Genomic DNA, 56812 nt, shown 5'->3' with positions numbered 1-56812 from the left:
CATTTCCTATCGAAAAGATGGATGGCTGGTGCATTTTTCGTAAAAATGGAGACAGAGAGGAGGAAGAGCATGAGACAGCGTTTGATTGTGATTGGAACCGGGATGAGCAGCCTGCGTTTGATGGAGACCGTGGTATCCGAGGCGCCGGGTGCGTTTGAGATTCACGCGTTCGGAGAGGAGCCGTTTCTGCCGTACAATCGGATCAAGCTGTCAAGCTACCTCCAGCAGGAGCACGAAGAGACGGCGCTGTACCCTTATACACGCACGTGGTACGACGAAAACGGGATCACCCTTCACACCGGAGCGCCCGTCACGCGTATTGATCCGCAGCAGAAGCTTATTTTTACCGAAAACGGAGATTCCTGCCGTTATGATAAAGCAGTGCTTGCCACCGGAGCGTGCCCGGTTCGTTTGAACATTCCAGGGGATGAAAAGGAAAACGTGCATACGTTCCGGACGCTTGCGGATGCGCGGCGGCTGAAAACGACCGCCTCCCGCGGCGGACGGACGGTGGTTGTCGGGGGCGGTTTTCTCGGATTGGAAGCGGCGTACGGCATGGCAAAGGCGGGTACGGCGGTCGACGTCGTGCAGCGCGGTGCCACCTTGTTGAACCCGCAGCTCGACGAGACCGCTTCTTTGTATCTCCAGCGCGAACTGGAGACACACGACATCCGGTTTCATTTCAACACCTCGGTACAGGAAGTGACTGGAGACAGCGCCACGGATGGCGTCATTCTGGAAAACGGCGGGACTTTGGCTGCGGATGATGTGTTGTTTGCGGCGGGAATCCGGCCGAACACAGGGTTGGCGGAAGAAAGCGGCATCCACGCCGGCCGTGGGATTACAGTCGATGATGTGATGCAGACGAGTGCACCGGATGTGTACGCGGTCGGTGAATGCGCGGAGCACCGGGGCAAAACGTACGGACTCGTGCCGCCGGTGTATGATCAGGCGCACACCGCCGCCCTCCACCTGGCCGGAAAGTCCCCCTCCCCCTACCGCGGGTCGACGTCGTACAGCCATCTGAAAATCGCCGGCATCGATCTGTTTACCGCCGGTTCGATGGAAGAACCCGAGGGCAGTCACGTCCTCGTACAGGCGGATAGCACCAGACCGCTGTATCAAAAAGTCGTCATGACGCGCGATATGGTGCAGGGAGCAGTCCTTTTCGGTGACACCGCGGTTTCCGACGATATCGCGGCGCGGCTCCGGAACCAGAAGCCGCTCTCCGCCTCAGAGAAGAAACAGCTTTTTTCCGGCGAAGGCAAACAGGAGACACTCATCCAGTGCGCGCCGGAGACGACGATTTGCAAGTGCAACCAGGTGAACAAACAGACGATCCTGCGTCATATCGCAGCAACAGAGGAAGCCGATACCGCCACCATCCAGAAAGAAACCCGGGCCTCCACGTCCTGCGGCGGATGCGCCAAAGACGTGAAAGGACTTCTGCAGGTGTTCGAACGCTGCCGGGACCAGGCGGCGCCGGCTGTGTTTTGTTCTTGTACAGACCTTGAGGAAGAAGAAGTCCAGCACCGTATTTTCACCGGAACGTGGCAGCGATTGGACGACGTGTTTGCCTCCCAGGACTGGCGTGGAAACGGCTGCGATGCGTGCCGGCCCGCGCTTCGGTATTATTTTGCCGTAACCGGCCGGGTGGAGCTTGTGCAGGCGCCGTGGATGACACGCGGGAGCGGCGGGTCGTATGCCGTCACTTCCCTGCCGCTCCGGGGACCGGATAACGCGGAGGGGATGCAGGTGTGGCTCGAACTTAAGCACACCCTCCCCGGCGCTGAACTGACCTTCGAACCAGGGTCCCGGCTGCGCCTTTCCGGTGTACCGGATGAAGAGGTGGACGCCGTCTGCCGCCGCACCGGCACGCCGCGCTTCGTGCAGCCGTCCGCGAATCTGTATCCGTTCCAGCTGGAAACGATGCAGCAGCAGGAGATTTTCATGACGCTTGAAAGACATCTGTTTCCGCTGTCGCTGCCGGCTCCGTTTATGATCCGCAGTGCGGAAGCTTTTCCAGCGGAGCTTTCCCGGCAGGAACTGGCTGTCGTCTGGAATGATGGGCTGTGGGAAATGCACGCAGAAAGCGCCGGCGGACGAATGATTATTTTTGCAGCCGATATGAAGGAACTGGAAGATATGATAAAAGGAATCGTGCAGTATTACCGGGAGACGGCTTTTTTCAACGAAACGTTTGCCGACTGGGTCGTCCGACTGTCTCCGGCGTCCATCCGGGAAACACTGCTCGACGTGGACATGACGGTTCTTGCCGACATGCTGGACGCCCATATCAACGCCGCCGCGGCGGAAGAAACCGCGCTGCAGCCGTAATTCGCCGGAAGGAGGAAAAATAATGAGTGATCAGATGCTCGCAACGTTCCGCTCGCGCCAGCAGAGTGCGGGAACGGAAAAGGTGTATCACACGCAGTGCCCGTTTTGCAGCATGCAGTGCAAAAAGAAAGTGCTGGAGGAAAAGCAGGGCGGCCGCCTGCGTTACCGGACGATCGGGGTGGACAATCCAACGACGAAAGGACGGCTCTGCGTCAAAGGCAAAAACGCCTACCAGCATGCGGTGCACCCCGAACGTATCACCACTCCGCTGATCAAAGTGGACGGAGAATTTCAGAAAGCCGGCTGGGACGAAGCGCTTGATCTTATCGCGAAAAACTTCCGCGCGCTCCAAGAAGCTCACGGCAAGGACGCCGTGTCGCTGTACGGCGGCGGCTCACTTACGAATGAAGAAGCGTACCTGCTCGGCAAACTCGCCCGCGTTGGATTCGGGACGAAATACGTCGACTACAACGGTCGTTTCTGTATGTCATCAGCCGCATCCGCCGGCACGAAAACATTCGGTCTCGACCGCGGTTTCACGAACCATATCGATCAAATACCCGACGCCAAATGCATCATTCTCGCGGGCACGAATGTCGCCGAATGTCAGCCGACGTTTGTCCCGTATCTTGAGGAAGCGCGCCAGAACGGCTCCTTTCTGATTGTCATCGATCCGCGGGACACGGACACCGCCGCCATGGCCGATCTTCATCTGAAAGTAAAGCCTGGTCAGGACAAACAGCTTGCGCTTTTGATGGAGCACTATATGGTGCAGCACGGCCTGCAGGACGACGCGTTCTGCCGGGAGCAGACGGCCGGTTATGATGATCTTCTGGCACGTCTTGCGGATGTGAATCCAAAAAAGGATGCAGCGGAAACAGGGCTCAGGCTCGAGGATATCGAAGAAGCAGCCTACCGTTTCGCCTCCGCCCCTACCGGCATGATCCTGACCGCACGCGGCATCGAGCAGCAGGTCGACGGCCACGACACCGTGCGGCACTTTCTGCATCTGCTTTTACTGACCGGCAAGATTGGAAAATACGCGTGCGGTTACGGAGCGGTGACCGGTCAGGCGAATGGTCAGGGCGGCCGCGAACACGGCCAGAAAGCCGACCAGCTTCCCGGCTACCGCTCCATCGAAAATCCCGAGCACCGCCGCTGGATTGCAGATGTGTGGGGGATTCAGGAATCGGACCTGCCGGGAAAAGGAGTATCCGCCTACGAAATGATGGAGCGGATGGATGAAGGAGAGATTCAGGCACTGCTGTTGATCGGCTCCAATCCGGTCGTCTCCAACCCGAATGCCAACCTTGTGCACCGCGCCTTTTCGTCGGTGTCGTTCATGGTGGCAGCGGAGATGTTTATGACCGAATCGGCAGCGTACGCGGATGTGATTCTTCCCACGAGCTCCTATCTGGAGGATGAAGGAACACTGACGAATGTGGAAGGCCGCGTTACCCTGCGTGAAGCATCCAGGGAGCTGCCGGGAGAGTCCCGCCACGACTGGCAGATCATGATGGCTGTGGCAGAGGTGATGGGAAAAGGTGAGTTTTTTTCCTACAGCACTGCCGAGGATATTTTCAACGAACTCCGGCTCGCGTCCCGCGGCGGCAAAGCCGATTATTACGGCATCACGTATGACCGGATCCGGCGGCAGTCCGGTGTGTTCTGGCCCTGTCCGTCCGAAGACGCGGATGAATCGGAAACGCTGTTCACCGACTCCTTCGCGACGGAAGACGGACGCGCCCACTTTCTCACGGAACCGACGGCGGAGGAAGGAGCGAAAGAAACCGTCGACGCGGCGTATCCGCTCTATCTCACGACCGGGCGCACGATGAGCCACTATTTAACCGGCGAACAGACACGCCGGAGCTTCCGGCTCGCCGCGCGCGAATTCGAATCATACGTCACGGTCCATCCTGACACTGCCCGCGACTACGGCGTGCGTTCCGGCGAACTCGTCACGCTCACCTCCCGACGCGGCACCGCCGTCCTGCGCTGCGTCGTATCCGGTGATGTGCGGCGCGACACACTGTTTGCCCCGATGCACTGGGGCGGGCGGCAGAACATCAACCGCCTCATTGACAGCACCCTCGACCCGGCCTGCCGCATGCCCGGCTTCAAACGCGCCGCCGTCTTTCTGAAAACAGCGCGGCCGGAAGCATAACGAAAAAGAACGCCCGGCGGGAGAAGCCATCTCCGGGGACGTTCTGAGCGGGCTGTGTGTTCCAAATCGCGGAAGGGGCACCTTTTATGTTTCATCGGTTTCGATCGTTTTCATTATTTTCGCCGGAACGCCGCCTGCGGTCACGTTGGCCGGCACATCTTTGGTCACGACGGATCCGGCGGCAATGATCGAACCGTCTCCAATCGTCACCCCGGGCAGTACAGTCACATTCGCGCCGAGCCAGACGTTCTCTCCGATGCGGATCGGAGCAGGGTGCATCGTTCCACGGTTATTGGGGTTTTCATCATGATTCAGCGTCGCCAGCACGGTGTTGTGCCCGATCAGCGCTCCATCCCCGATCGTGATACCGCCCTGATCCTGGAAACGGCATCCGGAATTAATAAAGACATTCTTCCCTATCTCCATGTTTTTCCCGCAGTCGGTGTAAAACGGCGGAAACATCGCAAAGCTGCTGTCAACCGGATTTCCGGTCAATTGGGACATAAGCTCCCGCACCTGCTCCGGAGGCTGATATTTTGTGTTGAGCTCCGTCGTCACCTGCAAGGCCTCCTGGGACAGCTGGTGCATCAACTGATGAACCTCGGAGCCCCCTTCCACCGTCCCGCCCCGGTTCAAATGCGCCAAAAACTCTTCCATCTCCATGAATGATTCTCCTCCTTCACCAAAGATAACCTGTTTAATCCCCATTATACCCCTTTCCGTTCACTGGAACGCAACAAATGTGTTTCTTTTGCTGTGCAGGGCTTGTGCGGGGCACTCTACGCGGATGGGACGGTGGATATCAACTGATGTCTAAGAGGCACAACTTGGTTTCGGGATGGTAAATGTGTCGGTTAGAGATACTTAATCCGTTTTATATTGAAAAACCATGGACAAATAACCGATAACAGAAGCCGCAAGAAAGAGAATTTGGTAGCCGAACAGATCAGCGGTCATTCCAGCTAAAATGGATCCCGCCGCCTGCCCAAAGGCAAGGACTAAGAACGGCACCCCTAATCCAAGAGAAGGGTTAGTCCGAAACACCGATACTCCCCACACGATTAACACTCCGGTCATGAAAACATACGAGCTTCCAAAAAGAAACGGGGACAAAAATCCAATGACAGCATTGCCGGGATAAATCCCTAATAAAAAGGATGACGTGGAAATCGCTGCTGCCGAAATCCTGAATGCATGTCGAATGCCGAACCTATTAATAAAAACACCAGCAGTTCCTCCCAATAAACCAGCCAGACCAATAATGATCCACAGCCAATCCCCCAAATAAGCAGGTACATTCTCCAGGGACAAGATGAAGTCTCTTGAAAATGTCCAATAGGCAGCACATGACAGTCCCAGCAGTAAGGATGCCGAAATCAGCTGCAGGGACTGCTTTCCTGCATTCCCGATAGTATCTTGAGGAAGTTTCTTTTCGACTGTTTGATGACGGGGAAGCACATTGTAATTAATGACCAGCACTACCACAGCAATAGCCATAAAAATGACGTACGTTATCCGCCAGCTGTCGACCATCATCATCGCAACAGCTCCGGTAAATGCCGTACCTATGCTTGTACCTGAATTGATCCAGGAATTCGTCTGGTTTTGTACTTTTGATGTCACATTTTTACTTACAATATCGGCATACGGCGGAGAAGACAACCCCGTACTCATTCCCGCTAAGAATATACCCAATCCGAGCACGACAGGGTTCATCGAAATGGAGATAGCGCCTAGTCCTATAATAGATAATAAGCCTGCAGCGATAAGAATAACCCTGGAAGTCACTTTATGAGAAAATACCATGGCTGCTGCTATGGCAATACAATAGGCAACATAGGATAAAGAGGAAATCACGCCGCTCGTGGTTTGATTCATATTGATCGTTTCATTAATATATGGAAGCATCAGTCCGTAACTAAACCGGGATAAACCATATGTTACAGCAATCATAGGCAGACCCGCGAATATTAGTTTGTTAGCATTCATTTTACTCATCTCCTTTTTATTGAACGTTCAATCAATATATAGGCAAAAAATAAGAGCCATCAACATATATTATTACTGATGCTCTTTTTACTCATTCTAATATCACATATCAGTATACAGGTTTTTCGCTAAAATACCGGCGGTTTCTTCTACTTCTTCCAGACTGGATATTTGGGCTGCGGATGTTATTCCTTCCAGTATCATGAAGAGCTGTTTTCCCACTGTGCTGGAAGCACCAAACAGCTGTACATCCTTTTCCATAGTATTTAACATTCTTTGTTTATGTCCTTTACTTATCGCCGCAATCTCTTCGTTGATTCCTTCATATTCCTGTTTTGCCCTCAAAAATAAACATCCATTGAAACCATCATTTTTTAACCAATCCATGTGCGCTTTAATAAGGGAGTCCACATATGTGGTAAGACTATTTTCTCTATTTATTTTCTCATCTAAAAACTGAATATACCGCTCCCCTCTTCGCTTTAATATTTCCTGCGTCAAAATTTCCTTTGATTGGAAATGGTAATACATTGTCATAGGCGCCACGCCTACTTGATCTAAAATGCTTTTCACTCCAACAGCATGAAACCCGTGCTGATAAAATAAGCTTTCAGCGGTATCCATAATTATTTCTTTTTTTGATGCACTCTTCATAGAGGCCTCCCCGTTTATTTATTGAACGTTCATTATAAATAACCTTAACACGTTTCCATCCATATTACAATATAATCAGAAATCTTTATGCATGTATATCTTAAGATTAAACCAACCCGTTTTACATCAAGTATGAAAAAATAACACATATTGTTTTTTTCGGAAGATGAGTGGGCGTAGTCTACGATACATAATGACAGCCGGGCGCTAAAGATCACATTCCAGTTCTGACGTGCCTGAAGTGCATTTTAAAATGGAGCTGGAGGGCACATATTGCCGGCCGGGCTGGAAGTGTGTCGGTTAGAGACATTTCGCGCGGTGGAATGTCTCTAAAATGGAGGTTGCGGACACTTTCATCGGTTTTTCCATAGTGTAAGGTCTGTCTCTCCCCATTTTCTATGTATTCTTATTTGCCGGCGTGTGGTATTTTTCTACTTCTTTATTCATTTTATCCTTCGTTTTCACCACGTACGTTCCGGCGATAAAGTCATGAATCGCTTTGCGGTCTTCGCGGAGCCCGACCATAAACGCGCTCACGATGAGCCCGATGCCGATTGTAAATACGTAGATTAACCATGCCACGATTTCACGCATCACCATCGTGATAAGTGTCACATCCTCACCAGAATCTTTTACAATGCGGATCCCAACAAGCCGCTTGCCGATCACGTAGCCGTGCCAGAACACCGGCACCAGAACAAGATATAACAGGCTGAACAAATCGGTGATATTCCATGCTTCCCGGTAAAACTCCCCGTATATCAGCCATGTCATCATACTGAAAACAGCCCCTATAATTAAGGAATCAAGAATAGATGCACCCAATCTGAGTCCGAATCCTGCCCGTTCTTCCATCACGGTATCCTCCTTCCATCATCTTGTTATTTTCTTACTGCCATCCCCGCTATGATAACAAAGGAAAGCAGAACCACCCCAACGCCGAGAAGCAGTGAAATCATACTCAGCCCCCTCCCTTCTCCTTTTCATTACGAAGCAACTCTTCTCATTGTTTCAATATTCTGGTTTTCCTGCAATGATTTTAACTAAAATCGAAACCATCCCTGCTTTCTATCGTAGAATAAGGTAGAACAGTACGTGAAAGGAGTCGGGACGATGGTTTCGTCGAAAATCGAGCAGTACGTGGATGATTATGAAACGTTGAAAAAAGCGCTTCGCTGGAAAGTGTTTGATGACCTGGTGATCATGAATACGGCGTCGATCTATGTGATGAACGGGCGTACGCTTGATACGGCGCGGTTTCTGGAGCTTGCGGAGCAGCTCAAAAAGCGGTCGGGGATGTTTTCGTCGATGAATTCCCCTCCGCGGTTCACGATGGCGGGGATGCTGGATGCGTCGATGGAGGATGCGGAGGCGTCGGTGCCGGAGCTTTTCCGCGTGTATCAGATTCTAAAGGATCATCATTTCCGCAGCGGCGCTTCGACGTACATGGCAGCGTTTACGGTGATGAAAAACAGCGCGCCTTCGGAGGAGACCGCGCGGCGGACGATGGATCTTTTTCAGAAAATGAAAAAAGAGCATCCGATGCTGACCGATGCCAACGATTATCCGCTGGCGGTGCTTTTGGCGATGGAAAAAGAAAACGACATGGTGGAGAAAATCGAAACATGTTATGACGCGTTGAAACGGGAGGGGCTGACGTCCGGGAACCACCTGCAGTTTCTCAGCCACATTCTGACGCTTGGCAGCGAAGGGCAGCCGCAGCAGGCCGCGGGCCGGTCGGCGGAGATGATGGAGACGTGGAAACAGTCCGGCTGGAAAGCGAAAACGATGTACTATCCGGTGATCGGTGTATTGTCGCTGCTGCCGGATGAGCTTATCGATATGGAAGCAATTCATGAAATGGCCGGGCAGCTGAATGAGACGAAGGCATTGAAGCGGAGCAAAGATATGAACATACTGGTCGCCGCTACTTTCTTTATCAGCGACCATATTGAAGAGGCCGGCCTCGCGGAAGCGGGTCTGCACACCTCGGTGGAAGCGATCATCCAGGCCCAGCAGACCGCGATGATTGCCGCGGTATCAGCCGCGGCCGCCTCATCCTCCGCTGCCACTTCTTCGAATTAATTTCCCGGCGGGGCAGGCTGCCGGTTGCGTACACTTTGAATTTCGAAATGGCTCTAACCGCGGGGTTATTGATATAATGATGGCTGACATGTCCGGTAAAAATTTTTACCGGACATTTTCAACGGAAAAACCCGTGAAAGTGTCCGTAAACCACACTTTAGAGACATGTTGCCGCATCAAATGTTTTTAACCGGCACACTTAACGTCCGAACGGCAGCGTGTGCCCTCCAGTTCCACTCTAAAGTGCACTTCAGGCATTCCGGAACTGGATGGTGTCCTTTTAGATTCCAGCTGCCGGTAAGCATGATGACCCGCAGCCCGCTGTCTTCATTGTTTCCTGGAAAAATACAGACTGCCGTCCTGCTCGACCTCCGCGTAAAACACATCGGACACCTGCTGCAGCCCGGCGTTCTTCATGTCACGAAGCACCTCTTCGCGGGAAAGGTCGAGTTTGTCCATATTAGCCGCATTCCATCGTCCGTCGGAAATGATTTCGGTCGGAAGGATGGGGAATTTGGTGGGACCGGCGGCGCGCTCCGCGTCTTTTTTCTTCATCACGGACAGGCTGCCGTCGGTCTCGAGGACGGCAAAGGCCACCTCCGATACGGCAAACGCGTTTTTCTGCCGGAGCATGCCTTTCAGCGCCTCCACGTCGAGACGCACGCGGCGCAGCCCATCCTCCATGATTTCTCCCTGGTGAATGAGAAGAATGGGATTCCCTTCCATTAGATGACGGGCTTTACGGGAATGCAGATCAACCAGTCCGAACAGAATGGTCAGGGCGGACCACACAACGAGTGCTGTCATCCCGTTAAGAAGGCTGAATGTGTCACTGGCGATGAGATTGGCGGCAATCGAACCGATGGCAATGCCGGAGATAAAATTGAAAAACGTGAGCTGCCGCATCTCCTTGCGCCCCATGATCCGCGTGAGAATAAGCAGCGCAAAAAACGCACACACCAGCCGCAGCAGAAGTTCTGTTATAGACAACACGACCACTCCTTTTTTACTTAGTATGGCTGGAAGACCGGGAAACCATACAACCGAACCTTTTGGCAGACACTTCGGAAGCCAAAATGGCTCTAACCCGGGTTTTACAGACACTTTAATGGCTGATATGTCCAGTAAACATTTTTACTGGACATATTTTATAGAAAAACCAAGGAAAGTGTCTGTAAGCCCCCTTTTAGAGACATTCCGCCGCGTCAAATGCCTCTAACCGACACAATTCCCACCCGGACGGAAGCGTGTGTCTTCCAGGTCCACTCTAAGGTGCCCTTCAAGCATTCCGGAACTGGATGGCTAACCTCCACAATCCCAGGCGCCGGGAGAGATTATGGGGCCGAGCGGGCATCCCCAAAACATCATAAAAAGACTGCTCCGCCCGGCGGAACAGCCTTTTTGGTGCGCCTGATAGCCAACCCTGTGATGTCCATTATCAAATCGTCCATTCATCATTCACGAGAGCCACCACTTTCCATGCGCCGCTCTCGTCCTGTTTCATCACCACATTCAAAGCGGACCAGTTCATCTGCGCGCTCTCCCCGGACCCTTCGACGTAGAATTCAACAACTGTCGCATCGGGGAACACGTCCTGAATATTATTCTGCATGCTGCCGCGCTGCGCGATTTCTCCGACGTTCATTTCATCCGGATCACTCAACCCGGGATCATAGATATACTCTTCATAATACGCGCTCGGCGTCATCTCGATCGGACGGCCGCTTCCGTCCTGTGTGCCCCACACGTGCTGCTGTTCATTCTGGAAAAACGATTCGATCTCCTCCGCCTGAAACACCTGGGCTTCGTCTTCCCTCACATACACATACGGAGAAAAGAGCACCCCTTCCTGCGGATGAACAAGCTCGGAAAGACGCGTCCAATCCTGACTGATCAAATAATCCACTACCGACTGCGCGGCAGACGCCGCAGCCTCTTCGCCGCTGCCGGCATTTTCCCCGGCGGTATTGCCCTCATCAAGCTGTGTCGAAACGATATCATCAAGAATCCAGCGGTCTCCGTTATACACCGCATGATACACCATCTCTACATGACCGAGCATCTCATTGCTGCGCTCCTGCACGATGCGTACGTGGTCCTCGGCTTCCTGCTCCAGCGTAAACGATTGATCCTCCTGCAGCCACGTCGGCGCATCCATCGCCACAACATACACCGACCCATTCTGCATTCTGAAATAAGAATCCGTCATCGACTGAGCCAGCTCCTCCGACATCACCTTCTCAAAATGCTGCCGGACACCGTCAAGCGACTCATACGATGCCACGCGCTGACTATCCGTATCATTCACGAGCGTCTCAAACGACTCACGGTAGGACGTCATCACCTCCACCGCGCGCTCCTCCGTCAACGCAGGCGGCGTCTCATCTTCCGGTTCCGCGGGTGCCTCCTGCATGCCGGCATCCGGGGACTCCTGCTCCTCATCCCCCGGTGCCGTCCCCGTATGACCGGGCCCCGGCGCCGTACCCTGCTGGCTCATCACAAGCATAGCCGCGATGCCCGCCGCCGCAAGCGTGCCGCCAAACGTATACATCCGCCGCCGGGACGTCCGTTTTTTCGACCTTTTCTCCACGCCCTGAATAATCTCATCAGGACCCTTCGAATCCGGCATATTCCGGTAACCATCCTCAAGTTCCTTCATGCGCTCCTCAAACGACTTACTCATCACGTTCCCCCTCCTTTTCCATCGCGGCTTTCAATTTCTTTCTCGCCCGCATCACCTGCGACTTCACACCAGACTCCGACGTCCCCGTCACCCGGCTGATCTCCGCAAACGTCTGATGGTGAAAATAATGGAGCACCAGCGGCACCCTGTACCTCTCATCCAGCCCCTGAATCAAATCATGAAGCTCCATCGCCTCCTCACTCACCTTTAGCACCTCATACGCATGATCCGGCGTCGTCTCCTTCACTCTCTCTATCTTGCGGCGCTGCCGTTTCTGCTTACGCATCATGTCCCTTGCGGTGTTCAACGTAATCGAATACAACCACGTCGTAAACGTCCCACCCGAAAAACTCCCAAGCGACCGATACACCTTCAAAAACACTTCCTGCGTCACATCATCTATCTCATCCGGCTTCACCCCGATCTGATACGCAAACCGCTGCACCGTCTGATAATACCTATGCACCACATCATGAAACGCTTCCTTATTTCCGCTGCGGGCAAGCTCCACCGACTCCTCACCGGTCATGACTCTCCCCCCTTTGTTAGTCCTTCTACCTATGTAACGACACCAACCCGGAAGCAGTCCCAAATCCTTGAGAAAAAAATCTAACGAAGAAAGCGCTCCTGGCATGGATACCTGCTCCACCCAAAAACCATAATACCGCAAAGCGCAGCCCCCTGCAAAAAAAGAGGCCCCGATTCGTCCCGGGACCTCTGGCTGCACAATATAACGTCCATGTTAAGGTGTTTTGGTGAAAAAAGGAAGGTCTTCCACCCCGGCGGTGCGGGCGTAAGTGTAGAGCTGTCCTTTGTGATGGATTTCGTGATCGATGGCGTTCGTCAAAAAGAAATGGCCGGGTTCGTTCATGCCCATCATATCAAAGGTCTGCTCCAGATCGTCGTCGGAAAGCATCTGGAGTTTTTCATCGGTTTTGGCCGTAAAATCTTTCACGTGCGCGAGCACATCACTCATCGTCGAAAAAGACGGGGTGTCTGCCATGCCCGGCGAACCACCGCTGACCACCTCGGCAAACATGTGGGTGGAAGCGGCCGTGTGCGCGGCAAGCTTTCCAAACGGCATCGCGCCCTCCCAAGGCGCAAAATCGACGTTCACATCCGCCGATGCTTCGATAAGGTCCTCCAATACCCCGCGGTGACGCATCCATCGTGCTCTGATTGCTTCTGCCTGACTCATCGGTAATCCTCTCCTTTATTTCTGCGCGGTATGATGTTCGTTTCTTTCTTTATGTTCCACTTTCTTTCAGCAGAAAAACGTCCTGTTTCCATTTTTTATTACAGCTTTTCCTTCTCGTCTGGATCACTTTCTGTTTAAAGGCCGCTGAAGTGAAGGATGTATCCGCCAGCGACGCCTAGAATCACGATCATCCAGGCCGGTACTTTCCAGACGTTCAAGAGCGCAAACAAGACGAGGCCGAGCGCGAAGTCGCCGGTGTCAAAGATGGAACTCTGCACGACCGGGTCGTAAAACGCAGCGAGCAGGATGCCGACCACGGCGGCATTGACGCCCATGAGAACAGCCTGAAATGATACGCGCCGGCGCAGTTCATTTAAAAACGGCAGCGCGGCCGTAATAAGCAGAAACGACGGCAGAAAAATCGCGATTGTGGCGGTGACGGCGCCGCCAATGCCCTGCATCATCGTGCCGAGGTAACTTGAAAAGGTGAACAGCGGACCCGGCACCGCCTGCGCCATCCCGTAGCCGGCGAGAAACTGGTCCGCTGACAGCAGGCCCAGCGGCACGAGTTCGCGTTCGATCATCGGCAGGACGACGTGGCCGCCGCCGAACACGAGCGCCCCGACGCGGAAGAAGATGTCAAAGATCCGCACGAGCGGGTTTTCCATCGCGCCCGAGAGAACCGGCAGCAGCACGAGAAGAAGCAGCAGTATACTAAGCGAGATCAGGCCGGCTTTTTTGGAAAGACCAGTGTCAAAGGATTCGAGCGTGGATTCGGCTTTGTTTTGAAACAACGTCCAGCCCGCGATCCCGGCTGCGGCGATGACGAGCAACTGGACCCAGGCGGATGGAAAGAGCAGCATTACGACCGCGGCCGCCACCGCCATCCCTTTCCGCATGCCGTCCGGAGCAAGTTTGCCTCCCATGCCGAGGAGTGCATGCAGAACGACAGCTGCTGCCACGACTTTCAGGCTCTGAATAAAAACCGCGTCTTCAAGCGAAAACGTCTGGTACAAGAGCGCAAACACGATCAGCACAATCACCGACGGCAGCGTAAAGCCGAACCACGAGACGAGCCCTCCCACGAAGCCGCCCCGCAGCATCCCGATCGACATTCCGACCTGGCTGCTCGCCGGGCCGGGTAGAAATTGACAGACTGCGATCAAATCGGCGTACGTTCTGTCATTCAGCCATTTTTTGCGGTCGATGTATTCCTCCTTGAAATAAGCCAGATGCGCAACCGGCCCGCCAAACGATGTCAGGCCCAGTTTCAGGGACGTCCATAAAATCTCCAGCAGCGTCATGATACGATGTTTTTCCGTCACGGTTTCCTTCCCCCATCACTTGATTTCTTTGAATAACTCATAAGCTTTCACGCGTGCTTCCTTCATCACCTCCACCCCCTGGCCGGTTGCACCGTAATACTTTCGGATATGGCCTTCCACCTTGATTTCTTTTTTGTAAAGCAGGCCGTCCTTCTCCATCTGGTGCAGAATCGGGTACAGCGTGCCCGCGCTGATGTCATAGCCGTGTCCCTTTAGTTCCTCGAGCATCCACGACCCATAAATCCCTTCTTTATCCGCATGATAAAGAATATGGATGTGAATAAAACCGAGAAACAGTTTCCGTAAGATTTTATTTTCCAACCTGTCATCCCCTTTGATATCGAAATCCGATATCGCATTTCGATATTAGTGTATATCTTTCCTTTTTAAATGTAAAGATGTTATAATACTTTCATTTATGTAGGAAGTAAGGGACAGCGCTGAACAGCAGCAAACTAAAAAGTTTTTTGATAAAAATCACGGTTCTTCTCATCCTGGCGGCGTTTCTTGTCGTGATGAACCACTTTGTTTTCCAAATCAAACCGGAGGACATTAAAGCAGCGGTTGAAGAACTGGACGGAGCCGCTCCGTTTATCTTTCTCGGAGCGTTTCTCCTCCGCCCTCCGCCCTTCACCCTGCTGCCGCTCTCCATCATCGCCGTGTCGTGCAGCCTCGTCTTTGGTCCGGTGCTCGGTTTCGTCTACATCGTGACCGGTACCGTGCTCGGCGCGGCGGCTTCGTTTTACGCGCTCCGGACGTTTGCAGGCGGCGGGAGCCTGGAGGATAACGGCAGGGAAAACCTGCTCGCTGTGAAAGAAAAGATGGAGGAGAATGGATTCGAAGCCATTTTGATGCTGCGGCTGCTGCCGGTGCTGAATTTCGATCTCCTGACCTACATCTCTGCCAAAACAGAGGTAGGATTCTGGAAATTTCTTTTTGCCACCGCGATTGGAACCATCCCGGGATCTCTTATGTTTGGCGTCTTTGGGTCGAGTCTGTTATCGTTAAAACCGGTAAATCTGCTTTTTCTCGGAACACTGGCTGTCATCCTTTCGATGCTTGGCTGGATCATGAAGAAAAACATCGAGCAGCAGATCGACACCGAGACGCTGAAGGAAGAAGTTCAGGCGATTCGGCGGGAAGCCCGTGCTTAAAAACAGAAAAAACAGGGAAACTTTGTGGAAGGGGTGAGACACATGGCAGATGAACAGCAAAATGAAAATCAGGAATTCGATAAGCTCGACGACGAAGAAGAGCAAAATGAACGGCGGGACGAAGAGGAAGAAAACGAGGAACTGGACGAAGAGTCAGAGGAATCCGAAGAAGATGAGGACGATGAGGAAGAAGAAAAAAAATCGTCCGAACCAGATGTCGGCAAATCTCTGTTCACCATCGGACAGCAGGTATCCTATAAAAACAAGGCGTGCACCGTCATCAATGAGTACGAGCGCAGCCTTTGTATCGAATACAATCACTTCCCTTTTTTGGAAGAAAATGAAGAAGACTTCCCGTACCGCCGGGAAATCATACGTAAAGGCGAAGCTGAAGCCCCTGTGGAATAACTCTTTCGGGGTAAAAACGCAACAGGCCGGACGATTGATGAAAATCGCCCGGCCTGTTTTCTTTGTTATGCAGGGAAAAACGCCGCGTGCAGCGGTTCATGATGACGTTTGGCATGCCTGCGGACGGCTTAAACGTAACCATGACGTCTCCATGGTTGCGTTTGCCGCTGTTTTTTCTCCCCTAAACGTCACTCGGACGAGCGCCCAACGACGTTGGCACGAAAAATCGGTGTCTAAACGTCGTTATAATCCTCTACGCTCTCCGTTTTTTTCTCCACAAGGAGAATTCCAGTACGAGCAGGCAGACGGTGAGCCAGCAGAGACCGAGGGAGAAGCCGCCGATCACGTCGGTGATATAGTGCACGTTCAGATACACCCGGCTGAATCCGATCAGCAGGGTGAGAATCACAAGGGCGCTGTTCACCAGCCATTTCGCTGTGCGCGGCATCGAGCTTCGAAGCACGAGATAGACGATAAACCCGTAGAACACGATCGGGCCGGTGGAATGGCCGCTTGGAAAACTGAAGCCTGTCCCGTCGTGCTGCTGCAGCACATCGGGGCGCTGCCGTTCAAGGATGAGCTTCAGGGATTTCGTCAGTATGCTGATGCCGATCATCGCCACGGCAAAGTAAAGAAGGCGCCACCACTTCCTGCGGTAGGCAAAAAACATGAATGCCGCCAGCAGGATCGACCCTGTCGTGAGCCAGGCTACCGATCCAATTTCGGTGATGACAGCCATCGCCGTGTCGAGCCAGCCGGTCCGAATCGATGCCACGGCATCGGCCGTCATGCGGTCGAGCGCGAATTTCTCCTGCTCGGCCACCTCATCGGCCAGTTCGACAAAGATATAAAACGAGCCGCCGATGGCAATCAGTGCTGCCATAATAGCAAGAAAAGCCTGGACGACCGGCCTCGAAAGTTGTTGGGACGTAAAGGACAGCATCATTATGTTCCTTTCTCCGGTTGATAAATCATTTAGTATATAGAACTTTATCCGCTTCCAGCCGGTGTTAAACGAAAAAAATGATGCCCGCACCGGTTACTTCCCGCTGAAATTCCCTTTCCCGGGTTTTATGTCATCCACCGGAAGCAGGTCGAAAATCTCGCCGGACTCCATCGCGCCGACCAGCTTCTGCAGCCAGTAACAGTATTTCTCGTACTCCTGCAGCTGCTCGAGATCCTTTTGTGCTCTCTCCAGCAGATACGCATCCGTCTCCTCATCTTCGAGCACCTCCAGCAGCTCCTCCTGTGCCTCATGGATCGCATAAAGGTTCAGCTCGGCTTCTCTTTTCCATTTATTCCCGAAAAAACGGGTGAAATAATTGAAGAAATCTTTCTCTGCTGTGAAATGGTCTTTGCGCGACCCTTTCTGCCAGGTCTTGCGTACAATCTGGATATCCTGCAGATTGCGCACCGCGGTACTCATGCTCGGTTTTGTCATCCCGAGTTCGTCTTTCATTTCATCCAGCGTCATCGAATCGTGTTTAAAGTACATCGTCGCATAAAGACGGCCGATGGACGGGGTGATGCCATACAGATCCATCGTTTCGGCGATGGCGCTGATCACTTCATTTTCGGCGTCTTGTACTTTTGATTCCGCGGATTGTTGTCTCACTAGAATCCCTCCACCCTGTATTGTATCATCACGATTGTTTGAGCGCTCTTCTCCGCTGGGTTTCTGCGTCCCATTCTTCATCCGTCGGCGGCGATGTCCGCTGGAGCTTGAGCGACAGCAGCAAGGCTCCCGCTGTCAAAACAAAAAGGACACCAAATGCCACTTTCGCACCGAAAATATCAGCATGTTCCACCGCCGGCCAGCTTCCCGCCGACTGCTGCGCGGTTGTCATCGTCGTGACAAGAAGCGCCGTTCCGATGGAAGCCGCCAGCTGGCGGGTAGTGTTTGTCACCGCGGCACCGTGCGGGATCAATTTGGACGGGATTTCATTTAAACCTTCCGTGTTGACCGGCATCATGACCATTGAAAATCCGAACATCCGCACCGCGTACAATACGGCGAGGATAACCATCGGTGTCGCGGTCCCGATAAACATGAAACCAAGTGTCGACACCGACATCAGAATAAAACCTGGAATGGCAAGCGCCTTCGCTCCGACTTTGTCAAAAATACGGCCGGTCACCGGCGACATGAGTCCTGCGATCAACGCCCCGGGCAGCAGCACAAGCCCCGATTCCACAGCTGTAAAATCACGCATGTTCTGCATGTACAGCGGAATCAATGTCTCCAGACCGATCAACCCGACAAAGCCGACCATACAGATGATGGTTGAATACGTGAAAATGCGCTGGCGGAACACCCGGAACTCCAGCATCGGATTCGGCACGTGGAGCTGCCGCCGGATGAAAAAGAACACAAGCAGCATGCCGCCAAACAGGGTGATCAGTGTGAGTGGATTGCCCCAGCCGTTGTTTCCGGCGCTCGTGAAACCGTACAGCATACCGCCGAAACCGAGTGTGGAAAGGGTAATCGACACCGGATCGACTTTCGGGTTTTTCAGTTCCGTCACATTGCGCATCACAAAATAAGCAACGACAATCATGATCAGCGCAAGCGGCACAATGCCCCAGAACAACAGGCGCCAGTCATAGTTCGTCGTGACCCAGCCGGAAACCGTCGGACCAATCGCCGGCGCAAACGAAATGACAAGACCGATGTAACCCATCGCGGCCCCGCGTTTTTCCACCGGGAAAATAAGTAGAAAAATTGTCTGCATGAGCGGCAGCATGACGCCCGCTCCGGCCGACTGGATGACCCGGCCCGTAATCAGAAACGGAAAATTGGTAGCCAGGCCGCCAACAAAAGTCCCCACCGCAAACACGCTCATCGCCGTCAGAAACAGCTGCCGGGTCGTAAATTTTTCCATCAAAAAAGCTGAAACCGGTATCATAATCCCATTAATCAACATGAACACCGTCGTCAGCCACTGGGCGGTGTTTTCACTGATATTCATTTCCTGCATAATCGGCGGGATGGCCGTTATCATTAATGTCTGGTTCAAGATTGCCACAAACGACCCTGCGATTAACAGCGCAGCAATCACCACGCGGTTGTAGCTCACTTCTTCACTCATTTTTACCCGTATCTCCTCTTATTCGTTCTTTCTACGTGAATATTTCATTATACGCTTGTTACGAAAGAGTATCAAACCAGGATACTCCTTTTTCTATCATTCTATGTAACAGCTCCCCCCCCCTTTTCCCTATTTTTCCTTATATATAACGTGAAAGGAGGTGAAAGCCTATGGCTGAAATGATCAACTCTCGTCTCACCCTTGAATTCAACGCCGGTATGGACGAAACCGGGGAGACTGTATTCAAGCAGAAGAATTTCAACAACGTCAAACCGGAAGCGGCGGATCCTTCGCTGTTGACCGTCGCCACAGCCCTCGGGCAGCTTCAGGAGCTGCCTGTCACCGCGGTCACCCGCACAAACGAGTACGACATTACCGAATAAAGGCATGTGTGAAAAAAATAAGAAAAGGAGGCTGCGCGCATGAGTAAGCGAATCGAACTGCGTTTTTCCAATGAAGAAGGCCGGAATGTCACGGTTTCTGTGGATGCTCCGGTGGACCCGGCAGATCCGCAGGCGGTGGAAGCGGCGATGGATGCGGTGCTGAACGAAGACGTGTTTTTCTCGACAGGCGGAAGCATCACCGCCAAACGGGACGCCCGTATTGTGGAACGTACCGTCGACACGGTGTTTGAATTATAAACCAGAGAAGACCGGCTGATGGGGCCGGTCTTTCTTTTTGGAAAGGAGGTGGCGGTATGGATGTGTGGCTCAATGCCGTAGGGGAATACGGCATCAGCACGGTGATCGCGTTTTACCTCCTGCACCGGATGGAGAAAAAACTCGACACCCTGATCTATGTCGTCCAGGCCCGGGAGCAGGCAGAGACAGCAGCCGTCCGCCCTGTTACTCTTGAGTCCCATGAAAAAACAACGCCGCTTCAGTAACAAGCACTCCCGGCCGGGTTGGCCGGGAGTACTTTGTTTTATTCTACGGATCACAATGGTCCGGGCTGTTGCACATTGTGACGCCTGGACCGGCGCAAACACCCACAATCATGAGCTTGGATCAAAAAAGTGACGCTTAGATGCCGTCTAAGCGTTACAATACCAAAATATTTTTTCCAAAGTGCACTTTAGAAGAAATTCTTTTACGGATACGTTCCGCCGCAAAATGTCCGTTATCTTTGGTTACTGGACAATCTGCCTGGGAAAATGTCCGTTATTTTTACATTACAGACATTTTCCCGCCCGAATCCCGTAAAAATGTCTCTAATCCTGATTTTACGGACATATCACATGTCAAATTGTCCATTATTGTGACATAGCGTGCGCTCCACTCCAGCTTTCAAAGGACATAACTCCCGGACGATTAAAAGCTGAGCTGGATGGGAAAGCTTTTCAGGCCGTTATGAATGAAATGATACCCAATATAGTGAAAAGAATATAGATGCCTGCAATAATGGCAAGCGCGATGAGAATTTTTCTAACCATTCAATTATCATCTCCATTCATCTATTTTAGAACCACTTCCGTAACGTTGATCCATCGCCCCTTAATTCATCCGTCCGAATACTCTGATACTATTTTCCATGCCTGCTTTATTCTGTGGTTGTGACCTGCTGTACGAATCCTTCGCCCTGCACGTCCAGCTCTTGGGGTACTTTCAGCAGCAGAGCACTGTAGCCGAGGTTCAGGTCCCCGTGCCCCAATCCATCGGACTCATCGAACGGCACCATAGGAAACGCTTTTTTAAAACCAGCGTAGGTTCGTTCATTATCTTCTCCTGAATTCGTACGAACAGATAGAATGTCTTTCTGCTGTTCGAGGACCGGCGCGTATCCGGTCTTCGCCTGCTCGCCGTTTACCGTAGACGGTGACTGGTAATAAGCGGCTGTCGGATGATCGTAGGCTCCTTTTACATAATAAATAGGCAGATCGCTTATTGCCGCATTTACAATCAGTTCCTCCTCGACCGATTCCATCTCCCACTCTCTCTGCAGGTAATCGTCATCGATGGCGTCCAGATTGCCGGTCTTGAACTGGTTCCGCAATGTCTCTGCCTCACTCTGCACATAGGAGGGGGTCAGGGTTTCTTTGGGCGACGCCGCCCCGGTTAAAAAGATACTGTAATGCATGGCGCTGACAAGAAGAACGAGCACGTAAGCTCCAAACACCCAGAATATTTTGCGGCCTGTCACCCATTTTTCCGACAGAATCCGCCTGCCCGTGAAAAAGGTCATCAGGATAAATATCAACAAAACGATGATTGCCAGTGTCATTGTCTCACCTCCAGACGTTTCGCAAACAGAAGACCGGCGCCGAAGACGAGTACCAGCATGCCTAATACTTTTACCGCAAACATCGGAAAGAATGACTCAAGGTAGAAAAAGGATCTGAATTGTTCTGCAATGTCTGCCCCCCGAAGGGACATTAAGCCGATCACAACAGCTGGAATCAGGAGCTTAAACGCACGGTGCCACTGGATGATGATACCGGCCAGATATCCTGCTGCAGTGGACAAAAGAACGTAACCTGCCGCGGCAGCCGCCCCCATAAGAAAAAGCCCCGGGCCGAACGCCGTGCTCAGAATCACGTTGTCATGAATGTAATAAGCAAGCACGCGGATAAGAAATCCGGATAAAGCCGCCGTGACACCGCCTGCTGCACTGACCGCACATAAAAACAGAATAGTCGCTACGTGGCTCGTAAACCGGTTCGTCACAAACAGAAAATCGTCTTCCCGGTACGCTTTCGTTGTAATATTAAGCGAACACAAAAATCCCCACAGCATCGTAAATACAATCACGAAATCCGACGAATACGTGTCCATCGTGACATCAAATCCCTCTTGAAACGTAGACGTTGTCACCGTACTGAAAATGGTGGACGACAGCAGTACAGCAAACAGCTGCAGCAGAAGCAGCGCACTCAGGATTTCCGTGAAAGCACGGCATTTGAATGTAAAAAGACGGCCGATCGCCGTCGTCCTGTTAACGGCGTTCGAGGACATCATCAATGCTCCTTTCTCCTTTGGATGTCAGATAAACGGCGGCCTGCACGGGAGGCACGGTAGAGAGCGTGATACCGTTTTGACTCATCTGCCGGCGTTCTGCCTCAGAAAAGTCATTTTCCACGACCACGTATTCCTCTACGGCTCCGGCCGATGCTGAATGCAGCACCTGATGCCGCTTCGTCCATTCCGTCAAAAGAGTCCGTTCCCCTGTCAGCCCGATCAGTTTCTCCCGCAGGTCATCCATCGAAACGTGCAGCTGGATGCGTCCCTCATCGATCAGGAGGACATCCTCCAGCAGTTCTTCCACTTCCTCCACATGGTGACTCGAAAGAATTATCGTGCGCGGATGAGCGATATATTCTTTCAGCAGTACCCGGTACATATCCGAACGCACCGCCGCGTCCATCCCTGTCATCGGTTCATCGAGCAGCGTGACCGGACAGCGCGCCGCCAGCCCGAAGATCATGTTGAACGTGCTTTTCTTTCCTTTTGACAGTTTTTTATGTATGTCTTTTTTATGCAGCCCAAAGTAATCAAACAGCGTTTCCGGAAGCGTCTCATCCCAGTTTTCATAAAACCGTTTCCCTTCCTGCAGCAGTTCGCCGAGCGACAGCGCCGCCGGCCAGTTCATCGACTCCTCTATGAAAATACTGTTCGCCGACACCTGCAGGTTATCAAACGATGGCTCTCCATCAACGTAGAGGCTTCCCGCACTCGGACGGATAAATCCGGCTGCCGTTTTCAGAAGCGTCGTTTTGCCTGCACCGTTGCGGCCGATTAACCCGGTGATCGTGTTTTCCAGCATCGAAAACGACACGTCATCGAGCGCTGTTTTTCTGCGGTAGGTTTTGGTCAGCTGCTCTGCCTGGATGACACTCATTGTTTCTTCCTCTCCTCTCTCACCATCTGCATCAGTTCCTCCTCCGGCACATCCAGCCGGTCCGCTTCCTGCACGAGATCCGAAATCATCTTTTTCAGCGTATGCGACCGGCGCTTCTCGATGACTTTCTCACGCGCCTCTTCGGCGACAAATTTGCCCATGCCGCGCCTATCGTACAGAATGCCTTCCTCCGCCAGCTTCGTCAGCCCCTTCGCCGCCGTCGCCGGATTGATTGTGAAGCGTTCCGCCAGTTTGTACTGCGAATACACGTGATCATGCGGCCGCAGCTGTTCTTTCAAAATCTCCGCTTCAATCCACTCGGCAATCTGTAAATAAATCGGTCTCGAATCGTCCGATGAAAAAATCACAGCCTCCCCTACTTTCTAAGTCAGTGCATTAGTCATGTAATGTAGTATATAATAAATGGAAAGAAACGTCAATCCTGTGTCTCTAACGGAAAAGATGAGGAACATTTTCGCAAAAAATAACACTTAATCTGCTTCTAACCCCCTCAATTCGGGCATTTGAACAAAAAAGTGACGCATAGAAATAATCTATACGTCACAATGCCATAATGTTTTGTCCAAAGTGCACTTTAGACAAAAAAAGAACCTTTTTACGGACATTTCCGCCGCAAAGTGTCTACTAATTTAATTTACCGGACAGCCTCCCCGGAAAAATGTCCGGTATTTTTACGTTACAGACATATTGATGCCCAGATTCCATGAAAATGTCTCTAATCCACATTTACCGGACATTTCACAAGTCAAAGTGTCCATAATTTCTGCCGGACCGTCAGCAACTCCTAATAGAAAAATATGTAATCCTGTGTTACCATGCGAATATCGATACTGTTTGCATTTTTCAAACAAATGAGGAGAAGGGTGTTATCATGTATCTCTGGCTGGAACTTATTCTGCTGCTGGGAGGATTTACTGCCCTGTTCGCTGTCGCTCCCCCTCTTGTCCGCTGGTGGATGAAAGCGGATAAACAGAAAAGGTTTTCTGATAACCATATTAACGAATTTCATAAGACAAGAGATTGGGCGCTTCGCATCACGGCGCTTGCTGCAGGGTTCATTCTTTTCCCGCTCCATTCCCTGGTGCTCGGGGTTATCATAGCCGTTTACACTATACTTAGTACCGGACTGCAGGCTTACGTGGAATGGAAATACACCGGGAATCCTTCCAACTACAAAGCCAGCCTCCTGCAGCTTATATGTTTTACCGCCGCCTTCGTTTTCGTCTTTGGCTGGATCAGCATGTCGCCGACGTTCGCTTAAGAAAGTCCCGCCGGTCATCCCCTTTTTGCCAGCATAGACCGGGTAAGATACCGGAACATCAGAACCCCGCCGGTAAACACACACGCGGTGACAGCAACCGTGAGATCACGGCCGAATGGCGCAAACCAGGAGGCGTCTTCTGCTATTTGAACATTACTCAGCAGCAGGGAGAGCCCCATGCTGACCATCAGACCGGAGATAAGCCAGCGTAGATCGACATACGACACGGCGGCTCCGGTAACAAGCAGGTAAATAAAAGCGCCCGGCATCAAAAACGCGGCCTCCTCCCCGGCGAGGTGCTGCGTGTATTCGTAAAAATGAAACAAAAACGCGCCAGGCACGCACATCAGCACAAACCCGGCTGCTGTAATAAACGTTTTCATGATGTATTATTCTCTCCTCTCTATAGCAGCAAAACCACCCACGGACTGAGAAGAAGAGCCAGACTGGCAATCCCCAGTTTCCAACTGAGCAGCGCCACAGCTGCAATCATGGAAAATACGCCGGTGATCAGCGTCAGTGTGATGGTTACGGCAAACCCGTAATCCTGAGGCCAGAACCACCATGATACCAGGCCGACCGCGAAAATCGTCCAGTAAACAGCATACGGAAACCACCGCATTTTTCTCCCTCCTCCTCGCCGCTCTTTTTCATCCATTTTAACATAATGGTCTTATTATTTATTTACAGTATGATGAACGATTGGCAGGATGTTGATAAAAGGTGGAAAAAGAGATTGAGATGAAAAAAATTATACGTTTCGTTATTGCGCTTAGTTTTATATTTTACTTATGTGTCATCCTCTTATGTAAGATGGTAACGTTATCATTCTATCAAAAGTTTACATTACAATTAAAGGAAAGGACAAGGCATCAACCCTGTCCACCTGCATCAATAATATAAGAGGGTGAAGCCTATATATTGTCCACCCTCTTCCGGATTCTAAGGCTTCATTGACCGATAACTCTGGTACTTGTGGATGGCCTGCCCCCCGTATCCAGGGTGGTCTGCATAGGCTGCATCTACGATTTCCAGGTTGTCGTTCATATAAGCTTCTCCTTCTTCAAAATAGGAAACCTTTTCATAATAAGGTTCCACGATGCCTTCTAAATTTTGTGTTTCGACTGCAATAACAGCAGTTTTTCCGTTTTCGTCTGCGTACTCCAGTTCATGTTCCGAATGATACATCTTGGAATCCTTTCCCTCCGCTGTATCGCGGTAGGCCATAATCGCAACCGTGTCTACGATGTCCATCGTATGATCCGATAATGGTTTGGTTACATTATTGTAATCGCTTACATATTCGTCCCCATCAAACCAAAATGGCATCGCGATCATAAAATCCATATGGTGATCTGCTGCAATTTTATCCAATTTATTCAGTCCATTTAAATAATCCTGGATGAGCTGGCTGCGCTCTTCTGTTTCCCATTCGTCCAGTAAATAAGGTTCAATGTCCAGTTGTATTCCGTCAAACTGCTCCTCTTCTTTTGAAAATTTATTATACTTGGCCACCTGAACTATACGTTTAATGGGCGTTTTATGGTTTTGCTTCTTGGCCCATTCGGATGCCCCATCCAATGCAATAACTTCGATATCATTTTCGTGAGCCAGTTTAATAAACTTTTGATATTGTTCTGGATGCAATTGCAGATAAGGGGTGCCTTCCTGGTTTCCAACACCAAATTTGGGATGCATATGGCGGTAAGGAAACGGTGGGACCTGTGGGACACCCTCCCGTACTCCAATATTGAGATAAATTACATTAATGCCTTTTTCCTTTGAAAATTCAACCAGGTCCTGACGCGCTTTTTCCGTGTTGATATCCTCATTCGGAAACCATGCCCACATCCCCTTGTCTTTGCCGGATGTCGTTTCCGCCAAACCCGGTGCCGGAACACTGCCAACCATCAGCGTTACAATCAACAGCCACGTGATCCATACCTTCCTTCTGCATTTCTCCATACTTTCCCCCTCTTTCTTTTTAGAATAAATACTTAAAATTAAGAAAATTTAAATATTTAATGTAACACCCCCTTTCAGAGCAGCGAATAATTAAAATACATTCGGGGTGACAATCTGCTTATATATGTTATTTCTAACATATCCGCTTTGCTTCCCGGAGGAATGCGGCAGCCGCGAGACTTCCAGTTCTTCCAGAGATGCCTCGTTTCCATTCAAGTATTCGGCCAATCTACGCTGCGTCGTATCAATTCTCGCCATTAAGCCGCCATATCGAATATCAAGCACTTCCCATCCAAATGGTTTATGGATTTTCATCCATTGTTCATAGTGCCGCTTTCTCAACGTTTCGATGCGTTGTTTCAATTCCGGCAGGATATCCTGTTCCATTTTTCGTAATTGGTCTTTCTCGTTTTTTTCATAATCATGCTTTATCTTTACACCAAGTTCAGCTTTCAAGCTGAGAACCGAACAGATCCGGGAGGGCACATCAAATAGAAAAGCCCATGGCCCTGCCTTTTTTTTCATATTTTCCAAGTCGGCTTCGAGATCCTCGTAAAAACGCGGAAGCCCCCTTTCCTCCACCTCTTTATCAAATAATCCCATCAAGGGGTCCTGCCACAACAGAAACTTCGAAGGATTATCCGGTTCGAGCTGTATTTCTTTCGCCGTTCCAGGAGGTTGATCCAATTCTCCTAACGTCATAAATGCCTCCATGTCAGCTCCTGTGCAGAAACGAAACCGGTCTTGCACCTTCTTTTGTTCCAATTCCCTGACGTACCCGTGTTCTGCCAGCAACTGTATTCCTGCGAGACTCGTAAATGGCTCGGTTTCCTGACCGTCATCCCCCCAGAGCGTGGCGAATACTTCGGCCACCCCTTCCTTCTTGCAGGCTGCCATTGCAGCATCCGTTGTTTGAAATGCTTTTTTATAATTTACAGCTATTCCATTCCACGTCCACAATCCTCCTGCAAACAGCGGCGGCCGTCCAAAGGCTTTATGCTTTTGCAGAAAGCTTCTATACACCTCTTCCGTTTCGTGATAGTAGTCCCAATATACAAATTGGACATCCTTTGGCATATTCTCTATAACGTCCTGTGGAACGCTTACATTTTCATCATAATAATGGCCTTTAACGGATGCCATTCTGAAATACATGTCGCTCCAGATCATCGGCTGCAGCCCTTTTTCCCTCGTTATCTTCAATACTTCATGCAAATGCTCATTCATGATTTGAAAGCTTGGTCTGGGTCCGTTCCTCTTATAATAGTTCCCCCGCCCCAAAAAATGGGCCTCATCCATGCCAAGATGAATACGGGATGTGCGGAATGCGGAGCTGACAGACTCTATCAGCTGTTCGATAAACGTATACGTTTCGCCGGAGCCGGCCAGCAGAATATCTTGGGTATCCCTCAAATTTGCCGCAGCATCCCAGCGCAGGAACGTCGCTAAGTGGGCCAGGGTCTGTATCGCCGGGACCACTTCCACCCCGAACCGGCAGGCATATTCATCCAGCTGCTTCAACTCTTCACGGCTGTATCTCCCGCGCATATAACCAAAATACGGCCGGTCTTTTACTTCATACGTATCTTCCATGTAAAGCATCAGCCTATTCAGGCCCATTATGGACATTAGACGGATCAGTTTTCTGACTTGCTCCGGTTTCATCACCGCATTCCGGGAACAGTCGAGCATGATGCCATTCGATTCAAACTGAGGATGTTCTTCTATCTGAAACGTGCTGCGCCTCTCAGCATGTTCTAAAAACAGGCCCAGTGCCCGGAAAAAGTGAATGTTCCGGCTGTAACGAATTTCGCCTTCTCCTTCTTTCAAAGACACGTGCAGACTACTTGTATCTTCTTGTTTCACCGTGACAGGAATGCCTTCCTTTGAGAGGGAAAAGTCAAACGTTTTCTCCCATTCTTCTATTCCTGATTGAAGACCTTGAATATCTCCTTTAATCCAACACTTCACGGCTGATCCTCTCTCCTTTCCGGCGGTAAGGAAACCATTTCCCCCTGCTCGTGGGATTTGTATCCCGCCTCCAGAACCTCGATAATCGATTTAGCATGCGGCCCGGACTTTTTTACCGTCCCCTCTCCTTTCACAGCTCGAACGAAATCCGTTAACTGCCTGACAAAGGGCGAAATTTCCTTGGTAGATGCAACCTTTTCATACACTCCGCTTTTGCTCACCCAAACGCCTTTTCCGATTTCGACTTTCATCATTCCATTTGTAAAAATCAGCTCTGTCACCTGTTTTGGGACGACCTCATATCCAGACAAAGAAATGGAAGCTGGAATCCCTTTTTCCGTGTGAATGAATAAAAGTCCGCTTCCCTCCACATCCACTGCCACTCCTGGCTCTTCCCCTTTATAAGTCATTGCTGCCATCACCCGGGACACTTTGGTATCAAGCAGCCACTGGATTTTATCAATACAATGAGCCCCCAGATTCATCACAATGCCTCCGCCAGCTTTGGACCATTCGAAAAACCAGCGCGGGCGCTCCCTGGTGAAATAAGGTAAATGCCGTGTTTCATTGATCATCACCAGCGAACCAAGCTCTCCTTGTTCCACGATTTGTTTTGCCGTTCTATTTTCCTGAAAATATTGCTGAATATGACCCACCATCAATTGAACGCGATTTTCCCTGACGGATTGTATAATTTCCCCACATTCCGCCGTGTTCAAAGCCATTGGTTTCTCCAGTAAAATGTGACACCCCTGCTCTGCTGAAAAAACAGCCGCTTCTTTGTGCAAATAATGAGGCAGGGTGATAATCACCATATCAGGCGTTTCCGTTTTAATCATGTCCCGATAATCGGTATAGCTCTTCGTGTTATACCTTTCCGCAAGTTTTTCCGCTTTTTGTTCATCGATATCAGCTGCTGCCAAAGCATGCAGTCCCTCCACCGCTTCGACGGCCTGTAAATGTTCTTCTGCAATGATTCCTGCTCCAATAACGCCGACAGTAACATCCATGTGTATCATCCCCTCCCCGCTTTCAGCCCTTCATGCATAATGATGAAGTAAAAAAGCAAGATCCTCGAGCGCATGTTGATACAGTTTCTCCGGGGTTTCCTCCACCGATGCGGTTCCTTCTGTGAATTCCAGCGATAAGGTTCCCTCAAAGCCTTCCTCTTTCATGATGCGGATTCGTTCTTTTACAAAGTCCGGCCGCTTTTTCAGCTGAAAGAACGTACCGCCGTCGAACAAACTGATATGAGCATGGGTCACGGCTGAACCCAGATGCTGCAGCCATAATCCGGGATCTGTATCTACGTGAAAAGGATGAATAATGGCTCCCAGTTGTTCCAATGCCAGCTCTCTGAAAACTTTTTCCGCCTCTGCCGGATCCTCCAGTATTGTACCAGGATGGCACTCACACAACAGTTCACAGTCCTGCGGCAACAAGCTTTTAAAGTGTAATACGTTTCGAATATACTCTTCTTTCCGAGCAACGGACGTGCCGAAATTGAATTTCACTCTTTTTACACGGAGTCTATTGATCATCGCCGCAGCAGCTTCCCACTCTTTCTCATGTCCATCTTCCAGACTAATATAGGAATTATAGATCTCAATCGGCAGAGGGGATTCGATCACCTGCCGGACTTGTGTTTCCGGTGCCTGCAGGGCATGGTTTTCCCATAATTCCACCCCATGAAAGCCATCTCTCTTAAAATCCCCGAGCCATTCACTCACAAGAATGGAAGAAGGCCTGCCGGGCGTCCAGCGGTTTTTCTCCAGCAAGACCGTATTTAAGAAAATTCCTGCCATCTGTTCTCCCTCCTTCTCCTATTATTTCAATCCAGAAGAACTTGCCCCTTTGATGAAGAATTTTTCGGTTAATAAAAAGACGATTAAAACAGGGATGAGCGACATTATTGCTGCGGCTACAAGGTATTGTTCTTTTCCAAACCATGCTCCTGACATCTGCAATACCCCAATAGGAAGCGTGTATTTTTCAGAGGAAGACAAATAAATAACCGGAGCCATAATTTCATTCCATTTTGTCATGAAAGTGAAAATAGTGAGAGTGGCTAATTGCGGCTTACACATAGGGAGAAAAACTCTCCAGTATGTTTGAAATGGAGTGCACCCATCCAACGTGGCTGCTTCCTCATACGCCTTCGGTATTCCCAAAAACGCCTGCCGCATGAGAAAAACGCCAAAAGGCTGGGCCAGCCATTCCAATATCCATAAGGGCACCAGTGTATCCAGAAATCCGAGATAGCGAAAGATAATAAACTGCGGAATAATCATGACAACCGGAGGAATCATTAATGTTCCAAGTACCATGAAAAATAACATATTCTTAAAAGGGAACTCCAGACGCGCAAAAGCGTAGGCCACCATGGAACAGGACAGGATCGCTCCCAGCACGGACATCACGGTGACAATCAGGCTGTTCCATCCGTACAGGGCAAAATCCGTCATCTGCCAGACGTCCGCATAGTTTTCCCAGCGGAACGGATCAGGGATCCATTCCACCGGCACAGCAGTGTACTGGGCGTATGTCTTTAACGAATTCAACGTTGCTGTAATGAAAGGGGTAAACATAATCAGGGAACTTAGAATAATGATGATATAGCCGATCTTTTTTTTGTTTTTATGAAAATTCTTCTTCATGAAAAGCACCCCCTGTGTAACATAGCCACCTATTTTTCATAATGCACCCATTTCTTCTGCAGTTTGACCTGAATCATCGTGATGACAAATAAGATGAGAAACAAGACCCAGGCAATCGCGGAAGCATATCCCATTTTCAAGAATGAAAACCCCTGCTGAAATAAATACAGCATTAAGACCATACTTGCATTGTCCGGTCCTCCCGCACTTGCAATATCGCCGCCGTTTCCTGTCATTACATAAACTTGTTCAAACGCCTGAAAGGTTGTAATGGTACTGAGGACGAGTACAAGAAATGTTGTTCCTGAAATCAAGGGAATGGTGACATGCCTGAATTTCTTCAACACCCCGGCTCCTTCAATTTCAGCGGATTCATAAAGGTCTTCAGGTACATTCTGCAACCCTGCCAAATAAATGACCATCATGTAGCCGACGCCTTTCCATACCGCAACGGCAACCAAAACCGGAATAACCTGCTGCTCATCATTTAACCACTGCTGCGGCTGCAGGCCTATCTTTACCAATAGATCGTTTGCCAGGCCGAAACGCGGGTTGAAAATAGCATCCGCAACATACAACACCACGGTCCAGGAAGAAATAACGGGAATAAAGTGCGCAATTCGGAATAACTTCAATCCCTTTAAACTTTGATTTAAGGCCACCGCCAAAATTAACGCCAATATCGTCTGAGTCGGGACGAATAAAACGGTAAAATAGATGGTATTTTTTAAAGACTGCCAAAAAACAGGGTCCTGAATCAATTTGTTGTAGTTTTCCAGTCCTACCCATTCTGGAGGATTTAACATGTCATAACTTGAAAAACTAAAATACAAAGAGGCAAGCAGCGTGAATAAAATAAAAATGATAAAATGAAGAAGGTAAGGGGTAACCATCAGGAGACCCCATTTCCCTTCATGACTTAATGCGGGCCCTTTCTTCTTCGTTTTTCTCCTGGTTTTTATCGTTTCTGTATTCACAAGCATCACACTTTCTATCTTGATCTTATGAATCTAGGATCAATCTTCATAAAAATCGTCCAGGACCTGCTGCACATCTTTATCCGCACTCTCTAATGCTTCCTTTTCCTCCACTTCGCCAAGAAACGTTTTATTCAGATTATCCGTCATTTCATTCACCCATTCCGACCAGACAGCGTTTACATCCAATGTATCGGCAAATTCGAAACTGTCCAGAAAGGCCTGCTTGTTCTCCGGCTTATCCCCGGAGTTTAAAAACATATCTGAGTTTGCTACCGACTTTTTGACCGGCACTGCCTCCCCTAATTCCGCCCACTGTCTTTGTACATCATCTTCGGACACCCAGTATTCAATCCATTCCCAGGCGGCCTCTGCTTTTGCATCGGACGTGTCCTCGTTAATGATCCAAGAGTTGGCAATAACCGGAGAGAACCGCTCTCCATCCGGCCCTTTTGGCAGAACCGTTACGTCATAATTAACTCCCGTTTCATTCGCAGCAAGCGTTCTCGCGTAAATTCCGATCCGCATGGCGGCCGTCTCACTTGGAAACGGTGACATCGGACTTTGAAAAGCCTGTAAATCGGATGGATCGGTAAAGATGCCGCGTTCCATGCCGTCCGTGATATATTCAAGCGCTTTCAGATTTTCCGGCGTATCAATATCAGCAGTCTGCAGATCTTCATCAAGCACCCCGCCGCCGTAAGACTTCAACACCGGCATCCAGCCTTCTGTAATGTTGAAAAACGTCAGCCCGTATTGATTGATGTTATCGGCACTAAACTCTGCGTTTTCCGCTGTATTTCCATTCATATCTATCGTCAGCTGCTCCCCGGCTTCTTTCAGATCCTCCCAGGTCCAGCTGTCATCCGGATATTCTACCCCTGCTTTGTCAAACATATCTTTGTTATAAAAGAGTGCTCCAATTTGAATACCTTGCGGAACGGCCCAATACTTTCCTTCCGGGCCCTGATTAAATTCCAGCCCGTAATATTGGTCTGTCTGCAAATCGTTTTGGACCCACTCTGTTAAATCTTTAGCTGCGCCCCGCTCGGCGTACTTTTGTACAAACACACCGTCCGACAGCCAGATATCCGGCGCGTTGCCTCCCGCGATCTGGGTATCCAGCTTCTGAAAAAACTGTTGATAGGGTGAATTTTGTGTTTCAATGGTGATGTCAGGATGCTCTTCTTCGAATTGGGAAATAATATCTTTCATTTTTTCATCGGCACTGCCTGAAGAATAATACCCTAGTGTAATTGTTTCTGTATCCCCTTCAGATCCGGAGTCCGAACCCGCTTCTTCCTGATTTTCAGATGTACCGGAACATCCTGCTAATACAAGGACAATCATTCCAGTCATCAGTATGAACAACCTGGAAACATGTTTCATCGTCAATCATTTCTCCCCCTTTTTGTAATTCTATATCTTTTATCTTAAAGCCAAGTGTGGAAAGAAAAAATGAATATTTATTTGAAAATTTGTGTTTTTTTAAATAGACTGAAATTAATTGTTTGCATTTTATGGAAGGGGGGCGTCCCAATGTCTTTCAGCATAGGATCCATTAACTTTAAACTGATTTTTGTCATCCTTGTTTTTGTTTGTATTCCGCTCTTGATATTTGGACAGATCTGGTATGACAAAACGACAGCCTCCATCGAAAACAACGCGGTCCGGTACAGCCAGGATCTTTTAAAACAAACCAATGAATACCTGGACTTTTATATGAACGATTTGGAACAGGCAAGTGTCCCCCTTCTTTCCAAACCTCAGGTACAAAAGTATCTGGATCTGAAGGAGGAAAAGTCCAGCCGGTATGAACGTTTCATCATCTCCAAGCGGATCCAGGAAGACGCATTCGCAGGGATTCTCGATGGACGTTCTGAAATCTTCGGCATCTCCATGATTAATAAGCAGGGCATGCAGGTTCATAATTACATTAAAGCAGACGGGTATCTCAATATGGGGCAGATCAGGGATAGAAACAGGAAACTCTGGAGTGAGGTAAATACACTCGAAGCTTATCAAGTGCTGGATGTCACTGTCATTCAGGAAACCCCGGTGCTTACCATCGTACGGAAAGTATTTAATGAAAACACGTATGACACCTCAGGGTTGTTGATCATCAACCTCCGTCTCGATAAAATTGCGGATATTGTTAACGAAGTGACGTCCAGCCATTTCAACGATGTGTGGATTGTGAATGATCAGGATAAAACCATTTATCACCCCAACGAGAAGGAGTTGGGAAAGACATTCTCCTATGCACATAAATCTGCTTATCACGAGAGCAACTTTTTCATTAATCGCAATGAAAGCCTGAACACTCTGCGGGTCTACGACCATTCGACCCAGACGAATTGGACGATGGTCGCAAGCGTCCCTTTAGGAAGCATTATAGATTCCCTGATTACCCTGCGGAGTTCTACGATGTGGATCGGCTTATTATTAATCGGGGCAGCCCTGTTGTTTGTCGGAGGTTTTTCCTTTTTTCTAACGCATTCATTGACCAATCTCCAAAAGCTGATGAAAAAAGTGGAGTCAGGCAACTTTGCGATTGAAAGGAGAAAACCCCTGCCGTTTTACCGGGATGACGAAGTTTCCGACCTTTACGACAGTTTTTATCAAATGACAGAGAAACTAAGACACCTCATTCAGGAAGTGAAGCATTCCAAAGTCGTAGAAAAAGAGCTGGAGCTTAAAAACAGAGAATCGGAGTTTCAGGCAATGCAGTCGCAGATCAACCCGCATTTTCTTTACAACACCCTCGAAATCATCAACTCCCACGCCATCATAGAAAACCAGCCCATGATCAGCAAAATGACGACATCGCTGGCGGATATGTTCCGGTACAACGTGAGTAATTCAAAGAAAATCGTGACCTTATCCGAAGAACTGCGGCAGATTCAATCGTACCTGGAGATACAGGAAGAAAGATTTGATGATCTGGCCGTGAGCATCCAATGCGAGGAAGAAACCGCCGGACGCGTTCTAATGCCGAGGCTCACCTTACAGCCGGTTATTGAAAATTCCTTTGTCCATGGGTATGAAGAACATGAGTTAAATCCTGAATTTATTGGTATCTACGGAGAACATGAATCTCATTTTTATAAGCTTTCGATTGTCGACCGGGGGAAGGGGATGCCTTCAGAAACAAAGAATGAATTAAATGATGCATTTTATTATAACCACGACCTGTCCGATGGAAATAAAACGACAAAACGAATCGGACTGATCAACGTCCACAAACGTTTACATGGCAATTTCGGTCCTCCGTACCGTTTAACGGTCACGCAGTCGGATGAAAAGGGAACCACTGTGGAAATCATTTTACCCTATGCCGGTCATGTCCAAAGTGAAAAGGAGGAATAATATGTTTACAGCCATAACGGTAGATGATGAAAAGATGATAAAAACCAGTATTTCCGTTCTCCTGCATTCAAATGAAACTGGGTTTAAGATCGTCGGAGAAGCAAAAGACGGCCTCGAAGCCCTGCAGTTAAATGAACAGCTTACCCCGGACCTTATTATTACAGATATCCGCATGCCCAAATTAAACGGGTTAAAGTTTATCGAAAAAGTAAAAGAAACCAATGCCTGTTCTAAATTTTTAATCATTTCCGGATATGACGAATTTGAATACGCCCAGACCGCTATCCGCTACGGCGTTGTCGATTTTCTATTGAAACCGCTGAAGCCCGATCAATTTCTTTCCTCCCTGGCAAAAGTCCACCAACAGCTCGAAGCCGATCAGTCCGCTTCGAAAGAACGATTCGAATGGCTGCCGCTGCTCCGTTCCTCTGCCGAAGACCTGGTACAGAACCTATGGCTGCTCGAAGAAGAACAGGTGTTCCAACTGGTGCATGACCTGCACAGCCAATTAACAGAAAAACAGGGCGATCCGAGCGTACTCCAAAACATGTATTTGGATCTTATCGTTTACATGAAAGGGGAGCTGGAAAGAAAGAAAAGGGAACTGGCAGAAATCGAGGCGTTCGATGGCGGGATTCCGGATGACACGAAAAAAATGAAAGAAACGTTAGACGGCATCTGCAGGGCGGTGATGGCCCATATCAAAAACACGAGAAATATCGGCCGCCGTCCCAAAATTTTATCCGCCTTGGAATATATCGAAACCAATTATTCCGAAGAAACCCTATCGCTTCAGGAAGCAGCGGAAACCGTTGATATGTCCGCCGCCTATTTCAGCATAGAATTTAAAGCGGAAATGGGAATCAGCTTTATCCAGTACCTTACAAAACGGAGGATCGAACAGGCGAAAAAACTGCTGCAGGACCCTTCCTGCAAAACGTATGAAATCGCCCACTCGATCGGCTACAAGGACTATCCCCATTTCACCAAGACGTTCAAAAAACATGTCGGCCTCACCCCCTCTGAGTACCGCAAACGCGTCGGATCGTAGCAGGCAGAGCTGCCGGGAACAGTATCTGTCAGAAGAAAGCCCAGGCGGATATTTATTTCTTTATCTAAGAGTATGGGTCTTGATTTCATATTGAAATCAAGACCCATTCCCTAGACTTTCACGACCCACGTCTGTTCCTGATCCCCTTGTCTTTTCAGGAGCAGCACGTCTCCTGTCATCTGCGAACCGGAACATTGAAAGCTGAACGGTCCCTGGTGAGAAAACACAATAACTTCTGCTTCATCTCCGCCTCTTGTCACTTCTATCGCTGTAGCTTCGTTTTCAGACTGCTTTCGATTCCGGGAGTCGAACGTTTCGATTGTGTTAATAGAAAAGTCAGGGGATTCGTTTTGTTTATAAGGCACCAAAGCCGTTACAAATTTGGTAAACCCTTTTCCTTTTTGCTTCATAGTGAGTTTTCTCGAAGGTGCCTTTTGATTATAATGTTTTGAAATCCAGCATGCCTGCTCTTCCACTGTGACGGCCTCTTCCAATGGAATGATATTTAAAGCCGCCTCTTTGTCGGCCCGTGCATTTACGGCTGAAGATGCTGCTTCCAATGCGATGTGTTCGTCAAAATGAAAATGTTGTTGGAATTCATGCTCCGCCTGGGAGTAAAAGGTATCGACGATAATCCAGTAGTGAGGTTTTACGAATAAAATCTGCCGGAGTACATCCACAGGATCTTCCAACCGCCGGTAGCCATTGTGCCCGGCCTGCACATAATCAAACGCCTGGCTGGTGTTCCAATACACGTTCGTTGGCTGTGCTGCATCTCCCCAGCTCCAGGAATTTTCATAGACCGATATACTAAAGTCATCCACACTGGTCGTGTTATGCTGAAATGATTCTTTGAAATACCGTCTCTCCGGCGTTTCCATATACGTGTACCGGCCCGTATCTATCAGAAAATCCGTGCCAAATACCGTCAAATCGAAATGAAGAAAATCATCATGACCGTGGGCACGGATAATATCCATGTGCCCCCCGTCAAACAGCAGATAATGAGCATCATCAGACCAGTCCGTTCTCATCACGGAATAGCCGGACTGACTCAGATGAGTGGAACAAAAAGCTGGTTCCATGTTTGTCAGTTCTTGATAGTTTCTCATGCCGTCTTCTCCGAAATACCAAATCCCTTCATAATCAAGCACGGAATAGCCACGGCTCTTCAAATCGCCTCTTTGGTACAGAACAGCTCCTTGCGTCAAGACATCCCGTATGTCTGTATGATCACTGTCGCTGATCATCGGCTGGCGGCCGTCCGGCTTCACCCAGGACAAGGATGCCGTAAACATAGTATTCAACGTATCCCTCACTTTTTTGGGAAGGGGATGTTGATGAATGTCAGCCAGCAGTACCGGTTCAAACAGGCAATGAAGTACTTCATGATGGTACATGGGACTTTGTTCATTATGCATGCCATCCTCAAACACCTGCAGTTCACACATGGTCTCGAGCCGCTCTTCAGCCAATCGCAGCCACTGGGGAGCTCCCTCTATTTCAGGAAACAGCAAAGCGATTTGAAATAAGCCATTGGTTTCGAGAAACCCCCAGTTACTCTGCCTGTCATGGGGCGTATAAGCAATGCTCAAATAAAGGCCGTGAAGCTCCAGGGCACGGACGAACGCCTCCTGTTCCGCCTCCCCCCACTGTTTTGATTCCTGAATACAAAAGAAGCCTTTTATCCAATTCGTGATACGGATGCCGCTGTCGAGCTTTCTCCACGTGTCTTTCACATTATATTGTCTTGATCTGCTTTGATGGATTTCTTCTTCCGTAACCGGATTTTGCCGGATCCAATCGTTCATGAGCCGGATGAAAGAAGCCGCAAACCGTTCCTCTCCGGTCAGCCAGTAAGCCTGCCCCAGTTCCGCCATAAACCTGGCACGATTCAGGTTCACCGTCCACTCAAAGTCCCCGTGGAAACGAAACGTCCAATCGATACCATTTTTAAACGTATACGGCTCTTCGCATCGTTCCATATCCCAGCGGTGCGTGAATACAAAGGTATTTTCACAGGCAAGGGCTGCTCGTTCTATTACTTCTTCCACTTCGTGCGGCCAGTATCGTGTACAGTTTTCCCGAATGAAATCCCTATCGCCTGGGGAATAGAAAAATCGCACTTTTTCCCTGTTTTTCATAAGCTGCCCCCTTCTTTTCAAATTCTTATCATTTCCCGTGTTCCTGCATTCCGTTTTTTCTGACTGTGTCCACCACCACCGCTGGTGATTACCGGTTCCGCTTTGTTAAGTGCGCAATACAATAGGAGCATCGTTACCCCAGCCATTTGGCCAGGTTTTCCTGGACAAAATCATCATCATGCAGGTGGGGGTAATCATGATAGATGCGGTCGATTTCTTCGCTTTGTCCGGGAGACAGAGTATTTTCCGGATTCAGGCACCAGGTTCCTTCCAGAAGTCCCTGCCTTCGCAAGATCTCGTGAATTCCTGGAATGCACCCCTTGAACTGGTTGGCCGCATCAAAAAATGCAGCATTGGCTTCTGTCACTTCGATATTCCGCTGGATTAACCCGGCTGGGATGACCTCTTCCTCTTCTTTTACCGCTCTCTTTATTTCATGAAAATAGTCCACCGCTTTTTTTGTCCAGCAGGACCAGTGTCCAAGAAGCCCGCCTGCCATCCGTTTCGTCACGAGTTCACCATCCACTTGAAACTGCCACGTTGTAAATAAATCGGCAACGATATTATCGTCATTCCCGGTATACAAAGCGATATCGTCCCGCCGGGGAGAATGACAGACAGCTCTAACGACATCGATCGTTTTATACCGATTAAACGGAGCAATTTTGATAGCGATGACATTAGGAATTCGGGCAAATTTTTCCCAAAAAGAATAGCTGAAGTACCGCCCTCCTGCAGCCGGCTGCAAATAAAACCCAAACACCGGCATGATAGCAGCCACCTGTTCTGTCCGCTTTAACAGATCCGTTTCGGAATAATCCACTAAGCCTCCCATGCTTAATAATCCAATATCATAGCCTAACTCAACGGCCAAGCGGGCTTCCTGCTCTGCCTGCTCCGTGGGACCGCATATGCCGGCCACTTTTATTATGGGAGAAGATACTTCGGCTCTATCCACTTCTTCCGCCGCCATTCGGAGCACTGGTTCAAAGAGGTTGATACCGGAATCCCTGATTTCAAATTGGGTAGAATGGACACCGACCGCAACGCCTCCCGCTCCTGCTGCTATATAATATCTGGTTAAGGCACGCTGCCTTGCTTCATTCAGCTGATACGAGGCATTCAGCGCCAGCGGATGAGCGGGGATGACGATCCCTTCATGCAAAGCCTTCTTTTTTTCTTGTCCTAATTCCTGTGCAGTCACTTAAAACGCCCCATTTCTTACTTGAAAGTGGGTCGGCTGGTCCCATGTTTCGGCGTCGGCGTCAAGCCATTCCGCCGTCCAGTCAATCATATCCCGCAGCGTGACGCTTGGATAGCCGAATAATTGATGCATTTTCGACGCATTTCGGATAAAGGAACTGTCCTGTTCCTCCCCTTCAAAAATAGGAGCGGTATCGAACTTTTCCGCAAATTGGTTCGCCGCCCAGCGGACAGAAAGAACTTCCGGTCCATTTACATTTAATGGTACAGCCGGAGAATCTGCCATCAACAGCGAACGAATCGCAATGTCATTGGCATCTCCCTGCCAAATGCAGTTCGTAAATCCCATGTTTACATTGATTGGTTTTTGCTCTTTTACGGCTTTCGCTATTTCCATCAGAACCCCGTAGCGCATATCTATCGCATACGTCAGCCGAAAAAGGACCATCGGGATGTTGTATTTATGGGAGAAATGTTCAAAAACGCGTTCTCTTCCGAGGCAGGACTGCGCGTATTCCCCGACAGGAGCCACGGGATCATCTTCTGTGACGCCCATCTGTTTGACAGGGATAAATGGATAAATATTGCCTGTCGAAAAAACAACCATCCGTGAATTTTTAAATTTCTCCGATACCCTTCCCGGCAGATAGGAGTTCATCACCCACGTGAAATGTTCGTTTCCAGTGGTACCGAATTTTTTCCCAGCCATAAAAATGACATTTTTTACTTCCGGCAGGTGCTGAAGCTGGTCATCATCCAACAAATCGGCGGCGATGGTATGGACTCCATAGGCTTCTAATTCTTCCTGCAACGTTCCCGAGGAAAACCGGGAGACGCTATACACTCTTTTGTCCAGCCCGGCTGCATCGATGGCTTTTTTCGCTGTTTTAGCCAGACTCGGCCCCATTTTCCCTCCTGCTCCTAAAATGATGAAATCCCCGTCCAGCTGGCGAACCGCATCAACTAAAACATTAGAAGGGTGTGTTAATTTGTACTCAAGCTCCGCGGCAGTTTTCATGTCATTCTCCTTTCTTCCAGAGATACTCCTGCAATAGTTGTCTTAATATTTCGAATTTTATTCTTGGTTCATAATGCAGGCCTCTCCCTGATAATTTCTTCAATACGTTCATACTACAACACCCTTTTTAAAAAAGACAACGTCTATAATATGTCTTTAAAGTACCGTCAAAAGATATGCCTGCGCCGCGAAGTGTGTTTATAATAAATATATAATCTGCCGCGAATGGGAGGAGAAACCTATGTCTCTTCATCACCACCCTTCTCAGGAAAGTGTATCTATCGGTGTGATCGGCCCGGAAGCGATTCTTGAACATGTACAGGCTGCGTTAAGTTATTTCCCGTCGTTCACTCCTTATTTAAAACCTTGTGATAATGAGGAGGAAGCGGTAGAACCGGCCGCTGCATTAGGAAGTCAGGTCGAAATTCTGCTCTTTTCCGACTATTACACGTATCATCAAACCAATAACAAAACAGACCTTGATGCCTCCGCCCATTTTATTCCATTGAGTACAGGGATTTACCGTTCGTTGTCCCGTGTAAAGAACGCATACGGCCTGCAGAACCTTTCCATTGACATGATCTCCAAAGAATACGTGGAGGAAAGTATGTATGACCTGGAACATACAACGTTTACTATTTATGACTTTCACGGGGTTTCCTCTACTTCCCCGTGGGATATAGCGGCGTTTCATAAACATTTATTCGACCAGGGTGTCACGTCGGCGGCATTAACGAGTATTAAGTCCGTGGCCGGGTATTTAACGAGTTGGAACATCCCGAGCGAATGGGTCATTCCCACCCACCAGGATATTATGATCGCATTGGAGCGGGCCCTGCTGGCTACGGAAACGAGGCGGAATAAAGAATCTCAAATTGTGGTCGGACTGATAAAAGCAGATTACCTCAATGCTTTCACAGATTACGGACCACTGGAGCATGAGGCCCAGAAACTAAAATTAGAAATTCAGCGGATGCTGCTTGATTATGTTAAACAACTAGACGGACATTTGATTGATGTAGGCGAAGAGTATTTGTTCTTTACTACCCGCGGAGTTTTTGAACGGGAAACAAGAGGTTATAAGTTTATGCCTCTTTTGAAAGATATCCAGACAGCCGCTGGTATATCGTTAAGCATCGGCATTGGTTTTGGAAGATCAGCCACCAATGCCGGGACAAACGCCCGGCTGGCACTGGGACAATCTCAGGAGCTTGGCGGAAATACTTGTTTCATCGTCCGTGAAGATAAAAGTGTCATAGGACCAGTAGAAATGACGCATCCTATCGTGTATGACTTAACGATTAAAAACGCCGAACTAATAGAAAAAGCACGCTCCGCCGGCATGTCTGCCGTTTACATGAACAAACTGCTGGCACAGGTCGACCGCCTCGGAAAAACTGATTATACCGCCCATGAACTGGCCGGCGTATTAGGAATCACCTTGAGAAGTGTGCACCGGATTTTAGTAAAATGGATGGATGCCGGCCTCATCGAAATCATCGGAGAAGAAAAAGCTGCGTCAAAAGGAAGACCAAGACAAATATACCGGATTTCTATTCTTTCCCAGAACTAACGCTGCCGCAACAATAAAATGTTTACTCCATGATTTAAAGACATTTAAGAGACTTGTCGGTACAGGGAATGAAACATACAATAATACGTAAGTGAGGTGAAGGCATGAAATTTAAAGACGTGTTCTCTATCATTGGTCCTGCGATGGTTGGTCCGTCCAGTTCTCATACCGCCGGGGCCGTACGTCTGGGAAGAATAGCCGGACAATTATTAGGGGAGCTTCCGGAAAAAGCAGACATTACGTTTTACGGTTCGTTTGCAGAAACGTATCAAGGACATGGAACAGATATTGCGATAGCCGGCGGTCTTCTTCATTACGATACCGATGACGAAAGAATTCCAAATTCACTGAATATTGCTAAAAACAAAGGCATAAACATGACCTTTTCCAATGAGACAGGGTCTCGTCTGCATCCCAACACAGCACGTCTCTGTTTAAGCTCCGCCAGCCGGCACCTGAACGTCACAGGGTCATCGATCGGCGGCGGAAATGTGCAGATTGTAAATATAAACGGGTTTGACGTTTCCTTTACAGGGCTGTACCCAACCTTAGTGATTACGTATCGGGACCGGCCGGGAATGGTCGCTGAAATAAGCGGGCTGTTGTGGGATAAACAGGTCAATATCAGCCACATGGAAGTCGATCGGAAAGGACGCAGCGGCGAAGCCATGATGGTAATGGAAATAGATAATCATCTCCCGGAAGAGGTAATTTCTAAAATTGGCCGCATTTCAGGGACAGAAAGCGTGCGAAAGATGGATATAACGAAGGAGGTCCTCTCATGAGATTTCAAACCATTGAAGAATTGGTAACGCTGGGGGAGCAGGAAAATAAATCGATCGCCGAACTAATGATAGAAGAGCAATCTGCTGAAACGGGCCGCAGTAAGACGGAAGAGTTTTCCCAAATGAAAGACCTTTACGGCGTGATGAAAGACGCCGTCCACAAAGGCTTGACCGAGGATACCACCTCCAAAAACGGCTTAACCGGAAAAGATGCGCAGCGCGTCATGCATTACACCGATTCTCATGACCCCGTTGCCGGCGAACATTCTGCCAGAGCAATGACGTATGCCCTCGCCGTTTCCGAAATAAATGCCTCTATGGGAAAGATTGTGGCCACCCCGACCGCAGGATCGTGCGGCGTCATTCCAGGAGTATTCGTCAGCGCCCAGGAAAGACATCAATGGCCGGACGAGAAAATGGTTCACGGACTTTTTTGTGCCGGAGCATTAGGATATGTGATAGCCAACAACTCCTTTGTTTCCGGGGCAGAAGGCGGTTGTCAGGCTGAAATTGGTTCCGCCGTCGGCATGGCTTCCGGCGCCATCGCTGAATTAAATGGCGCCTCTCCCAGAGAAGTGTCCCACGCCGTCGGGATGTCCCTCAAAAATATGCTCGGCCTGGTATGCGATCCCGTTGCAGGGCTGGTCGAAGTTCCCTGTATTGTAAGAAACGGGTTTGGCGCCGTCACCGCCTTAACCGCCGCCGATATGGCACGGGCTGGAATGAAAAGTGTAATCCCTGCCGATGAAGTCGTTAAAACGATGTTTGATATCGGAAATGCGATGTCCTCCGATTACAAGGAAACAGCAAGAGGCGGCCTCGCCCAGACTCCAACAGGAAAAGCGATTATGGAAAATATTTTTGAAAGAGGGTAGGTTTTCTTCCAACGCACCAAATAAACCTCCTCTATTATTCAGTCGATGAAGCAAATATAAAACAATACGCTGAATGAGGAAGTTCAGCTGCGAAAGGGAAAAAGAAGAGTCTGGGACAAAAGAAAATTATCATGGTGAAAAAACGAATGTTCCGATTCCCGAATGAAATGTCTTAAGTATAGCGTAGTCAAAACGCGTAGACTCCATTGGGGAATGAGGTGCTCCCTTCAAACACATTGCCGCTTCCCGTATCAAATTCCGCGCCAAAACCGTCGGCATTCTCACCATGATCAGCCGGCAGAATCCTGTCACAGTGTCTCTAATCCTCATTTACCGGACATTTTCCACCCCTATGTGTCCACAAAGAAAGCCCCCGGCACTGCGCGCGCCGGGAGCCTGCGTTCGGTTTACATCATATTCAGCATCCACTGCGGATACGGGGTGCGTGGTTCGCTGATTTCGGTGAGGCGGTCGTATTCGTCCTGGGTCAGCTCGATTTCAGCTGCTTTCAGGTTGGCTTTCAGCTGCTCGGTCTTTCTCGATCCGATCAGGACAGACGATACAGCCGGGCGTTCCATGAGCCAGGCGAGCGCCACTTCCGCCGGACCGACGCCGTGATTGCTGCCGATTTCGGTCAGGTTATCGACAATCTCATTAGCCACCTTCTTGTCCGGGATCGGTGGGAAGTCCTGCAGATCCGAGGTAGCAAAGCGGCTGTCGTCGTCTTCATTTTTTCTATATTTGCCGGTCAGGTAGCCGCCGTTCAGTGGGCTCCAGACGAGAATGCCCATGCCTTCTTCCTCGGCAAGCGGTACGACTTCATGCTCGATGTCGCGGTTGATCAGGCTGTAATGCATCTGCGCGGATGCGTAACGGGGCCAGCCGTTCCGGTCGGAGATGCCGAGTCCTTTGGCGATCTGCCAGGCGGCATGATTGGACATACCGATGTAACGGACTTTGCCCTGATTCACCAGGTCCTCCAGCGTCCGCAGCGTTTCTTCAAGCGGCGTATTTTCGTCAAACGCATGCAGCTGATACAGATCGATGTAGTCGGTACCGAGCCGGCGGAGGCTGTTTTCCACCGAATTCATCATGTGAAAACGGCTCAGTCCGCGGTCGTTCACGTCATCGCTCATCGCCCCCATCACTTTTGTGGCGATCACCAGATCCTGGCGCCGGTTTTTCACTGCTTTGCCGAGCATCTCCTCCGACACGCCGTAACTGTACACGTCGGCGGTATCAAACAGGTTAATGCCGGCATCGATGGACATGTCGACCATCTCGTCCGCCCGTTTCTGATCTTCAAATCCTATGTTCCAATCGTCGCCAAAAGTCATCGTTCCAAACGACAGTGCGCTCACTTTCAACCCGGTGTTTCCAAGTTTGTTATACTTCACGACACGACCTCCTTCTATCTTGGAAGCTGCATGATGATTCTTCCCCAAAATTATCAGAAAAAAACACCCGCCCCAAACATCCTGCTCCCTATCTTGTAAAAAGCAAACCGATGAAGCCATAGATAATCCGGCAGCACTGTGGTACGGTGATATTGTGGAAATATTTATGTAATAATCAGATAAACAGACTAGAAAGGAGGCGCATGATGAAATACGCTATATTTCTTTCAGTGTTTGTTTTTGCCTTGTTAACAAGCTGCTCCACCACTTCTCAAAGTGATGAGGGAAGCGGAACCGCCTCAGAATGGGAATCCAGTTCTTATCAAGCCTGGGTGAGAGTGAACGGCTCTATCTATGTATCGCAGGGCGTTGAAAATGATGGGACATATACAAGAGAAGAAAAAGTGGGAAATGTCCAATACAAACTACCATTTGACCAGTCGATAAAGGAAAATTTCGCTTCAAACTATTTGGAAGAAGGGGCAGACATTTTCGCCATCCAGGAAGAGGCATCTATTCTTCTCGGGGAAACGGAGGAAGGAACGTTTGAGATAATGGAAAAAGAAGACGATTAACTCTTGGTCCCCTGACATCGTAATAACCTCTCAGAATACCACGTCCCCCGTTTCCCACCAGTCTTCACTTGAATAGTGAACATTCCGTCATGACCTCAAAAAATTAAACCAGTACCTATATAAACCGCAGATACTGGTTCAGCCTTTGTTTTTCTTCCATTACCATTCATTCTATTCAATTAGCCTCACTATTTCCATGTCCCTTCCCCCGTTACAAACACATGACCTCCTACCTGGATGAAAAAGGAGCTTTCTTTTTGAGCGGCGACGTGCAGCAGGGAAGGACGTCCGACAAACAGTCCTTGTTCCACTTTATAGTTCAGGCTGGTGTTTTTGAAATAGTTGTGTTGGAGCAGCCAGGCGGCGAGATTGCCGTTGGCGCTGCCGGTGGCGGGGTCCTCGAGATGTCCGGAAGTGAACATAAATACCCGCACGTACAGATCGTTATCCGCGTGTACCGGCTCCGGGGCAAACACGAGAAGGTTCGCGTCCCCGATTTCATCAAGAATGTCATCATACAAACGGTTCTCCACGCGGCAGCGGTCCACGGCGTCCCGGGTGGCGAGCGGTACAATGATGCTCGGCAGTCCCGTTGATACCGGCTGCACCGGATACCCTGCCTCGATATCCGCTTGACTGATCTGCAGGGTATCGGCGAGGCGGGCGGCATCCAGCACGTCATGAAACGCCGGCTCGTTCTGCGTCATCCAGCCCCGGTCTCCTTCAAAAACAACCGGCACCTGTCCGACGTTGAGATTGAGCAGCACCTGATCGGTAGAATGGTCTTCGATAAACCGGCGGATCACATACGCCGTGCCAAGCGACGGGTGGCCGGCAAACGGAATTTCTGCATCCGGAGTGAAAATTTTCACATCATAGCCGCCATTCCCGCACCGTCCCGACATGATGAATGTCGTTTCGGAGAAATTCATTTCTTTAGCAATCTGCTGCATCTCTCCCTGACTTATGTCGGCATCCGGCTGAAACACCGCCAATTGATTGCCCTGGTACTTGTTTTCGGCAAACACATCCACGATATGAAATATCATCAACATCTCTCCTCTCCCTGCCTCTTTCATAAGAAGGCATACGATAAAATGATAGAGATTCCTTCACAGAAGATAGCATGACCTGAATAGGAGCAGTAAAAGTAAACGCGCCGCAGCACCTAGCGGAAAAACAGAATGGATGTCAGGATAAACGCAGCCGGTATCACAATCAGGCCTGTTTTGTCCGCTTTTGTATACCGCCCGCTTCCTTTTTTGGTGATAAGAGGCAGAACCATAGATCCCGCGATTCCCGTGAAAAGAAAGCCGGCCGCAAGAAAAATATACCCCATGGCTGCAAATCCCCGCACGACCAGCAAGCCATACAAAACAATGACAACAGACACCGCGACAGTTACGAGGGGCGCGCTCTTTCCCGCCGGAATCAAGATAAAGCTGAACAGCAGCACCCCAAGCAAAAGTCCAACGGCGAAAACAGCGTACACAGCATCTTCCTCCTTCGTTTTTTTACCCGGAATAAACGATCCGGGTGTTAACTTTTTTCCATAAAAACCAGACCGTATATACAACAAACAGAAGCCATAAAGCGTGATGGGCGGCAAAGGTCCAGAAACTCCAGAACATGCTTTCCACAAAGCCGGTTCCAGACATCACGGCGGTAATCAATAGAAAGATGAAGGTGAACATGGAAAAGAAGTAATGCACCACGAGTGAAGTCGAGCGGTTTAACACCGATGTAATCCAGAGCAGCGCGGCGAACACGGCAGCCGCTGCGACGAGGTTCACAGCCAGCACAAAACCGGGGGACAACCCGATCACCGCGCCGGCAGCCGGACCATACCCTTCCAGTTCGGTGCCCAGGTATTCCTTGAAACGATCATGAGCCATCCGCCTCCTCGCACCGACAAAACCAAGCACAATCCAGACGAGAAGAAGTACCGCCGCGGTCATTCGAAAACCCGAGCTTGATGACAGCGTGTCTCGCATCCTTCGTTCATCCCTTCGTCGTATGTATCGGATACATTCCGTGCTTTCAGCTATATGCGCCCGGATCCCGATAATTGACTGCTGACGTATTCTATTTTTCCACGCTTTTCACCCACCGGATCAGCCAGTACAGAATAATCCAGGGCAGGATAAACTTCGTCGACCATTCCACCACAATGATCACCCAGCGGCGTATATCGATACCCGCTATCTGCAAAAGTACGAATAATGCTGCCATCAAAGCAGCATCTATGATGATCCATTTTTTCTCCACCGTTATCCTCCCCTCTCATTCCCGTTCCACTTTTTCTATGATAGGATAACCTTATCAGAATTTTACATAAATAAGAAACCCGTATCTTTCAAAATCTGCAGGCAGGAAAGGGGTGTTATACCTTTGGAAGTCATCACGGGAAATGAATCGCTGCTTGTCCTATTAATGATTGGAAGTGTCATTATTGTACACAAACTCATTTCTTCTATCATTCAACGGAAGATGAAAGCGGACAAAACGACTTGGTTTTCCAATCCCTATTTCAACGATTTTCACCGTCAAGCCGGTATCATTCTCAACTTTTTATTGGTCTTCGCTTTTTTCTGCATCTTCACATTTGGTGAAGTATATCCTGTATCAGGCTCAGCTCCGCTGATGCTAGTAATTCTTCCCATCGTTGGTCTGACCGTTTATATGGAGTGGCGTCACGCTGAAAACCGCGCCAACTACAAAGCTTCTCTTCTAAACGTTGCTTTCAGCGCTGTTTTTGCGGGTATTTTTATGCTGCTCGGCATACAAATCATACCTTGATGCATGCTGCATGTTTGCAGCAAAAAAACCACGGATCAGTTTCGGATGTTTCAAGCGTGCACTTTTTCTTTTCTTCCTGCCCAAAGTGCCGTTTAGGCGTACTCTAAGGTACACTTTTTCCCCTTCAACGCAAAAATGTGATGGGTAGACACCGGCTAACCGTCACATTTTCCCTTTTCCAATTAAATTGTGCAGCTTTGGCTCCTGATTAAGCCGCATGTACCACTTCAAACCGCTCGCAGACAACCAGCATGTCTTTTGAAACATGAGGCCGCGGTTTTCAAGAAGCTCGATGAAAAAGACATCATGTCATTATCATTCTCTATAACCATTGGCACCCTGCCCTCCTGAAACTCATAAACCGCTCTTTTCGTGATTGCTGGTCTTTCCTTATGGCAGATGCTCTTTGCATCATTTGACCAGCCAATAATCGATATCATTGGTATCTCCTGTTTTGCAGCGTTTTTCAAATGGTTATTCGAACGGGTGGTGGAAAGAAAATCGAACAGCTCAAAATCATCCTGAAATTATATTCTTACCATAGAGAAATATAGTTGGATAAGCCCATATTCCCAAAATCAACTCCATAAAATTGGAACGCATTTATGCGGACCACATCCATTATCATCTTTTTGTCCTTCTTTATTTTCCAGCATTCGTCCATGAACGTAACCTGATAACAAGATCAACAAGGTATCCTGCCAGCAAAGCCAGCAGGGTATACACGATCACCCATACCAGAAAGGTAGCATTATACCAGAGCAGCCTCCCTCCAAAACCCGCAGCGAAAACGACAGCCGGCATGATGATATTGTTTTTGAAGAGAAGGCGGCCAAAGATTCCCGCCGCAACAGTAGCCACCGGAAAACAACGACAATCTGCACGATGGTGTTCATGCACGCTCTCTCCTATGTATCAGTTTCTCTTGCACGAATAATTTTCTCGTAATAGGAAAGCTTTTCTATACCCTTCAAGGTCTTTCCTGTTTTTCGATTGATTTTTGATAGGTGTCCGGAACGGGATAAATGGATTTCCAAAATGGAAGCTTGAGTAACCCTGTTCTTGTACTAACAAATGCGCTCGAGGACTGCAATGAATAATATTCATAATAAATACCTTGTTTGTTATCTTCAAATCCTCTCGTCATTTTGACCAAGTACTGGGATTCTTCCGTTTCCAGAAAGTATATGTCCCCGTCAAGGTACTCAAAAGATAAAATGTCAGAGTTATCTTCCAGGTACTCTTCTTTCACGTGATCGATCTCCATTCGATTCAGTTTTTCCCAACCTGCAGATTTCATACCACGCAAGCTGTTCAGGTTGGTGAGAACAGCACCAGCGGCAAATGAGGCTGATATAAAAAATACAAGTGCTTTTTTAGAGATAGTCATGCTTTCTTCTCCTTTGCGTCGAATATCGGTTAACGCGCACACGTTGCGCCTGCCTTCCATCCAGAAAGAGGCTGCTACCCGCCATACACCACGTTGAATCGTTCACACACAACGAGCATATCTTTTCGGAAAGTGGAGCCGTAGCTTTCGAGAAGCTCCGTGAAAAATGTTTCATGTGCGTTCCACCAGTCCTGGTAGTCTCCTTCCCCTTCTGCGAGCGCAAAGACCTCCGGGACTTCATTCATCGGCATCGTCGTTACGTCGGTTACCTGGATGACAGCAGCCGGATTCTCTGCGGCGTCGACAACAATACTGAGATCCCCTTTCTCCGGCAGCGCTTCCCCTTCCCACTCGTATTCCACATAAACCGAACAGGTCGCCGTCTTCTTCCCCTGCTTCACGAGATCCGCCAATTCATCAGCCGCCGTTCCGAACGAAAAAACGTCCACCGCCTCACTCGCGTCCACTCCATGCTTGTCACAATATTCGTTCCAGAACTTCTCTGTCTGATTGTTCAAGAAGCTTCCTCTCCCATTCTTCATATTTTTTATTTTCATGCTAGCATTTCCGGTTTGGGAAAGAAATACATAGACGGACCGGGACTTTCATAATAGAATAGAAGGAAGAAAAAAATTCCAACAAACCGTAATAATCAATATGTACTCAGCAGGCACCCCAAGCCCCACCTACAAAGAAGCGCACTGCCAATTCTTTTATGAAGGAAGCACGATCTTAACTATTCGTCAACGTTATGGGACTCCATTTTATAGCGCAAATCAATGAACTATTTTAGATTCAGGAGAGAAAAAATGGAAAAAGAGAATTTCATTAAAAGTTTATCGGATGCTGTCTATAGTAACAAAAATGAAATATATTTTGTTGGTATGGTCCTAACTATTATATCCTCAGTTATTGGATTCTGGATAACTTATCATCATTTTTCAGCCAATTACGAGGGGCAGAATGAATTAGCTAATGTTCTTATGAGTCCTTTTATCATTGCGGTGGTTTATTCTTTAATTATCTTTTTCATTGGTTCTTTAGTTATTACTACTCTCACCATGACACATGCAAGACGTATGAAGGCTTTTAATGTAGAAGTAGAATTTGAGGCGTGGCAGCACAACATCATGAAAATAGGACAAGTCCACTATTTATCTGATATTTTAAGTTATCACAAACAAATTGTTGGACAATTTAATAATGTTGAATCCGTCTCATTTCGTTCGGTTTTAATTGAATTGTGTCAAAGATATCAAGAGTATTTCACCCGGGCTTTTGATGTTCAATTAAGTTATAGCATAAAAACCGAAGAAGAACTTACTCATCAAGAACGTCAATTACTAAGTTTTATGGAAAATAAAGAAACTACTGTGGGATTTCAAAACCGGATGATTGGAAACAGAACCTTATTAATTGCTGCTGCTCATTCTAGTTTTGAACAAAACCCACCAATGTATCTAAGCTTTCTCTCTGATTCAGACTATGAATTTGATGATTATGATGTCGAAGCTATTCGTGCGTTAATAGAATATGCCGATATAGTACTGGATAATGTACATCTAGTCTTAGCCTTTGAAGATACTTTTTAAAGTTATAATTTGATGGTATAATTTCTATAGGAGGCGATATGATGCCTGAACCCAAACAATCTAAACAAAATGAGACAGAAATGGAAGCTAGAAAAAAACGAGTAAATTTGGCTAGAAAAGTTATTGCACAATATAAAGAGGCGGCCGATGAAGAAATCGTCATTAAACCACCAAAAACAACGAACGCCGCCAGGATTAATCGAAAACAACGTAAACGAACCATGCAAAAGTAAAACCACGGTTGGAAGCCGTGGTTTTACTTATTTATTTATGACAATATACCTTGAACCGCAGTGGTCTTTTATGAGTTTACGTTTGATGCCGGGCCGGCCTATTCGTGGAGGAGATATAGGGGGGATTGTTTTACCCCTTTGTTCTCTATAGAGTTCAATAAGACGTATTAAGTTTTCCGGGTCGTGCACAAAACCCCCCCTTTTTATGTAAATCTATATGTGTTACTCTGACATACAGCTGATTCCATACAATGTGCTGATGCATGATTCATTGGTATGAAAGCTCCTGCTTATTATATGTTAAATTATATGAAATAATAACGGTTTCAAACATAATCACAACATTTCAAGTCGATTTTGAACGAACCGTTTATCCGGTGCTGCGTTCCCCTTTTTCCGGCAGTGTTCAACAACATGATACAGCTTACTCCCCAAGCAACAGGCGGCTTCCATTGATCGCCACATGACCGTCTTCCTGCCACTGTACCTCAGCCTGCCGGGCATCGGTTTCGGAATACACCGGCTTTGTGAACCACAGCGGTCCGTTTTGGTGCGCGCTGATGCCGAACGATCCGGCGGCTCCGGCATCCCAGCTGTAAATATCCAGCCCGTAAGCGCCATCAGGGGACTCGACCGTCTTGATGTGCGTTGCTTCCCGGAAGGAAAACATACTTGTGAAAAGCATTTCAGCTGTAAGCGCGAAACACATCAGCAGGGAAAGGCTCAGGGTAACCAGCGCACGTGCCTTACTCCAGCCCCGGCCCTTTCGGATGGTATCCGGCATACCGAGCACCATCAGACCAATGCTGACTGACAACAGGATGAAATCAGCAGGAGCCACCTGCCAGGTACGGCTGACATACGAATACCAGGAATACGACGTTAATGCCGCCCAGCACAGAGCGAAGAAAAAGGAAACGATGTAAACGTAACGCATGCTCCCCCCTTTTTGTAATCTAATCCTATGTTATGATAATTTTACATGAAAAAGGAACCCCCGGATGGAGGTGCCGTGCTACGTAGACCGCAGATTGGGTGCTGGATGTGTCTAAGGTACACAATCCCTTGTATGCCTGCCAAAAGTGATGATTAGACCTGCTCTAAGGGACACTTTTTCGCGCGCTTCCCCGGATTGTGACGGGTAGTCACCGGCTAACCGTCACATTTTCACTGCGCGGTCAACAATGTGGGCCTTAGGCGCTGGTGATGTTGCCGTATGCTGGATACGTGATGTTTTGCAGGCGAAAGGAGGAAGCATTCGGGCGAAATCATGTCGATTTCGAGCGAAAAAGTGTCGGTTGCGGGCGAAACAATGACGGATTCGAGCGAAATCTGCCCCATGCCTCCTATACGTCCGTCATCTCCTACACAGCCAGGTACGAGCGCAGGGTTTCGGTATTCTGCCGGGCATCGGCGAGGGCGACGTACCCGTCCGTCCGGGGCTGATCCGGATGATTCGTATGTAAAAAAGGATAAAAGGCGGCGTATGATAGGAGAGAAAACTTAAAATCAAAGATGGATTCTCTTTCGTTGATTATACGTATGGGGAGGATTAACTTTTTAATCCCGCTGCTCATGCGCGGTGACGGCACATGTATCTGTCTGATACCAAGAGCCGTGTTCCTGCAGGGGAGGGTCGTACTGCCTGTTCTGCTTGGAGTGCATAAAATATTCTATATAGCAAATAACAAAATTATCCGAAAATGAATAGTACACAATATACTCGTCAACCAATATTTTATATGTGCCTTCCCAGTCTGAATAATCGGCAGGAATACTGGTCCCCAACAGATATATTTTTTCTTCTATTTGAGTTACCAATTTTATTTTATACTCACTGGTTTCCATTGATGTGAAATACTTACTTCCTATTTGTCGAAATCCCTCCAAAGCTGTTTTCGTCCATTTGATTTTCATTTAAAGTTCGCCTTTTCTTATCATGTCACAAACGTCGTTACCGGAATATGTTTCATCATTCCTGATATTATCTTTCGCGTGCTGGAGTTTATGTTTTAAGAATGGATATTTTTCTACGTCATGTTGTACTGAAGTGGCAGCTTCCTCTATAAGAGCAACTCTAAACTTCTTTCCGTCTAGTTCCAGAACAGAAGCTTCATCCTGGATCATTTCTTTAAAAATGTCTGCTTCACGTCCCTCTAATTTTTTCAAATTAAAACCTCCCCATCATCTTATTTATTCAGTATACTCCAAATAGTTCGTTCCTTCCAGCCTTGCCGGATGGAAACCACATCCATCCGGTCCATTGGCAGCGACAGGGAAGCACTATGGTAAAACGAACGGATATCGGGGTACAATACAGCATAGGCCGAAAAAAGAAAGGATAGGATGGATATGGATCCTCTTACGCTGATTATACTTATTGTCATGATTATCTTCTTATTTCCGCTTATCAAACGCGGCGTAGGATGTGTACTGCGGCTCATTGCGGGAATTGTCATTATCATCGGCGCGGTGATTCTGATCAGCGTGTTGTTATAGAAGGGTAAAAGGAAAAGCGGTGAACAGCGTTTGAATCGTTATTTGGACAAAATGGATACTATGTTCCCGGGACTTGAATGCCCAAGAGATGGAACCGTTTCTTCATCGATAACCCCGCACCCGCCGCTGCTTAATCCCTGCATAGGATGTGGAAAAACAGACAGTACTTCTTCAAAAGCCGGAGACGCGCTTTCCGGCTTTTATTATACTTTGTTCAGATGCGATTTTTTAAAACCGGCGGGGTATTTCAGCCCGTAGCCGACAGCCCGGTCCATGCCGATATGGGCAGTCCAGATCAGACCAAGGGCCGGGAGCAGCGGCTGGGCCAGCAGCATGCCGGCTGCTATCAGGACAAGGGGCAGGCTGTACGTGTGAAACACATTGTAAATGACGGCGCCGGCTTTGTTTCCGGCTGCGTACCCGAGCATCGCAAGATCCGGGCTTAACAATAAAAGAGCAAACAACACCCAGCTGTTTCCGTGCAGCGAATAAAGATAGAGACTTATCCCCAGAACAACCGCTCCTTCCACGTGCAGCAGCATTTTATTCAGTATTCTCATCCCCCCGCCCTATTTTTTTCCGCGGACACTCCAGCCATCTTTCTTTTATCTTACCATACTTTGTCATGCCGGGTTCTCACCATTTTTTAATAAAAACGGGCACGAGCGAAAATGTGTCGATTGCGGGCGGAACGAGGTCAGATTCGAGCGAAATCATGTCGAATACAAGCGAAACGGTGTCGAATACGGGCCAAAACCAACATCGTCATGTCCCATAAAAAAAACCGGAGAGCGCATCTCCGGCTTTGGTTGAACCGATTCACAACCCAGTGTCCCGGTTGTGTGAATTGGCCCGCAACGACGGCGGACAACGTGAATTGTCTTACCAATTCCTATTGTACCACCGCGCGCGGCTACATATCAAACATCCACTTCATGCGTGATTTGATCCGCTGCAGGTCCTTTTCCCCGATGTCACCGAGGTGCCTGCCGAGCCGGTTTTTGCTCACCGAGCGGATGTTTTCGGCTTTGACGGCGGACGTTTTGTCGAGAAAAGGATAGTCGTTTTGATACAGCACATAATGCGTGCGGATCTCCGGCGTCTCGACGTCGCGGCCGTGTTTGTTCTTTTTCGTTACGGTTTTCACCTGTCCGGTGAGCGGCAGCACCTGCACCGTTCCGCTCGTTGCGTTGATGCGGTTGTTCGAGATAATGAGCGCCGGCCGCTCTTTATTCAGTTCATTGCCGATGTTCTCGCCGAGGTCGCAGACGTGCAGGGCACCCTGCACGAAACGCCGGTCCATCTGTTCGGCAAAATGATCAATCCATTGCAGCGCCAGCCGTTCTTTCTCCGGATGCCACTCCCGGAGCCGACGCCGTTTGTCTTCTTTATGTTCAGCCTTCATTTGAAAGTCCCACCAATTTCGCGTTCTGTCCTCTAAGGTTATTCCCCTTTCCGCGGTCGTCCACACCTCTTTCTTTTTCCCTTGTGCATGATTTTCACCAAAACGATGCATACTTGTTTCCAGATAGGGTCATTCGGGAAAAAAGAGAAGCAGGAAAGGATGGATTCGTGATGATCAACAAAGCTGGAACCGCTTTAAAAAACGGCATCGTGCTGCTTCGCTGGATTGCCGTTGTCTCATCAAGTGTCGCGGCGATTACATCCACCATGCTTCCTCTGTACGGCGATATAGACGGTGGACAGTGGAGCGCACTCTTTTTGCTGCTCCTTTTCAGCGCCTTTTTGATACACGGGGTGCTGACGCATCTGTTGAATGATTACACGGATTATTTGTCCGGCACGGATGAACACAGCCCTGCCATTCTTTCCGGCGGGAGCCGTCTCATCCAGACCGGCGCCGTTCCGGCGGAAACCATCGGCCGGGCGGGAAAAAGCCTTGCCGCCGGGCTCGCTCTGCTTGCGGCGGCGCTTCTTGTCACCGGCTTTGTCCGCCTTGGCGTGCTGCTCGCCGTCGGCGTATGGGCGGCCGTCTCTTATTCATTGCGGCCGCTCCGCACGAGTTATTACCCGGTGGCGGGCGAATGGATCAGCACGTTCCCGTCCCTTTTTTTCCTCGGTCTCGCCGGACCGTGGCTCGCGCTTGAAACCCTGCCGCAATGGGCGTTTCAAAATGCGCTTGTGAACGCGCTCATCTGTATCGCCTGGGTGATGGTGCACCATATTCCGGATGTTCGCGCCGACGCCCGCGCCGTTCCGAAAAAGCAAACGTCTGTCGTGTGGGCCGCGGAACGGTTCGGCTTTGCTTTTTCCCGGCTGCCGGCTGTTGTTTACTACGTGCTCACCGGCGCCTGCGCGTTCTGGCTCGGCATCGAGCGCCTTCCCGCTGCACTCGGCACCGCCGCTTCCGCCGCCGCTGCGATTTTTCTCATTGTGAACATGAACGTCGACGACCCTGAAGAAGTGTCCAAAGTGGAAAAATGGCTGCTTCTCCTCGCGATCGTCACCGCTGTCTGGCTCGGTATCTTTGTGTAGATACCAGGCCGGGCGTTTTTTTCTGTCGATTCCGGTGA

General features: G+C 49.0%; 62 protein-coding genes. 20 read left to right on the top strand and 42 right to left on the bottom strand.

The window, feature by feature from the left end:
* Positions 1-69 precede the first annotated feature (69 nt).
* A complete protein-coding gene (locus tag BM124_RS08730) occupies positions 70-2337 on the top strand; it encodes an FAD-dependent oxidoreductase (RefSeq protein ID WP_170841061.1) in 2268 nt (755 codons plus the stop codon).
* Between the two features lie 22 nt (positions 2338-2359).
* Positions 2360-4504: an assimilatory nitrate reductase catalytic subunit NasC gene (gene nasC, locus BM124_RS08725; protein ID WP_093336862.1), complete on the top strand. Its 2145-nt coding sequence runs from the start codon at positions 2360-2362 to the stop codon at positions 4502-4504.
* Positions 4505-4588: 84 nt separating this feature from the next.
* Here the strand turns inward: nasC and BM124_RS08720 are convergent, their stop codons facing one another.
* From BM124_RS08720 to BM124_RS08705, 4 genes are all read right to left on the bottom strand, one after another.
* Positions 4589-5212 (bottom strand): DapH/DapD/GlmU-related protein, encoded by a 624-nt coding sequence (locus tag BM124_RS08720; protein WP_244504284.1) that lies wholly within the window; start codon positions 5210-5212, stop codon positions 4589-4591.
* A 156-nt stretch (positions 5213-5368) separates the two neighbouring features.
* On the bottom strand, positions 5369-6493 hold the full coding sequence (locus tag BM124_RS08715; protein ID WP_093336858.1) for an MFS transporter: 1125 nt from the start codon (positions 6491-6493) through the stop codon (positions 5369-5371).
* A 102-nt stretch (positions 6494-6595) separates the two neighbouring features.
* Complete coding sequence (locus BM124_RS08710) at positions 6596-7147, bottom strand: TetR/AcrR family transcriptional regulator (protein WP_093336856.1); 552 nt, start codon at positions 7145-7147, stop codon at positions 6596-6598.
* 396 nt (positions 7148-7543) lie between these two features.
* Positions 7544-8002 (bottom strand): RDD family protein, encoded by a 459-nt coding sequence (locus BM124_RS08705; protein ID WP_093336855.1) that lies wholly within the window; start codon positions 8000-8002, stop codon positions 7544-7546.
* A gap of 258 nt (positions 8003-8260) precedes the next feature.
* Here BM124_RS08705 and BM124_RS08700 point away from each other — a divergent pair, with 258 nt between their 5' ends.
* Positions 8261-9232 carry a DUF4003 family protein gene (locus BM124_RS08700; protein ID WP_093336853.1) on the top strand — a complete coding sequence of 324 codons (972 nt, stop codon included), beginning with the start codon at positions 8261-8263 and terminating at the stop codon, positions 9230-9232.
* Between the two features lie 327 nt (positions 9233-9559).
* On the opposite strand, the gene BM124_RS08695 is transcribed toward BM124_RS08700, so the two are convergent.
* The 6 genes from BM124_RS08695 to BM124_RS08670 form a co-directional block, all read right to left on the bottom strand.
* Positions 9560-10222: a DUF421 domain-containing protein gene (locus BM124_RS08695; RefSeq protein ID WP_093336852.1), complete on the bottom strand. Its 663-nt coding sequence runs from the start codon at positions 10220-10222 to the stop codon at positions 9560-9562.
* A 448-nt stretch (positions 10223-10670) separates the two neighbouring features.
* Positions 10671-11915, bottom strand: coding sequence for a hypothetical protein (locus BM124_RS08690; RefSeq protein ID WP_093336851.1), 1245 nt, complete (start codon positions 11913-11915; stop codon positions 10671-10673).
* Entirely contained in the window at positions 11908-12444 is a 537-nt protein-coding gene (locus BM124_RS08685; protein WP_170841060.1) for an RNA polymerase sigma factor, read from the bottom strand. Before BM124_RS08685 ends, BM124_RS08690 begins: the two co-directional genes overlap by 8 nt.
* 213 nt (positions 12445-12657) lie before the next feature.
* Positions 12658-13113, bottom strand: coding sequence for a DinB family protein (locus tag BM124_RS08680; protein ID WP_093336848.1), 456 nt, complete (start codon positions 13111-13113; stop codon positions 12658-12660).
* 134 nt (positions 13114-13247) lie between these two features.
* Complete coding sequence (gene chrA, locus BM124_RS08675; protein ID WP_093336922.1) at positions 13248-14417, bottom strand: chromate efflux transporter; 1170 nt, start codon at positions 14415-14417, stop codon at positions 13248-13250.
* A gap of 36 nt (positions 14418-14453) precedes the next feature.
* Positions 14454-14759: a PadR family transcriptional regulator gene (locus BM124_RS08670; protein WP_093336846.1), complete on the bottom strand. Its 306-nt coding sequence runs from the start codon at positions 14757-14759 to the stop codon at positions 14454-14456.
* Positions 14760-14905: 146 nt separating this feature from the next.
* Between BM124_RS08670 and BM124_RS08665 the strand changes: the two genes are divergently transcribed.
* Together BM124_RS08665 and BM124_RS18915 are read left to right on the top strand one after the other, a co-directional pair.
* Positions 14906-15592 (top strand): TVP38/TMEM64 family protein, encoded by a 687-nt coding sequence (locus BM124_RS08665; protein WP_093336845.1) that lies wholly within the window; start codon positions 14906-14908, stop codon positions 15590-15592.
* Between the two features lie 42 nt (positions 15593-15634).
* Positions 15635-16000 (top strand): hypothetical protein, encoded by a 366-nt coding sequence (locus BM124_RS18915; RefSeq protein WP_170841059.1) that lies wholly within the window; start codon positions 15635-15637, stop codon positions 15998-16000.
* Between the two features lie 253 nt (positions 16001-16253).
* Here BM124_RS18915 and BM124_RS08650 read toward each other — a convergent pair whose 3' ends face one another.
* The 3 genes from BM124_RS08650 to BM124_RS08640 form a co-directional block, all read right to left on the bottom strand.
* Positions 16254-16946, bottom strand: coding sequence for a phosphatase PAP2 family protein (locus BM124_RS08650; RefSeq protein ID WP_244504283.1), 693 nt, complete (start codon positions 16944-16946; stop codon positions 16254-16256).
* A 93-nt stretch (positions 16947-17039) separates the two neighbouring features.
* On the bottom strand, positions 17040-17615 hold the full coding sequence (gene cudC / locus BM124_RS08645) for a choline uptake/conversion transcriptional regulator CudC (protein WP_093336841.1): 576 nt from the start codon (positions 17613-17615) through the stop codon (positions 17040-17042).
* A 28-nt stretch (positions 17616-17643) separates the two neighbouring features.
* Entirely contained in the window at positions 17644-19089 is a 1446-nt protein-coding gene (locus BM124_RS08640) for an MDR family MFS transporter (RefSeq protein ID WP_093336839.1), read from the bottom strand.
* Positions 19090-19259: 170 nt separating this feature from the next.
* On the opposite strand from BM124_RS08640, the gene BM124_RS08635 reads away from it, so the two are divergent.
* From BM124_RS08635 to BM124_RS08625, 3 genes are read left to right on the top strand one after another with little or no spacing between them, the layout of a single operon-like run.
* A complete protein-coding gene (locus BM124_RS08635; RefSeq protein ID WP_093336838.1) occupies positions 19260-19472 on the top strand; it encodes a DUF1659 domain-containing protein in 213 nt (70 codons plus the stop codon).
* Between the two features lie 39 nt (positions 19473-19511).
* Positions 19512-19730 carry a DUF2922 domain-containing protein gene (locus BM124_RS08630; protein WP_093336836.1) on the top strand — a complete coding sequence of 73 codons (219 nt, stop codon included), beginning with the start codon at positions 19512-19514 and terminating at the stop codon, positions 19728-19730.
* Between the two features lie 56 nt (positions 19731-19786).
* Positions 19787-19975, top strand: a complete 189-nt coding sequence (locus tag BM124_RS08625) for a YvrJ family protein (protein WP_093336835.1) — start codon at positions 19787-19789, stop codon at positions 19973-19975.
* 653 nt (positions 19976-20628) lie between these two features.
* Here the strand turns inward: BM124_RS08625 and BM124_RS08620 are convergent.
* The 4 genes from BM124_RS08620 to BM124_RS08605 are packed head-to-tail and all read right to left on the bottom strand — an operon-like array spanning position 20629 to position 23291.
* Positions 20629-21309, bottom strand: a complete 681-nt coding sequence (locus BM124_RS08620; RefSeq protein WP_093336833.1) for a hypothetical protein — start codon at positions 21307-21309, stop codon at positions 20629-20631.
* Positions 21306-22043, bottom strand: a complete 738-nt coding sequence (locus tag BM124_RS08615; RefSeq protein WP_139217098.1) for a hypothetical protein — start codon at positions 22041-22043, stop codon at positions 21306-21308. The genes BM124_RS08620 and BM124_RS08615 overlap by 4 nt, the downstream gene beginning before the upstream one ends.
* Positions 22021-22923 carry an ATP-binding cassette domain-containing protein gene (locus tag BM124_RS08610; protein WP_093336831.1) on the bottom strand — a complete coding sequence of 301 codons (903 nt, stop codon included), beginning with the start codon at positions 22921-22923 and terminating at the stop codon, positions 22021-22023. The genes BM124_RS08615 and BM124_RS08610 overlap by 23 nt, the downstream gene beginning before the upstream one ends.
* Positions 22920-23291, bottom strand: coding sequence for a GntR family transcriptional regulator (locus BM124_RS08605; protein ID WP_093336830.1), 372 nt, complete (start codon positions 23289-23291; stop codon positions 22920-22922). The genes BM124_RS08610 and BM124_RS08605 overlap by 4 nt, the downstream gene beginning before the upstream one ends.
* Positions 23292-23815: 524 nt before the next feature.
* Here BM124_RS08605 and BM124_RS08600 point away from each other — a divergent pair.
* Entirely contained in the window at positions 23816-24205 is a 390-nt protein-coding gene (locus tag BM124_RS08600; protein WP_139217097.1) for a DUF4181 domain-containing protein, read from the top strand.
* 14 nt (positions 24206-24219) lie between these two features.
* Here BM124_RS08600 and BM124_RS08595 read toward each other — a convergent pair whose 3' ends face one another.
* The 9 genes from BM124_RS08595 to BM124_RS08555 all read right to left on the bottom strand — a co-directional run bounded on the left by BM124_RS08595 (position 24220) and on the right by BM124_RS08555 (position 33164).
* A complete protein-coding gene (locus BM124_RS08595; RefSeq protein ID WP_093336829.1) occupies positions 24220-24588 on the bottom strand; it encodes a hypothetical protein in 369 nt (122 codons plus the stop codon).
* 20 nt (positions 24589-24608) lie between these two features.
* Positions 24609-24827: a hypothetical protein gene (locus BM124_RS08590; RefSeq protein WP_093336827.1), complete on the bottom strand. Its 219-nt coding sequence runs from the start codon at positions 24825-24827 to the stop codon at positions 24609-24611.
* 320 nt (positions 24828-25147) lie between these two features.
* Complete coding sequence (locus BM124_RS08585; RefSeq protein WP_093336825.1) at positions 25148-26170, bottom strand: alpha-amylase family protein; 1023 nt, start codon at positions 26168-26170, stop codon at positions 25148-25150.
* Between the two features lie 90 nt (positions 26171-26260).
* Positions 26261-28141: a beta-N-acetylhexosaminidase gene (locus BM124_RS08580; protein ID WP_093336823.1), complete on the bottom strand. Its 1881-nt coding sequence runs from the start codon at positions 28139-28141 to the stop codon at positions 26261-26263.
* Positions 28138-29151, bottom strand: a complete 1014-nt coding sequence (locus tag BM124_RS08575) for a Gfo/Idh/MocA family protein (protein ID WP_093336821.1) — start codon at positions 29149-29151, stop codon at positions 28138-28140. The genes BM124_RS08580 and BM124_RS08575 overlap by 4 nt, the downstream gene beginning before the upstream one ends.
* 30 nt (positions 29152-29181) lie before the next feature.
* Entirely contained in the window at positions 29182-29946 is a 765-nt protein-coding gene (locus tag BM124_RS08570; protein WP_093336819.1) for a sugar phosphate isomerase/epimerase, read from the bottom strand.
* Between the two features lie 21 nt (positions 29947-29967).
* Positions 29968-30798, bottom strand: coding sequence for a carbohydrate ABC transporter permease (locus tag BM124_RS08565; RefSeq protein WP_093336817.1), 831 nt, complete (start codon positions 30796-30798; stop codon positions 29968-29970).
* Positions 30799-30827: 29 nt separating this feature from the next.
* Entirely contained in the window at positions 30828-31781 is a 954-nt protein-coding gene (locus BM124_RS08560; RefSeq protein WP_212634950.1) for a carbohydrate ABC transporter permease, read from the bottom strand.
* A gap of 33 nt (positions 31782-31814) precedes the next feature.
* Positions 31815-33164 (bottom strand): ABC transporter substrate-binding protein, encoded by a 1350-nt coding sequence (locus tag BM124_RS08555; RefSeq protein ID WP_093336916.1) that lies wholly within the window; start codon positions 33162-33164, stop codon positions 31815-31817.
* Positions 33165-33314: 150 nt separating this feature from the next.
* Between BM124_RS08555 and BM124_RS08550 the strand changes: the two genes are divergently transcribed.
* Both BM124_RS08550 and BM124_RS08545 read left to right on the top strand, forming a co-directional pair.
* Complete coding sequence (locus BM124_RS08550) at positions 33315-35144, top strand: sensor histidine kinase (RefSeq protein WP_170841058.1); 1830 nt, start codon at positions 33315-33317, stop codon at positions 35142-35144.
* 1 nt (position 35145) lies between these two features.
* On the top strand, positions 35146-36195 hold the full coding sequence (locus tag BM124_RS08545) for a response regulator transcription factor (protein WP_170841057.1): 1050 nt from the start codon (positions 35146-35148) through the stop codon (positions 36193-36195).
* A 110-nt stretch (positions 36196-36305) separates the two neighbouring features.
* On the opposite strand, the gene BM124_RS08540 is transcribed toward BM124_RS08545, so the two are convergent.
* The 3 genes from BM124_RS08540 to BM124_RS08530 form a co-directional block, all read right to left on the bottom strand.
* Entirely contained in the window at positions 36306-38339 is a 2034-nt protein-coding gene (locus tag BM124_RS08540) for an alginate lyase family protein (RefSeq protein WP_093336811.1), read from the bottom strand.
* Between the two features lie 133 nt (positions 38340-38472).
* On the bottom strand, positions 38473-39543 hold the full coding sequence (locus tag BM124_RS08535) for a dihydrodipicolinate synthase family protein (protein ID WP_093336809.1): 1071 nt from the start codon (positions 39541-39543) through the stop codon (positions 38473-38475).
* Positions 39544-40560 (bottom strand): NAD-dependent epimerase/dehydratase family protein, encoded by a 1017-nt coding sequence (locus BM124_RS08530; RefSeq protein ID WP_093336808.1) that lies wholly within the window; start codon positions 40558-40560, stop codon positions 39544-39546.
* A gap of 241 nt (positions 40561-40801) precedes the next feature.
* Here BM124_RS08530 and BM124_RS08525 point away from each other — a divergent pair, with 241 nt between their 5' ends.
* The 3 genes from BM124_RS08525 (at position 40802) to sdaAA (ending at position 43793) form a co-directional block, all read left to right on the top strand.
* Complete coding sequence (locus BM124_RS08525) at positions 40802-42133, top strand: helix-turn-helix domain-containing protein (protein WP_093336806.1); 1332 nt, start codon at positions 40802-40804, stop codon at positions 42131-42133.
* Positions 42134-42237: 104 nt separating this feature from the next.
* On the top strand, positions 42238-42918 hold the full coding sequence (sdaAB, locus tag BM124_RS08520; protein WP_093336804.1) for an L-serine ammonia-lyase, iron-sulfur-dependent subunit beta: 681 nt from the start codon (positions 42238-42240) through the stop codon (positions 42916-42918).
* A complete protein-coding gene (gene sdaAA, locus BM124_RS08515; protein ID WP_093336802.1) occupies positions 42915-43793 on the top strand; it encodes an L-serine ammonia-lyase, iron-sulfur-dependent, subunit alpha in 879 nt (292 codons plus the stop codon). The genes sdaAB and sdaAA overlap by 4 nt, the downstream gene beginning before the upstream one ends.
* Positions 43794-44200: 407 nt before the next feature.
* On the opposite strand, the gene BM124_RS08510 is transcribed toward sdaAA, so the two are convergent.
* A complete protein-coding gene (locus BM124_RS08510) occupies positions 44201-45190 on the bottom strand; it encodes an aldo/keto reductase (protein ID WP_093336800.1) in 990 nt (329 codons plus the stop codon).
* Positions 45191-45396: 206 nt separating this feature from the next.
* On the opposite strand from BM124_RS08510, the gene BM124_RS08505 reads away from it, so the two are divergent.
* Complete coding sequence (locus tag BM124_RS08505) at positions 45397-45765, top strand: hypothetical protein (RefSeq protein WP_093336798.1); 369 nt, start codon at positions 45397-45399, stop codon at positions 45763-45765.
* 188 nt (positions 45766-45953) lie between these two features.
* Here the strand turns inward: BM124_RS08505 and BM124_RS08500 are convergent, their stop codons facing one another.
* The 4 genes from BM124_RS08500 to BM124_RS08485 form a co-directional block, all read right to left on the bottom strand.
* Positions 45954-46814: a PhzF family phenazine biosynthesis protein gene (locus BM124_RS08500; RefSeq protein ID WP_170841056.1), complete on the bottom strand. Its 861-nt coding sequence runs from the start codon at positions 46812-46814 to the stop codon at positions 45954-45956.
* Positions 46815-46933: 119 nt separating this feature from the next.
* Positions 46934-47257: a hypothetical protein gene (locus tag BM124_RS08495; RefSeq protein WP_093336794.1), complete on the bottom strand. Its 324-nt coding sequence runs from the start codon at positions 47255-47257 to the stop codon at positions 46934-46936.
* A 22-nt stretch (positions 47258-47279) separates the two neighbouring features.
* Positions 47280-47759: a hypothetical protein gene (locus BM124_RS08490; protein ID WP_139217096.1), complete on the bottom strand. Its 480-nt coding sequence runs from the start codon at positions 47757-47759 to the stop codon at positions 47280-47282.
* 91 nt (positions 47760-47850) lie between these two features.
* The gene (locus tag BM124_RS08485; protein ID WP_093336790.1) at positions 47851-48033 is read right to left on the bottom strand and encodes a hypothetical protein; all 183 of its coding nucleotides are present in this window, start codon (positions 48031-48033) and stop codon (positions 47851-47853) included.
* 123 nt (positions 48034-48156) lie between these two features.
* Here BM124_RS08485 and BM124_RS08480 point away from each other — a divergent pair, with 123 nt between their 5' ends.
* Positions 48157-48564, top strand: a complete 408-nt coding sequence (locus tag BM124_RS08480; protein ID WP_093336788.1) for a DUF4181 domain-containing protein — start codon at positions 48157-48159, stop codon at positions 48562-48564.
* A 642-nt stretch (positions 48565-49206) separates the two neighbouring features.
* Here the strand turns inward: BM124_RS08480 and BM124_RS08470 are convergent.
* The 3 genes from BM124_RS08470 to BM124_RS08460 form a co-directional block, all read right to left on the bottom strand.
* The gene (locus BM124_RS08470) at positions 49207-49425 is read right to left on the bottom strand and encodes a DUF2651 family protein (protein WP_170841055.1); all 219 of its coding nucleotides are present in this window, start codon (positions 49423-49425) and stop codon (positions 49207-49209) included.
* A 109-nt stretch (positions 49426-49534) separates the two neighbouring features.
* Positions 49535-49954: a hypothetical protein gene (locus BM124_RS08465; RefSeq protein ID WP_093336783.1), complete on the bottom strand. Its 420-nt coding sequence runs from the start codon at positions 49952-49954 to the stop codon at positions 49535-49537.
* Positions 49955-50028: 74 nt separating this feature from the next.
* Positions 50029-50472: an ASCH domain-containing protein gene (locus BM124_RS08460; protein ID WP_093336914.1), complete on the bottom strand. Its 444-nt coding sequence runs from the start codon at positions 50470-50472 to the stop codon at positions 50029-50031.
* A gap of 291 nt (positions 50473-50763) precedes the next feature.
* On the opposite strand from BM124_RS08460, the gene BM124_RS08455 reads away from it, so the two are divergent.
* Both BM124_RS08455 and BM124_RS08450 read left to right on the top strand, forming a co-directional pair.
* Positions 50764-51546, top strand: a complete 783-nt coding sequence (locus tag BM124_RS08455) for a hypothetical protein (RefSeq protein WP_093336781.1) — start codon at positions 50764-50766, stop codon at positions 51544-51546.
* A 41-nt stretch (positions 51547-51587) separates the two neighbouring features.
* Positions 51588-51779, top strand: coding sequence for a hypothetical protein (locus BM124_RS08450; protein WP_093336779.1), 192 nt, complete (start codon positions 51588-51590; stop codon positions 51777-51779).
* A gap of 424 nt (positions 51780-52203) precedes the next feature.
* On the opposite strand, the gene BM124_RS08445 is transcribed toward BM124_RS08450, so the two are convergent.
* The 3 genes from BM124_RS08445 to BM124_RS08435 form a co-directional block, all read right to left on the bottom strand.
* Positions 52204-52716: a DUF5412 family protein gene (locus tag BM124_RS08445; RefSeq protein ID WP_093336777.1), complete on the bottom strand. Its 513-nt coding sequence runs from the start codon at positions 52714-52716 to the stop codon at positions 52204-52206.
* A 623-nt stretch (positions 52717-53339) separates the two neighbouring features.
* A complete protein-coding gene (locus BM124_RS08440; RefSeq protein WP_093336775.1) occupies positions 53340-53696 on the bottom strand; it encodes a hypothetical protein in 357 nt (118 codons plus the stop codon).
* A complete protein-coding gene (locus BM124_RS08435; RefSeq protein ID WP_093336773.1) occupies positions 53697-53948 on the bottom strand; it encodes a hypothetical protein in 252 nt (83 codons plus the stop codon). It abuts the gene before it with no gap.
* Positions 53949-54131: 183 nt separating this feature from the next.
* On the opposite strand from BM124_RS08435, the gene BM124_RS18910 reads away from it, so the two are divergent.
* Complete coding sequence (locus BM124_RS18910) at positions 54132-54278, top strand: hypothetical protein (RefSeq protein WP_170841054.1); 147 nt, start codon at positions 54132-54134, stop codon at positions 54276-54278.
* A gap of 203 nt (positions 54279-54481) precedes the next feature.
* Here the strand turns inward: BM124_RS18910 and BM124_RS08430 are convergent, their stop codons facing one another.
* Entirely contained in the window at positions 54482-54838 is a 357-nt protein-coding gene (locus BM124_RS08430; RefSeq protein ID WP_342028614.1) for a DUF4260 domain-containing protein, read from the bottom strand.
* Between the two features lie 353 nt (positions 54839-55191).
* Positions 55192-55683 carry a type II toxin-antitoxin system PemK/MazF family toxin gene (locus BM124_RS08425; protein ID WP_170841053.1) on the bottom strand — a complete coding sequence of 164 codons (492 nt, stop codon included), beginning with the start codon at positions 55681-55683 and terminating at the stop codon, positions 55192-55194.
* A 170-nt stretch (positions 55684-55853) separates the two neighbouring features.
* On the opposite strand from BM124_RS08425, the gene BM124_RS08420 reads away from it, so the two are divergent.
* Positions 55854-56774, top strand: a complete 921-nt coding sequence (locus tag BM124_RS08420; protein WP_093336769.1) for a prenyltransferase — start codon at positions 55854-55856, stop codon at positions 56772-56774.
* The last annotated feature ends 38 nt before the right edge of the window (positions 56775-56812 follow it).

Origin of the sequence: Salibacterium halotolerans, from assembly GCF_900115625.1 — a bacterium.
GTDB lineage: Bacteria > Bacillota > Bacilli > Bacillales > Marinococcaceae > Salibacterium > Salibacterium halotolerans.
This window is presented reverse-complemented; position numbering and strand designations above follow the sequence as displayed.

What these genes read in the sequence shown, in the direction of transcription:
- BM124_RS08640 (WP_093336839.1), bottom strand. Translation starts at nt 19,089, where the DNA reads ATGAGTGAAGAAGTGAGCTACAACCGCGTGGTGATTGCTGCGCTGTTA.
- sdaAB (WP_093336804.1), top strand. Translation starts at nt 42,238, where the DNA reads ATGAAATTTAAAGACGTGTTCTCTATCATTGGTCCTGCGATGGTTGGT.
- BM124_RS08585 (WP_093336825.1), bottom strand. Translation starts at nt 26,170, where the DNA reads ATGGAGAAATGCAGAAGGAAGGTATGGATCACGTGGCTGTTGATTGTA.
- BM124_RS08635 (WP_093336838.1), top strand. Translation starts at nt 19,260, where the DNA reads ATGGCTGAAATGATCAACTCTCGTCTCACCCTTGAATTCAACGCCGGT.
- BM124_RS08445 (WP_093336777.1), bottom strand. Translation starts at nt 52,716, where the DNA reads ATGCGTTACGTTTACATCGTTTCCTTTTTCTTCGCTCTGTGCTGGGCG.
- BM124_RS08540 (WP_093336811.1), bottom strand. Translation starts at nt 38,339, where the DNA reads ATGAAAAACAGGGAAAAAGTGCGATTTTTCTATTCCCCAGGCGATAGG.
- BM124_RS08595 (WP_093336829.1), bottom strand. Translation starts at nt 24,588, where the DNA reads ATGAAAACGTTTATTACAGCAGCCGGGTTTGTGCTGATGTGCGTGCCT.
- BM124_RS08565 (WP_093336817.1), bottom strand. Translation starts at nt 30,798, where the DNA reads ATGAAGAAGAATTTTCATAAAAACAAAAAAAAGATCGGCTATATCATC.
- BM124_RS08700 (WP_093336853.1), top strand. Translation starts at nt 8,261, where the DNA reads ATGGTTTCGTCGAAAATCGAGCAGTACGTGGATGATTATGAAACGTTG.
- BM124_RS08615 (WP_139217098.1), bottom strand. Translation starts at nt 22,043, where the DNA reads ATGATGTCCTCGAACGCCGTTAACAGGACGACGGCGATCGGCCGTCTT.
- BM124_RS08680 (WP_093336848.1), bottom strand. Translation starts at nt 13,113, where the DNA reads ATGAGTCAGGCAGAAGCAATCAGAGCACGATGGATGCGTCACCGCGGG.
- BM124_RS08490 (WP_139217096.1), bottom strand. Translation starts at nt 47,759, where the DNA reads ATGCGAGACACGCTGTCATCAAGCTCGGGTTTTCGAATGACCGCGGCG.
- BM124_RS08560 (WP_212634950.1), bottom strand. Translation starts at nt 31,781, where the DNA reads ATGCTTGTGAATACAGAAACGATAAAAACCAGGAGAAAAACGAAGAAG.
- BM124_RS08440 (WP_093336775.1), bottom strand. Translation starts at nt 53,696, where the DNA reads ATGAAAATCAAATGGACGAAAACAGCTTTGGAGGGATTTCGACAAATA.
- BM124_RS08550 (WP_170841058.1), top strand. Translation starts at nt 33,315, where the DNA reads ATGTCTTTCAGCATAGGATCCATTAACTTTAAACTGATTTTTGTCATC.
- BM124_RS08710 (WP_093336856.1), bottom strand. Translation starts at nt 7,147, where the DNA reads ATGAAGAGTGCATCAAAAAAAGAAATAATTATGGATACCGCTGAAAGC.
- BM124_RS08590 (WP_093336827.1), bottom strand. Translation starts at nt 24,827, where the DNA reads ATGCGGTGGTTTCCGTATGCTGTTTACTGGACGATTTTCGCGGTCGGC.
- BM124_RS08630 (WP_093336836.1), top strand. Translation starts at nt 19,512, where the DNA reads ATGAGTAAGCGAATCGAACTGCGTTTTTCCAATGAAGAAGGCCGGAAT.
- BM124_RS08720 (WP_244504284.1), bottom strand. Translation starts at nt 5,212, where the DNA reads ATGGGGATTAAACAGGTTATCTTTGGTGAAGGAGGAGAATCATTCATG.
- BM124_RS08505 (WP_093336798.1), top strand. Translation starts at nt 45,397, where the DNA reads ATGAAATACGCTATATTTCTTTCAGTGTTTGTTTTTGCCTTGTTAACA.
- BM124_RS08705 (WP_093336855.1), bottom strand. Translation starts at nt 8,002, where the DNA reads ATGGAAGAACGGGCAGGATTCGGACTCAGATTGGGTGCATCTATTCTT.
- BM124_RS08610 (WP_093336831.1), bottom strand. Translation starts at nt 22,923, where the DNA reads ATGAGTGTCATCCAGGCAGAGCAGCTGACCAAAACCTACCGCAGAAAA.
- BM124_RS08420 (WP_093336769.1), top strand. Translation starts at nt 55,854, where the DNA reads ATGATCAACAAAGCTGGAACCGCTTTAAAAAACGGCATCGTGCTGCTT.
- BM124_RS08685 (WP_170841060.1), bottom strand. Translation starts at nt 12,444, where the DNA reads ATGACCGGTGAGGAGTCGGTGGAGCTTGCCCGCAGCGGAAATAAGGAA.
- sdaAA (WP_093336802.1), top strand. Translation starts at nt 42,915, where the DNA reads ATGAGATTTCAAACCATTGAAGAATTGGTAACGCTGGGGGAGCAGGAA.
- BM124_RS08465 (WP_093336783.1), bottom strand. Translation starts at nt 49,954, where the DNA reads ATGACTATCTCTAAAAAAGCACTTGTATTTTTTATATCAGCCTCATTT.
- BM124_RS08525 (WP_093336806.1), top strand. Translation starts at nt 40,802, where the DNA reads ATGTCTCTTCATCACCACCCTTCTCAGGAAAGTGTATCTATCGGTGTG.
- BM124_RS08715 (WP_093336858.1), bottom strand. Translation starts at nt 6,493, where the DNA reads ATGAATGCTAACAAACTAATATTCGCGGGTCTGCCTATGATTGCTGTA.
- BM124_RS08430 (WP_342028614.1), bottom strand. Translation starts at nt 54,838, where the DNA reads ATGAGAATACTGAATAAAATGCTGCTGCACGTGGAAGGAGCGGTTGTT.
- BM124_RS08425 (WP_170841053.1), bottom strand. Translation starts at nt 55,683, where the DNA reads ATGAAGGCTGAACATAAAGAAGACAAACGGCGTCGGCTCCGGGAGTGG.
- BM124_RS08625 (WP_093336835.1), top strand. Translation starts at nt 19,787, where the DNA reads ATGGATGTGTGGCTCAATGCCGTAGGGGAATACGGCATCAGCACGGTG.
- BM124_RS08570 (WP_093336819.1), bottom strand. Translation starts at nt 29,946, where the DNA reads ATGGCAGGAATTTTCTTAAATACGGTCTTGCTGGAGAAAAACCGCTGG.
- nasC (WP_093336862.1), top strand. Translation starts at nt 2,360, where the DNA reads ATGAGTGATCAGATGCTCGCAACGTTCCGCTCGCGCCAGCAGAGTGCG.
- BM124_RS08545 (WP_170841057.1), top strand. Translation starts at nt 35,146, where the DNA reads ATGTTTACAGCCATAACGGTAGATGATGAAAAGATGATAAAAACCAGT.
- BM124_RS08600 (WP_139217097.1), top strand. Translation starts at nt 23,816, where the DNA reads ATGTATCTCTGGCTGGAACTTATTCTGCTGCTGGGAGGATTTACTGCC.
- BM124_RS08455 (WP_093336781.1), top strand. Translation starts at nt 50,764, where the DNA reads ATGGAAAAAGAGAATTTCATTAAAAGTTTATCGGATGCTGTCTATAGT.
- BM124_RS08620 (WP_093336833.1), bottom strand. Translation starts at nt 21,309, where the DNA reads ATGACACTGGCAATCATCGTTTTGTTGATATTTATCCTGATGACCTTT.
- BM124_RS08530 (WP_093336808.1), bottom strand. Translation starts at nt 40,560, where the DNA reads ATGAAAACTGCCGCGGAGCTTGAGTACAAATTAACACACCCTTCTAAT.
- chrA (WP_093336922.1), bottom strand. Translation starts at nt 14,417, where the DNA reads ATGACGCTGCTGGAGATTTTATGGACGTCCCTGAAACTGGGCCTGACA.
- BM124_RS08690 (WP_093336851.1), bottom strand. Translation starts at nt 11,915, where the DNA reads ATGAGTAAGTCGTTTGAGGAGCGCATGAAGGAACTTGAGGATGGTTAC.
- BM124_RS18915 (WP_170841059.1), top strand. Translation starts at nt 15,635, where the DNA reads ATGGCAGATGAACAGCAAAATGAAAATCAGGAATTCGATAAGCTCGAC.
- BM124_RS08575 (WP_093336821.1), bottom strand. Translation starts at nt 29,151, where the DNA reads ATGGATGTTACTGTCGGCGTTATTGGAGCAGGAATCATTGCAGAAGAA.
- BM124_RS08450 (WP_093336779.1), top strand. Translation starts at nt 51,588, where the DNA reads ATGCCTGAACCCAAACAATCTAAACAAAATGAGACAGAAATGGAAGCT.
- BM124_RS08730 (WP_170841061.1), top strand. Translation starts at nt 70, where the DNA reads ATGAGACAGCGTTTGATTGTGATTGGAACCGGGATGAGCAGCCTGCGT.
- BM124_RS08500 (WP_170841056.1), bottom strand. Translation starts at nt 46,814, where the DNA reads ATGATATTTCATATCGTGGATGTGTTTGCCGAAAACAAGTACCAGGGC.
- BM124_RS08555 (WP_093336916.1), bottom strand. Translation starts at nt 33,164, where the DNA reads ATGAAACATGTTTCCAGGTTGTTCATACTGATGACTGGAATGATTGTC.
- BM124_RS18910 (WP_170841054.1), top strand. Translation starts at nt 54,132, where the DNA reads ATGGATCCTCTTACGCTGATTATACTTATTGTCATGATTATCTTCTTA.
- BM124_RS08650 (WP_244504283.1), bottom strand. Translation starts at nt 16,946, where the DNA reads ATGATGCTGTCCTTTACGTCCCAACAACTTTCGAGGCCGGTCGTCCAG.